The following is a 57,671-nucleotide window of genomic DNA, read 5'->3' on the forward strand; positions in this document are numbered from 1 at the left end:
AAAGGAACCCCACAAGGAGGGCCATTGTCACCAATACTGGCGAATATCTATCTAAATGAGTTGGATAAAGAGTTGACTAGACGTGGTCACCACTTTGTGCGCTATGCGGATGATTGTAACATTTATGTTAAAAGTCAACGAGCCGGAGAACGAGTAATGCGAAGCATTACCCAGTTTCTTGAAAAGCGATTGAAAGTTAAAGTGAACCCAGATAAAACCAAAGTCGGTAGCCCGCTACGGTTAAAGTTTCTTGGCTTTTCGTTGGGTGTAGACCACAATGGAGCCTACGCCCGTCCAGCAAAACAATCGCAACAACGAGTAAAGAAAGCATTGAGGTTATTAACTAAACGTAATCGTGGAATATCTCTGACAAGAATGTTTGAAGAAATTCAGCGAAAAATGCGTGGATGGCTTCAGTACTACTCAATTGGGAAACTAACTGACTTTATTCAACGCCTTGACAAGTGGTTGAGGGCCCGAATAAGACAGTATATCTGGAAGCAATGGAAGAAGCTTAAAACTAAGGTAACTAACTTACAGAAGCTGGGGCTGTCCCAGCGTGATGCATACGTCTTCGCTAGTACCCGCAAGGGCTACTGGCGAACTGCACACAGTAAGACCTTGAGCTATTCTCTAACAAATAGAAAACTGGAACAACTCGGACTTATGAATATGTCCAAGACGCTCCAGTCAATTCAAAGTGATTAAGTTGTCGAACTGCCGTATACGGAACCGTACGTACGGTGGTGTGAGAGGTCGATAATTGAACTAATCAATTATCTCCTACTCGATTTATTACATGATTACTTTTTCATGTAATGGAATGCTTTTTAAAATTCTTTCTCCTTACTCTCGCAATAGTTCTATAGAGATCCGCGAGGCTTGCCGATTGAAAAAGGGGAAAAAAGCATATAATTCAAGATATCAACTAATAAGTGAAGTTGTGTCATATTGTTTAGGAGGGGTAATTGTATGTTATCGAAGAATAATCGAAAGGAACAATTCCGGAAACAAGAGCCGAAAAAGCAACGTTTTGCAATTAAAAAGCTCACTGTCGGAGTTGCTTCAGTCCTTATTGGTTTTACATTCATGGGGATGAATGCTTCTGCTAATACAACTGCGGAAACAAATACCGCGACTGGCGATCAAGCAGTCGAAGAATCACAAAATAGTACTTCTGCTAATCAGACTAGTAACAGTCAAGTGCCATCGACTACTTCAAATTCACAAAGTACTAAATCAAATGATAAACAAGCTGTTTCCGCTGCACCTGCTCAAAAGCATGAAAATGCTGTTTCAGATGCAAGTGGTCAAGCTACTAAGGCTGCAGCCGCAAAGAATGGTGACGCATCGGTAACAACGTCAGCTTCATCTTCTGCTGCTTCAGCAAATTCGGCGAGTGATCAAAGTCAAGCTTTGTCATCAACACCTGATACTGTTTCAGTTAATCCAACTGGGACACCAATGCTTGCTTTTGCAAGATTAAATGAGTTTGAGCCAGCAAGTCAAGGTCAAAGTGAGTCTGGTGTTAGTGATTATGCTGATTTCTTGAGTGCTTTACGCGATTCAAGGGTTGGAACTATCACTTTAAATAATGACATTGACTTTAGTAATGCAAATTTAAAGCACGGTCCTAATAATGGGTTATCCGGAACATATGAACGCCTTAATAATACTGGAATTGCACGTGCCGTAACTATTAATGGTAACGGCCACGAGCTAAAGATGGGAGATCGTTACATTGAATTTACCAGTGCTAATCAAAAAAAGACTGATAGTAATTGGGATATTCAATTAAAGGATCTTACCTTACAAACTACCAGTGGATATGGACCATTCTGGTTTGCTAATACACCAGGTGAAGCGGCTAAAAATACCATTACTTTTAATGGGGTAACTACTACTACTGATTCACATGAAATTATGTGGTATGACGCCGGTGGTGCTTCAACTACTCATGTTAAATTCGAAGGCAATAATACTATCAACAGTACGCTTAATGGTAATACTGCCGCCATCTATGCTTATAGCATTGAAGCAGTAAATGGAAATACGACCTTTAACGTAATTGATAGCTCACCAGCTAATACTGGTACTAATAGATCAGCAATTTTGATTTCAATTGATGCAGCTCATGCGGGTAAAGTCATCGTTGATAAAGGTGCTACATTAACTATTAATGGAGATAATCAAGTTAATGTTCCAGAAATGAATAGTGCTGATTCTTATGGTACGATGGGAATTCGTTTCCAAAACTGGGCTAAAAAAGATCTTGATAAAGCTAAGACCAGTGTTGTTCAAGTTAACGGTAAGTTAAACTTGAATATGGGTAAAGGTGGTTCAATCGCTATTTTAGGATCTTATGTCGATGTACAACCAGGCGGTAATGTTACTATTAATACGCAACAAAATGGTACTAGCACTCTTGCTGGTGACTTAGCTCTAGGTCATAGAGGTACCCACTTTGGTGTAATTGCTGGTGGTATCGAAGCTAGTGATGATTATGCTGGCTTGAGAATTGCTAATGGTGGTAGTTTAAAGATTGTTCGTCCAACCGATGTAAACTCTACTCAGCCTTTAATTTCATATGGTGATGCAGGTTCTTCTGGTGGTAAAACATTTACAGTAAATGTTGAAAATGGAGGTACTCTTGATTTACAAGATGGTGCTACTGATCCACAAACTTGGAGCTTTAATAATACCAGTAGCACGGGGAAGACTAATATGCCGTGGGCTGGTTTGATTACTATGTGGGGAACTAGTGGTACAGATACTATTAAAATTCGCCGTTTGTAAAATTAAGTTAGAAAAAATAAAAAGCCATTTGTGATAGACTTTTGAGTATCCCTAATCAAAAGAAAGGCAATCACAAATGACCTATAAACATCTTACCACACGCGAATTAACTCTCATAGCTGATTTTTGGTATCAAGGCACTAAAGCTTATCGGGCCGCTAAATTACTTCAACGTAGTCAAGAAACCATCTATCGTGTTTATCGTTTCCTCAATAACGGTAAAACCATCGACCAATATCTTCAGACTTATCAGCGTCATAAACGTCGTTGTGGTCGGAAGCAGACCCAACTGCCAACTATCGAGGTTAACTATATCCATGCACAAATCAAGGCTGGTTGGACTCCTGATACTATTATTGGTCGTCATGAACACCCGATTAGTTGCAGTATGCGCACCCTCTATCGCATGTTTGCCCGCAATCAGTATGGCTTTTCCGTTAAACAGCTACCGATGAAAGGAAAACGCCATCCCAATGGCTCGCTAAACTGCCACGTCACTTTGTTAAATCAATTACTTTTGATAATGGGAAAGAATTTGCTGGATGGCGAGAGATAGCCAATAAGTATGATCTTCATACCTATTTTGCGGAAGTCGGTGCTCCCAATCAACGAGGGTTAAACGAAAATAATAACGGCATCTTGCGTCGTGACGGTCTTAGCAAAAAGCTAGATTTTCGCCATTTACCAAACGAACTAGTCACTCAGCTAATGCACCGTCGCAACAATATCCCACGAAAGTCTCTTAATTATCGTACACCACTAGAAGTATTCATGAGTTATGTCACAGAAGAACAGCTTTCAACTTTTTTCTAATTTAAATTGACATTTCGGGATTAATAATCCTAAGTATATTAATTTGCAACGTACTGGCAACCAAACTGGATCATTAATGCGCCTTGAAGGTACTACAAATAATGTTTCAATTAATGGCGATATTAATAATGTTGTTACCCCATTAGCTCAATGGGATGAAGGCGCAAAAAATAATCCTTCATACTATTGGTATATTGAGAATGAAGCTAACCAGAATAACTGGGGTGATTATGCAAATCGCTTTGTACAAAGTGGAAAGAATCCTGAGCCCACTGCAAATGCCGGAGTTACTACATTTATGCATTCAAGCGGTAGTGTACAGATGGCTCCTAACCAGGCAGGAACTAATTCATCCAAGTTTAGCAATGGAGAAGTTGCCCAAACTCTAAATGAAGCTATAAATTATCAAGCTCCATATTTGAATCAATTCTTAAATCACTTTAGTTGGTGGGCACCACAAAGAATTGCCATGGGAAGCGGTTTAGAGAATGTAGTAACACCAACTGATTCAGAAAAGTATCAACCGATAGTTCAAACTATTGATGGTAATACTAACCAAACTTTAAGTGATTTAACTGCTAAAGGCGGGATCAAAGGTTTACTTTCTAGCGATGGTACTGTAACTACTGATCTTTCTTCTGTTAAGAACGTAAGCTGGTATGATGCAACTACTGATACTGATGCTACTGAGTGGAAGAGCGTAATGGGTGATGAAGCAGTACCAACTAACCCAACTGGTAATCTTAAGACCACTGATAAATCAGCTTGGGCAAAAGTAACCTATACTGATGGTTCAGTTGACTTTGCTAATATTCCATTGAATATTACTGAACCAATGGCAAATCTTTACACTCCATCATATAAGCCAGTAAATGTTGAACAAGGCCAAACTGCGACTGTTGACCCATCATTTACTGATCAAGATGGTAAGGGTACTACTGCTCCAACTGGAACCACATTTACGACTGGTACTGATACACCAAACTGGGCTACTATTGATCCATCAACAGGTACTGTAACTGTTAAACCACGTACTGATGTAACTCCAGGTGCTTACAATGTTCCAGTAACGGTAACTTACCCAGATAAGAGTACTGATGAAACGACCGTGCCAGTAATTGTTACTAAGCCTGGTCAAACAGTAACTTGGGGTGATAATGGTGCTGTTGTATTAACTACTGATGCTTCAAACACTAAGGCTCACGAAACTTCAGACAACTCACAAGTTGTACCCGTTTCTGATGTAACTGTAACTGCTCAAGGTTACAAGTTAGTAGATGGCAAGCTTGAAACTACTGCTACTCCAATTACTGTTGATCCATCAAACGTTAGCTGGAAGACAGCTCCAAACACTAACGTTGATGAAGCAACTGCAGCTGGTAAGACTATTACTGGCAACGAAATTAACGTAGACTTGACTGGCAATGCTGACGCTCAAGCAATCCTTGGTCCAAAGAATGGTGTTGTAACTACTAACCCATTCACTATTGATGCTAAGGGTGCTGGTGCTAAGAATGTCACTGCTCCAGTTGATATTAAACTTGGCTCAGACTTGACTAGTGAACAATTTGGTCAATTAGTAGATAACAACATCCCGACTGATGAAATTGCTACTACTACTTGGGCAACTAAGCCAGATGCAAATGGTCAAGGCGGCGTAATTAAGATCACCTTCACTGATAAGGATGCTAATGGTAATCCAACTTACTTGAACATTAACATTCCAGCAAGTTTAATCAAGGTAACTACTGATGCAGAAACCAATACCCCACAAGGTCAAGATGTTTCAACTAAGGTCGGCGAAGTTCCTGATGCAGAAAAAGGTATCAAGAATCCTGGTAGTTTACCAAGCGGCACAACTTACACTTGGCAAGACACTCCAGATACCACTAAACCAGGTAAGAAACCAGCAGTTGTTGTCGTAACTTACCCAGATGGTTCTAAAGATACAGTTTCAACTAATGTGTTAAGCAACAATTTTTGTGCATTGTTTGTTGCGACTACTACTCCCTAATAGATATAAGGTTTATAGCCTTATATAGTAGGTATCATAAAATAGCTGAACATTGTTTAGATAAATTTGTCAAACGGTAGAATGATAATGCTTATAAGAAACCCCCGAATACTTAACTTTAAGCATTAGTAGCAATATCTCCCCCAGATAACTTAAAAGTCTTATTGTCTACGCCAACAGCAATAAGCAGATAACAGTTTAGTTTTATCATATAAGTGTATTTGCTACTAAAAGTTTTTTACTGTTCATGACAATTGTGCTGAACAATGATTCAACAGTACACTTAGTACTAGCGATACCTCAAAAGTCGGCACAGAAATTACAACAGTATGGTAAATGTGCTAGCCTACTGTTGTAAGCCGCTTGGTGGTAGGTTTTAAATGTTGAATGGTGGACTTATCATCAAAGTTAGTTGTGCGTAAACTAACCAAAAAAGGATTTTCAGAAGTGAAAATCCTTTTTTGTTTTAAACAAAAATTCAATTGATAAATTAGGAAAAGTGTAATAAGATAATTGCAGAATAGAAAACACGAATGCATTTCAAGTAGGTTGTTCAGAGAAGCAGCGGGTGGTGGGAGCTGTCGACCGAAACTCCGGTGCAAAAATATGTGGGCAGGTAATTCTGCACGGATAGTAGCCGTTATCTACTTCGAAGGGTGACTAAAGATAGTCAAACTTGGGTGGTACCGCGGAACTAGAGCCATTTCGTCCCAAAATATAAAGGATGGAATGGCTCTTTTTTATATAATTAGGAGGAAATACGATGTTAGATATTAAAAAGATTCGTCAAGAACCTGATTTTTATAAGGAAAAGTTAGCTACGCGTGGTGTAAAACCAGAAGAAATTGATGAAGTTATTGCGTTAGATAAAAAGCGGCGGGAATTGCTCCAACAAACTGAAACAATGAAGGCGCAACGTAATGAAGCATCAAAGAAGATTGGAGAAGCTAAGCGTAATGGTGAATCCGCCGATGCTGCCATTAAGGAAACTCGTGAACTTGGTGATAAGATCAAGGAATTGGATACTGAAGTTGAAGCAAATGATGCTGAACTTCATGATAAGATGGCTCATCTTCCGAATGTTCCACATGATGGTGTTCCAGTTAGCTTAACGGAAGACGGTGCCGTTGAATTACGGAAAGTCGGTAAGGTGCGGGACTTTGATTTTGAACCTAAGCATCACTGGGATATCGGTGAAAACCTTGGTATTTTAGACTTTGATCGCGCTGGTAAGGTTTCTGGTGCGCGTTTTGTCTACTACTTAGGTCTTGGTGCTCAGCTTGAACGGGCAGTTTATAACTTCATGCTTGATGAACACATGAAGGAAGGATATACCGAAGTCTTACCACCATATATCGTCAATGCTGATTCAATGTATGGTACTGGTCAATTCCCTAAGTTCAAAGAAGGAGTTTACCAGGTTAACGGTGAGGATATGACATTGATCCCAACTGCTGAAGTTCCATTGACTAATTACTACCGTGGCGAAGTTATCCCAACTGAAGAATTACCGGTTTATGTTACTGCTTTAACACCATCATTCCGTTCTGAAGCGGGAGCAGCGGGTCGTGATACCCGAGGATTGATCCGGATGCACCAATTTAACAAGGTAGAAATGGTTAAGTACACTAAACCAGAGAACTCATGGGATGAACTTGAAAAGATGACGGCTAACGCTGAAAACATCTTGAAGAAGTTAAACTTGCCATACCATGTTATTACCTTAACTACTGGTGACATGAGCTTTACGGCATCTGAAACCCATGACCTTGAATTGTGGATGCCAGCACAAAATAAGTATCGTGAAGTTTCGAGTTGTTCAAACTGCTTGGACTTCCAGGCACGGCGGATGCACACACAATACCGGGATGAAAATGGTAAGTTACAATATGTTCACACACTTAACGGTTCTGGTTTAGCCGTTGGTCGGACAGTTGCAGCTATCTTGGAAAACTATCAAAACGCTGATGGTTCTGTAACAATTCCAGAAGTATTGGTACCATACATGCATGGTGTTACTAAGATTACTAAGGAAAATGCGGTTCCTTTCCGTAATAAAGTTAATAAATAAGATATATAGAAGACAGCTTTTAAAAAAGAAGTTCGGATTGCTAAATCTGAGCTTCTTTTTTGATTAAAAAAATCTAAGAAAAAGTGAAAAATAAATAAATTATACTTAATAAAATTAACTTATCGTTGGTTGTTAGCTTTAAAAATCATTGTTTAAAACGCTGACATCTTGGATAAACACAAACTTTAATGAAGAATATTTATTTTATTTTCTGGCGATGATAAAGTAGTATCAACGTTAAAATTTGATTAAAAAGGAGTCGGTGCAGATGCATAGCAGCAAGATAAAAAATATGATCATCACCATTGTTGCAGTTCTTGGAATTGTAGTGGGGTGGCAAATGGTCGAACCTCAGCAGGTATCTGCTGCCGAACCGACTTATACGTTTGCAACTAATAACACCTTTGAACCCTTTGAAATTCAAGATAGTAAAGGTGGGTACTCAGGAAAGAATCCTGGGATTGAAATTGAAATACTTAAGAAAATTGCTAAGCATGAGCATTTTAAGTATGAACTGAAGCCAATGAGTTTTAATGGTGACTTACAAGCTCTTGAAGCAGGACAAGTTGATGCAGTAATTGCTGGAATGAGCGTTACTGATGAACGAAAAGAAAAGTATGATTTTTCAACACCTTACTATACTAGCGGGGTTGTTATGGCTGTTGCAAAAGATAGCAATATTAAGTCGATGAGCCAATTAAAAGGCAAAACAGTTTCGGCTAAGTCAGGAACGAGTGCGGCATTATTTTTGAAGAACAACCAAAAGAAATATGGTTACAAAATTCGCTACTTTGATTCCTCAAATACGATGTGGAATGATGTGAAAACTGGGAACACAGTAGCTACTTTTGATGATGGTCCTGTTCTTGAATACGGAATTAAAGAAGGTGTCCCACTTAAGATTGTGACAAAGAAGCCAATTGATGCACAACCAGTTGCTGTTGGATACCAAAAGGGCAAGAACTTAGAATTACAGAAAAAGATGAATGATGGGATTAAGTGGCTAAAAGATACTGGCCAAATGGATCAAATCATTGATAAGTATACTAAGAGTGACAAAACGACGAAGGGCAGCGCGACTGATCGGACAATTTTGGGATTAATCCGCGCCAATTATCCAGCCTTGCTTCGTGGATTATGGATGACAATTGAATTAACCGTTGTCGGCATTATTTTTGCGATGATTTTTGGAGTAATTCTAGGTGTATTAGGTATTGCACAAAACAAATTTGCCAATGCTGTTTCTAGTACCCTGATTTATATCTTCCGTGGTATTCCAATGATTGTTTTAGCCTTCTTTATTTACATGGGGATTCCAAATGTTATTGGCCATAAAGTTCCGTTATTCTTAGCAGGAATCTTAACGCTGACTTTTAACGAAGGGGCCTATATTGGAGCCATTGTTAAAGGTGGATTTGAATCCGTTAATATTGGACAGTGGGAAGCAGCACGGAGCTTAGGGTTGCCATATAGCAAAGCCTTGATTAAAGTTATTGCTCCTCAAGGATTTAAGTTAATGATTCCTTCGTTAGTTAACCAGTTTATTATTACCTTGAAAGACACCTCAATTCTTTCCGCAATTGGTGTAATGGAACTTACGCAAACGGGGACTGTTATCATTTCCCAGAACATGGAAGGATTTAAGATGTGGTTAATCATTGGAACGATGTATATCATTATCATTACCCTGTTGACTTGGTTATCAAACTACGTACAAAAGAGGATGGGTTAATATGGATAAAAACTATAAAGTACAAGTAAAAAATCTGCACAAAAGTTATGGAAGTAATGAAGTGCTGAAAGGTATTAGCTTGGACGTAAAACCCAATGAGGTGGTTTGCATGATTGGACCATCAGGATCGGGTAAAAGTACCTTTCTTCGTTGCATTAATAAGCTTGAAGAACCAAATAGCGGCCATATTTATATTGATGGTTACGATATTGCTGATCCGCAAGTAAATATTAATAAGGTTCGGGAAAATATCGGGATGGTTTTTCAGCACTTTAATCTCTTTCCAAATATGAATGTTTTGGAGAATATCACTTTGGCACCTGTTCAACTTGGCAAGATGACCAAGGAAGAGGCAGAAAAGGACGCGATGCACTATCTTGACTTAGTTGGGCTAGCTGATAAAGCAGGGGCAGATCCAACTAAGCTGTCTGGAGGGCAAAAGCAACGGGTAGCCATCGCCCGTGCCCTTGCAATGAAACCGGATGTAATGCTCTTTGATGAACCAACGAGTGCCCTTGACCCTGAAATGGTAGGGGATGTTTTGGAAGTAATGAAACGGTTAGCGCAAGAGGGAATGACCATGATCGTGGTAACTCACGAAATGGGATTTGCTAAGCAGGTTGCCGATCGGGTGGTCTTCTTCCATAATGGTGATATTCGGGAACAAGGCACTCCAGAAGAGATTTTTGATCATCCACAACATCCAGATACGAAGAATTTCTTGGATAAAGTGCTAAATATTTAATTATCGCCTGACTTTTAGTAATTTAAATTTGACAAAGTTAGGATAATCATTATAATAATGAGTAACTTTTAATAATTGGTTGACAGAGAATCTAGCATTTGCTGAAAGCTGGATCCAATTAAATGGCATGAGCGTTTGAAATGGAGTGGTTTCCTTATCAACCGAGAGGTAGTTCGCAAATGTGAGCTATAAAGATGGGTGGAACCGCGTTAAAAAACGTCCCTGGTAGATGATTACCAGGGACGTTTTTATTTGTTTAAGAAAACGTTTTTGTTATTAACTAAATTTTTAAGGAGGCATATTATGGACGAAAAACAACAACAGAAGTTAGAACGATCGCTTAAAAGTCGTCATGTGACGATGATTGCTATTGGTGGAGCTATTGGGACCGGTCTTTTTCTTGGATCAGGAACAGCCATTCACCAAGCAGGTCCTTCAATCATTCTTTCATACCTGATCGTCGGTATCTTTTGCTTCTTTATGATGCGGGCGTTAGGGGAACTTATTTTAGCTGATACTTCAAAACATTCATTTATTGATTCGGTTAAGGAATATCTTGGTGACCGAATGGAATTTGTTGCTGGATGGATGTACTGGGCATGTTGGCTAACATTAGCAATGGCAGATCTTACTGCTACTGGTATTTACTTAAAATATTGGTTCCCTAATTTACCACAATGGGTTGGTCCATTAATTATTGTTATTTTATTGATGTTAGTAAACATGGTAAACGTTGGGCTGTTTGGTGAACTAGAAAGTTGGTTCTCCATGATTAAGGTGATTGCAATTTTAGCCTTAATAGCAGTTGGCGCGGTCTTACTTGTGATGCATGGTCATGTTGAAGGGCGGCCGGTAACCCTTTCAAACTTAGTTAACCAGGGTGGCTTTTTCCCTACTGGTCCGATGGGCTTCTTAATGTCTTTCCAAATGGTAGTCTTTGCCTTTGTGGGAATTGAAATGGTCGGTTTGACAGCTGGAGAAACTAAGAATCCAGATAAAGATATTCCAAAAGCGATTAATACCTTACCAGTCCGCATTGGTTTGTTCTATATCGGATCAATGATTGCGATGATGTCAATTTATCCATGGTTCCATATTAAGACTACCTCTAGCCCGTTTGTTCAAGTGTTTGCAGCAATCGGTGTTCCAGGAGCAGCTGCGATTTTAAACTTTGTGGTTTTGACGGCTGCAATGTCTGCGACTAACAGTGCGATCTTTAGTACTAGTCGTTCCCTCTACTCATTAGCTCGAAGCGGGAACGCACCAAAACGTTTTGGTGAATTAAGCGCGAAGGCAGTTCCTAATCATGCATTAACTTTCTCTTCATTGATTCTTTTTATCACAGTTATCTTGAATTATATTATGCCAGCGGGAATATTCGATGTAATTGCTGGAATTTCAACAATTACCTTTATTTTTACGTGGATCATTATTTTGGTTGCACATATTAAGTTCCGGCGGCAGAATCCAAAGGGAGTTACGAATTTCAGAATGCCAGGATATCCGATTACTAGTTGGTTAACAATTATTTTCTTCTTGGCAGTTCTAGTAATTTTACTCTTTATTGATTCAACACGAGTTCCATTAATCCTTTCAATCGTTATTTTTGCATTGCTTGCTTATGGTTATGGATTTTTGAAGAAGAAAAATTAAAAACTTGGCAGAGGCTCGAAAATTTTGAGTCTCTTTTCTTTTGCATTTGATAATGAATAGTTTAAGAGAGAGCTAAAAAGTAATAGAAAAGTTGGTTTTGTTTAATAGTTGGAGGGGATCTAAATCCCGTTGTGACGCGGTTTAATTGTCTTTTTGTTGGGGAGGGATTATACTGAAAGTGTGGAAAGATAGAAGGCCGAATTTAACAAACATCTTCTCATAATAAAACTACTTTGAAGTACGTTAATTAGACTTTTTGCATGAAAATACCAACACCCCACTCCACATGAAACGCTTTAGTTTCCGTAAAAAGTATGTTAGCTAAAAGTAATTAGTGGCCATATCTACAACGAACCTATAATGATAAGCTTAAGTTCCTCGTATTAAACAGATAGATAAGTTACCAAAAATTAAAAATAATAATGCTCGGCCTTTCTTCCCACTTCTTCATGGTTGAGAAGCTCGGAATGTTATATCGATAAACGTTCCGGGCTTCTGCCAGTTTAAACCCTAAAGATTTCGTATTATTTCCTGGGAAATACGAAAGTTAGTGAAACTGTAAATTACTTCTCTAAATATTTGAACATTTGCTCAATTGATTTTAATTGAGTATAATAGAAAACCTTGGCAGGGGCGACGGAAAGACACATAGCAAAGACGATTTGCCACGTGTAACTTTCCGTTTCTTTTTGTTAACATATGACAGCGTTTTCATAAGTTCTAAAAAAACTTTGTGAAATTTCCGGAAGTTGAAAAGTTAATAAAATGAGCGAATTGTAAAATTATAATTTAAAAAATGATAAAAATTCACAAATTGTCTACAAAACAGCGCTTTACAGGAAGCAAATTTAAAGATATTCTTAAATAGTTAACTCGCCACAATTGCAATTATAGTATCTTAATTTGGAACGGCTGTTAACGAATATTCTATTTAAGGAGGGTACACAGCCATGTCTATGTATCTTATTATCAACATTATTGGGTTGATTGTCTTTCTTGGAATTGGATGGCTTTTCTCCAAGAATCGAAAGGAAATCAACTGGAAGACTGTAGGAGTCATGGTAGTATTGAACTTACTTTTAGCATGGTTCCTTGTAAGTTCAGCAGCTGGTCGTGCTGGGGTTAAAGCGGCCGCTGATGGTTTTGCTTGGATTGTTAACGTCTCTGCAAAAGGAACTGTGTTTGCATTAGGTGATTGGTACACACCAAAGAACCTTAACTTCATTTGTTCTGCATTGATGCCAATCCTTATGATTGTTCCATTGTTCGATATCTTAAACTACATTGGTGTATTGCCATGGATTATTAAGTGGATCGGACGTGGACTTTCATTCATTACTGGTGAACCTAAGTTTGAATCATTCTTTGCTGTAGAAATGATGTTCTTAGGTAACACTGAAGTTTTGGCTGTTTCTGGTATGCAATTACGTGCCATGAATAAGGAACGTAATTTGACAATTGCCATGATGTCAATGTCTTGTGTTACTGCTTCAATTCTTGGTGCATATATTGAAATGATGCCAGGACAATATATTCTGACTGCTGTTCCAATTAACATTATTAACTCATTGATTGCTGTAAGTATGTTAAACCCTGTTAAGGTTCCGGCTGAAGATGACACCATCGAAAAGGTTGGTGCGGAAGTTGACTCTGATAAGCGCGAACCATTCTTCAGTTTCTTGGGCGACTCAATTTTAGGTGCTGGTAAGTTAATCCTTATCATCATTGCTAACGTTGTTGCCTTCGTTGCTTTGGCAGCCTTGATCGATGCTATCTTAGCATTGTTCTGGAAGGACCTTTCACTTGAAAGTATCTTAGGGGTTATCATGTTCCCATTCTCATGGTTACTTGGTTTACCTGTTCACCAAGCATGGATGCTTTCCCAAGATATGGGTATGAAGTTGATTACTAACGAATTCGTTGTTATGGGTAAGGTTACTGGTGAAATCAACAGTTACGCACCTCACTTGCGGGCTGTCTTGACTGTCTTCGTAACTTCATTTGCCAACTTCGGTACTTTAGGTATGATTATTGGTGCCTTCAAAGGATTAGTTGACAAAGAAAACAACGATTACATTGCTTCAAACATTGGTTACTTAATGCTTTCTGGTATTTTGGTTTCATTATTATCAGCCGCATTTGTTGGTCTCTTTGTTTGGTAGAAATGGAAAAGCAGCTGGGAAGGCTGCTTTTTTCAACATTAAATCCGAAAACGCTTGCATGATAAAAAGGAGATAAAATTATGACTACAAAGATTATTATGGATACTGACCCAGGTATTGATGACGCAGCTGCTTTAACGATGGCTATTAATGACCCATCATTAGATTTGAAATTGGTTACAACAGTTGCTGGTAATGTTACAGTTGATAAAACCACTGCCAACGCTTTGAAGATTATTCACTTCTTCGGTAAGGATATTCCAGTTGCAGCAGGTGCCAAGCAACCATTGATTAAGCCTTTTGAAGATGCTGCCCGAATTCATGGTGAATCAGGAATGCCTGGTTATGACTTTGGTGACGATTATGGTAAGCCTCTTGATAAGACTGCTGTTGAAGCACTTCATGACGCAATCATGGCTGAAGATGAAGTCATCTTGGTTCCAACTGGTTCATACACTAACATTGCATTACTCTTTAGCGAATACCCAGAAGTAAAGAGTCACATTAAGCAAATCGTTGCGATGGGTGGTTCATTCTCTGGCGGTAACATGACCAGTGTAGCTGAATTTAACGTCTTCACTGATCCGGATGCTGCTAAGATTATGTACAATGCGGGTGTTCCAATTGTAACTGTTGGATTGGATGTTACCTTAAAGGCGCTCTTAACTGCGGATACGATTGAAAAACTTGGTAGTCTTAATAAGACTGGTGAAATGCTACATGGATTAATCACGCACTATAATGATGGTAGTGATCAAGGGCGTCCAATGCACGATGTTAATACTATCTTCTACCTTCTTCATCCAGAAGCATTTACTACGAAGGACATGTGGGTTGATGTTCAAACAGACGGTCCAGCAATCGGTGCTACTGTTGGTGACATTCGCGCTGCTTACCATGATGGCAAGACCAACGCAAAAGTTTGTTTAGATATTGATGCTGAATACTTCAATAAGTGGTTCTTAGAAGAAGTAAGCAAAATGAAATAAGATACTAAGAGCTGAGAGTTTGCTTTCGGCTCTTTTTATTACTTTCTAGTGTAAGCGCTTCACGATATAATAGTAATAGTTAAAGTAAGGAGGAAATACCAAATGAAGAATATAATGATTGCCGGCGCTGGCGTATTAGGTAGTCAGATTGCATATCAAACGGCTTTATCCGGCTTTAATGTCAGCGTATATAATCACCATATTGATACCGCTGAGCGACGGATTAAGGCGCTGAAAAGTGATTATGAACGTGACTTGCATTTGACTGATAAGGAATTTCAACAGGGCCTTAATAATATTAAAGTGATTACTGATGATGTTGCGACCGCGGTTAAAGATGCTGATTTAATGATTGAAGCATTACCAGAATCGTTAGAGTTAAAGGAGCAGTTTTACGAAGAGGTTTCAGAATTAGCCCCTGAAAAAACAATCTTTGCTAGCAACTCCTCTACATTTATCCCTAGCCAACTAGCTCCTTATACTGATCGGCCAGAAAAATTTCTTAATATGCACTTTGCTAACCAAATTTGGAAATTTAATGTGGTCGAAATTATGGGCACCTCCCAAACAAGTCCAGAGGTGATTGAAGAAGCTACAAAGTTTGCCCGGGAAATAAAGATGGTTCCTGTTATCCTTAATAAAGAACAACACGGTTATATTCTGAATTCCCTTTTGATTCCGTTACTTGCATCTGGTCTTAGTTTATGGGCTAAAGGAGTTGCTGATCCAGCGATGATTGATAAGGATTGGATGATTTCGACAGGTGCACCAATGGGACCATTTGGTATTTTAGATATGGTTGGTTTACGGACAGCAGCGCAAATCGAACGGAATGCCTATGCCCAGACTAAGGATGAAAGTCATAAGGAAATTGCCGATAAGATGGAACAGATGATTCAAGAAGGGCACGAAGGAAAAGAATCGGGACAAGGATTTTATAATTATCCGAATCCAGCCTTCATGGATCCAGATTTTCTGAAGCATTAAGATTAAGTATTGAAAACGTTAGGAAAGGGAGCAAGATAAGAGTCGCTCGTGACTGTTATCTCACTCCCTTATTTTGCGCTCCAATTTTCACGTAATCCGGTTGCAACAATGGCAAAATTACGGTACAGTAGTAGAGAACGTGAAACAAAAAATGTTTCACGAAAGGAGACCTAATAAATGAATCCTGAACAATTTCAACAAGCATTAGCTGATCATGGTATTACCTTATCAGCAGAACAAATGCAACAATTTGCTGACTATTACCAATTATTAGTTGAAACTAATGAACATGTAAATTTGACACGGATTACTGAAAAGAATGAAGTGTATTTAAAACATTTTTATGACTCAATTACAGGAGCGTTTGCTGAACCACGCTTAGAGAGTGAAGACCTGACATTATGTGATATCGGTGCTGGGGCCGGCTTTCCTTCCTTACCGTTGAAGATCGCTTTTCCACAGTTAAAGGTAACGATTGTCGATTCGTTAAATAAGCGGATTGCTTTTCTTGAAGACTTAGTTGCCAAGCTCGGGTTAACCGGTGTTACATTGATTCATGATCGGGCAGAGACTTTTAGTGCTAAGACCAGTCCATATCGGGAGAAATTCGATATTGTTACCGCCCGCGCAGTTGCCCGCCTATCGGTTTTGAGCGAATTATGCTTGCCAGCTGCTAAAGTTGGTGGGGAATTTATTGCTTATAAGGCAAGTGCTGCTCCCGAAGAACTCCAACAAGGTGGAACAGCAATCAAACAGCTTGGTGGAAAAGTTCAAAAAACGGTGACATTGACTTTACCGGGAACTGATGAAGAACGCAATATTATTGTTATTGATAAGATAAAGGCGACCCCTAAGAAATATCCACGTCGTCCTGGCTTACCAAGTAAAAAACCAATTCAATAAGATAAGGAGTTGAAAGTATGGCTTTTTCATTATTTGGTATTGGAAAAAATAATTCTGATAATACAAAAAATAAGGTCGTAGAAGTAAAAATTGATCAAATCATTCCTAACCGCTATCAGCCGCGAAAGGTTTTTGATCAAGACGGTATTCGTGAATTAGCACAGACAATTGATGAACACGGGTTGTTACAACCAATTGTTTTGCGTGAATACGAACCAACAAAATATGAAATTATTGCTGGGGAACGTCGATACCGGGCGATGAAGCTTTTGAAGTGGGAAAAAGCACCAGCAATAATCGAAAAGATGAGTGATCAAGAAACTGCATCGCTTGCCCTCATTGAAAATCTGCAACGGTCGCAATTGAGTTCAGTAGAAGAAGCGCAGGCTTACCGGCAATTAATGGACTTAAACCATCTTACGCAGTCACAATTAGCAAAGGGAATGGGAAAGAGTCAGTCCTTTGTTGCCAATAAATTACGGTTACTTCGCCTGATTACTCCTGTCCAAACGGCTATTTTAGATCACCGGATTACGGAACGTCATGGTCGAGCATTGTTAGATTTAGATGAAAAGCAACAACGTGATATGTTAATGCGGATTGTTAATGAACGGTTAACAGTTCGGCAGACGGAAGATGAAGTTGCTCGTTTGCTAGGACGTCCTTTACCTTCAGAAATTGCAGAATTAAAAGCAGCTGCTAAGCGCAAAGAACTGGCATCTATTGAAGATCATACTGAAGAAACAGCAGACGTTGAAGAAGTATCAGTAGAGAAACCGGCCGAAAAGAAGCGGGCTCCTAAACGAAAGACAGCTAAGAAGTCCCAAAGTAAAAAAACTCAGCAGGTTAATGATGCGCGTTTAGCTTTAAATACGATAAAAAAATCAATTAAGCTGGCGACAAATGAAGGCTTTGAAATAAAAATGCATGAGGAAGAAAACGGTGATACTTATCAATTAACAATTGAGATTCCGAAGAAACAGTAGGGAGGCCAAAAAATGGGTTCTGTAATTGCCCTTGCAAATCAAAAAGGCGGTGTTGGTAAAACAACAACGAGTGTTAATTTGGGTGCATGCTTAGCTGAGACTGGCCAGCGCGTCTTATTAATTGATCTTGATCCTCAAGGAAATGCAACTAGTGGTTTGGGCGTTGAAAAACAGAATATTAAGCAAAGTATTTATGATGTTTTAATTAATGAAGTGCCATTAGAGGATGTTATTCAAAAGACAAGTCACGAGGGAGTTGACATTGCTCCCACAACAATTGCCTTATCTGGGGCTGAAGTAGAATTAACTAATTTAATGGCCCGGGAAACACGGCTGAAGGATTCTTTTGGGGAAATTCGTCAAAAATATGATTTTATTTTAATCGATTGTCCACCATCCCTGGGGCTCCTGACGATTAATGCATTTACTGCTTGTGACTCAATTCTGATTCCTGTCCAAAGTGAATATTATGCATTGGAAGGTTTAAGTCAGCTTTTAAATACCATCAAGCTTGTTCGTAAACACTTCAATCCGCAACTTAAGATTGAAGGGGTTCTTTTGACAATGTTTGACCGGCGCACAAATCTTGGACAACAGGTAAATTCTGAGGTCAAAAAGTTTTTTGGTGACCAGGTTTATGATACGATTATCCCTCGTAATGTCCGTTTATCAGAGGCACCAAGTCACGGCTTAGCAATTATTGATTATGATAAAAATTCAACGGGGGCACACGTCTACCAACAATTAGCAAAGGAAGTGTTGGCTAACCATGGCAAAGAATAAAAAAGGTGGGCTTGGTCGAGGTATTGAGGCCCTCTTTGCGGAAAATGAAGTAACTGAGCTTGCGGATGAAACGGTTCAAGATATCAAGTTATCGTTAATTCATCCTAATCCCTATCAACCACGGCGAACGTTTGATAAAGAGGCGTTGGCAGAGTTAGCTTCATCGATTGAAAAATCAGGGGTGTTTCAACCAATTATTCTGCGGCAAACGGATCCAAAAATTAACCGTTATGAGCTAATCGCTGGGGAGCGGCGGTTTAGAGCTTCTAAGATCGCCAAACAGAAAACTATCCCAGCAATTGTGCGTAAGATGAGCGATGACCAGATGATGGAAATCGCGGTTCTCGAAAATCTTCAACGTGAAGACCTTACACCACTTGAAGAAGCGCAAGCCTATCAGATGTTAATGGATAAATTATCATTAACGCAGGCACAGGTGGCAAGCAGATTAGGAAAGAGTCGGCCTTATATCGCCAATTACTTGCGGTTACTAGGTTTGCCAAAAGTGATCAAAGAGTTTCTTAATACCGGTAAACTTTCTATGGGACAGGCACGAACAATTCTCGGTTTAAAAGATAAGTCAAAACTTGTTCCGCTTGCCCAACGAGCTGTCGGACAAAATCTTACAGTGCGACAATTGGAAGAGATTGTAACGCAGACTAATGGAACGGCCAAAAAGAAAGAAGAACGGCGGACGCAACGAAAACCAATCTATATTCGAGAAGCTGAATCACAGTTGCAGAGTAAATTTGGTACAAAAGTCGCTGTTGCGCAAAGTCGGAAAAAGGGCGCAGGAAAGATCGAAATACCTTATACATCGAATGAAGACTTTACTCGAATTCTTGAATTATTAAATATAAGCTTAGATTAAGGAGGAATAACTCATGGCAGCATATGATAAAGGTGACATTGTAATGATGAAAAAGGCTCACCCATGTGGAACTAACCGCTGGAAGATTACGCGAGTGGGTGCAGATATTAAAATTGAATGCCAAGGCTGTGGTCATATTGTCATGATGACCCGTCAGAAATTTGATAAGGGATTAAAAAAGGTTATCGAAAAAGCTAATCAAGCTGATTAATATTTTTAATGATTGATGATCACAAATAACTAATTGTAGATTAAAATAATAAATGATTAATTGAAAGGGAAAGTGAACAATTTATGTCATTAACTGCAGGAATCGTTGGTTTGCCAAACGTTGGTAAGTCAACACTTTTTAACGCAATTACTAAAGCTGGTGCCGAAATGGCTAACTACCCATTCGCAACAATTGACCCCAATGTGGGGATGGTTGAAGTTCCAGATAGTCGACTTGACCGGATCCAGGAATTAATTCCAGCGAAGAAGATCGTCCCAACTACCTTTGAATTTACCGATATTGCTGGAATTGTTAAGGGTGCTAGTAAAGGTGAAGGACTAGGAAACAAGTTCTTGGAAAATATTCGTCAAACAGACGCAATTGTTCATGTTGTGCGGGCATTTGATGATAATGATATTACTAGTGTTTCTGGTAAAGTGGACCCAATTGAAGATATCGATACTATCAACTTGGAATTAGTAATGGCGGACTTAGATGCTGTTAATAAGCGCTTGGCAAAAGTACAGCGGGCTGCTAAGGGTCGTGATAAGGATGCTTTGGCAGAATTAGAAGTGCTCAATAAGATTAAGCCAGTTCTTGAAGATGGCAAGAGTGTTCGCTCAATTGACTTTAGTGATGATGAACAAAAGATTGTCAAAGGGCTGTTCTTATTAACAAGTAAACCAGTCTTATACGTTGCTAACATTGCTGAAGAAGATATGGCAGATCCAGATAGCAACAAATACATGGATGCAATTAAAGAACATGTAAAAGATGACGGAGAAGTTATTGGCGTTGCAGCAGCTGCTGAAGAACAAATTGCCGAAATGGATGAAGCAGATAAAGCGGATTTCCTTGAAATGGAAGGCGTTACTGAACCGGGGTTGAACCGGTTAATTCGGGCAGCCTACAAGCTCTTAGGTCTTGAAACATTCTTTACTGCTGGTGGTCCTGAAACGCGGGCCTGGACTTACAAGAAGGGTACAAAGGCTCCACAAGCAGCAGGAATTATTCACTCTGATTTCGAACGAGGATTTATCCGAGCAGAAGTAATGAGCTTTGAAGATCTTGATGAATTAGGTTCTGAATCAGCAGTAAAGGAAGCGGGGAAGCTCCGTCTTGAAGGAAAAGATTATGTAATGCAAGATGGGGATATTGTTGAATTCCGGTTCAACGTTTAAACCTCTGAAGCTAAGAGAGGAGTAGTTTTATAGTGAGTGAAGAACAACCACGGAATGCACAAGCTGGTCAACGTCAAAAACAATTAGAAAAAGAACGGCGGCAAGCGAATGGAAATGCTTTTAGCAACTATGATCTAACACGAAAAAATGAAGATTTTATGTATCAATTAAATAAACAGTTGGATCGTCTCGGTGTTCCTTCAGATAAGAAAGACTCGATGCTAAAGGAAACCATTGATAAATTGCTAGCAGGACAAAAGAAGGGGCAAACTGCGCGGGCATTATTTGGTACGCCAACCGAATATGCTAAAGAATTGAAGAACCCAAAGCCAACTCCTGCTGAAGCAAGTAAGCAATCAATTAAGTTGTTAGCAATTGATAATATGCTGATTTTCTTGAGTATCTTTACTTTTATGTTTGGCTTAATGTTCTGGTTATCACCAGCTGCAATGCAAACAAAGAATGCTGGAAGCAGTGGTATTACTGCAATCTTAATCGTGGCGATCACTGGAGGATTGATTTTTGGTTATGTGGCTACCCAAGTTCAACCGCAAATTGATAAGAACGGTAAGCGGGTAAGTAAGAAGCCATTATGGCAACGAATCCTTTTGATAGTTGCTGGATTAGCAGCTTGGTTGATTATTTACATGCTTGTAAGTATGTTGCCAAATGTAATCAACCCACGACTTAATCCATGGGTCTACATTGGCATTGGGGTTATTACTTTCATTGGGGATATGTACTTCAGGTCCAAATTCCATGTTACAGGTTCCCTTTACGGTAATCGTGCGCCACGACGTTAACCAGCAAATAGTCTTAACAACGGAACTATTTTCCAGGGTATCTTTAAAATAACTGAGAGTGAGAAAAGGCAAAAGTTTTTTCTCACTCTTTTCTTTTTGCTCTTTTTTGAAATAAATTTCTGAAAATCTATGGACAAATGTTCAATAGATTGTTAAGATATAAACGTAATCTTATGAAAACGCATTCAAAGTTGAGAGGAGATCATATTATTATGAAGTTAACGCAAGCACAATTAGCAAAATACATGGATCACACAATGCTTAAACCAGAAGCTACTCCAGAGATGATTGATAAGACAGTTGAAGAAGCTCGGAAATACAACACAGCTTCAGTTTGTATCAATCCTTACTGGGTTAAGCGAGTTCATGAAGGATTAGAAGGTACTGACATTAACACTTGTACAGTTATTGGCTTCCCTCTCGGTGCAACTTCAACAGAAAGCAAAGTTTTTGAAACTAAGCAAGCAATTGAAGATGGCGCCGATGAAATTGATATGGTTATTAATATCGGTGAATTAAAAGCGGAAAATGATGATGCAGTTGTTGCTGATATTAAGGCGGTTGCTGATGCTACTCACGAAAAGGGTAAACTTCTTAAAGTTATTATTGAAAATGCTCTTCTTACTGATGAAGAAAAAGCACGTGCAAGTAAGCTTACTGTAAAAGGCGATGCTGACTTTGTTAAGACTTCAACTGGTTTTTTAACTTCAGGAGCTAAGGTAGAAGACGTTAAGATTATGCGTGAAGCAGTTGGACCAGACTTTAAGATTAAGGCAGCTGGTGGAATTCACAGCCTTCAAGAAGCTTACGATATGATTGAAGCTGGTGCTAACCGTTTAGGTGTTTCCGCTTCTGTTCAAATCTTAGAAGAAGCCGCAAAACAATAAGAATAAAGTTTAATTACTAATCTTAATTTACAGAAATAGGAGGAGTCAGAAAATGTCATATAAACGTGTTTTTGTTATTGTAATGGACTCAGTTGGTACAGGTGCCGCTCATGACGCCGCAAAGTTTGATGATGTTGGATCAGATACGCTTGGCCACGTTGGTGAGTATTACAAGGGTGCCTTGAAGCTACCAAACCTTGGTAAATTAGGGATTAGTAATTTGCGCGATACTCCGATTGAAGGGGTTCCAGTTGCTGATCCAGCTATTGGTGATTACGGTAAGATGGAAGAAATTTCTGCCGGAAAAGATAGTATGGATGGTCACTGGGAAATGATGGGTTTACCAGTAATGAAGCCATTGTCAACGTTCCCTAATGGTTTTCCACAAGAAATTGTTGATAAGCTTGAAAAATTCTCAGGACGAAAGGTTATTGTTAACAAGCCATACTCAGGAACAGAAGTAATTCATGACTATGGTGAACGTCAAATGGAGACCGGAGAATTAATTCTCTACACGTCTGGTGATTCAGTAATGCAGATTGCTGCTCATGAAGATGTTATTCCTGTTGAGGAACTCTACAAGATTTGTGAATATGCCCGGACACTTGTTAATGGTCCAGAATATACTGTTGGTCGGATTATTGCCCGTCCATATGTTGGTCCCGATAAAGATCACTTTACCCGGACTGCTAATCGACATGACTTTAGTTTGAAGCCAATTGGTGAGACTGATATGGATCGTCTTCGTGCAGCAGGGTACGATGTAATTGGTGTTGGTAAGATTAATGATATCTTCTCTGGTGAAGGGATCGATAAAGGATACCATAACGAAAGCAACATGGACGGAATGGATCATGTTGATGAAGTAATGAAGCAAGACTTTACTGGTTTCTGTTTCACAAACTTGGTCGATTTTGACGCAATGTATGGTCACCGTCGTAATCCAAAGGGCTTTGGTCAAGCATTAATGGACTTTGATAAGCGTTTAGGCAATGTTCTTGATGAAATGAAGCCAGATGATCTTTTGATGATAACTGCTGATCACGGTAATGACCCTGGCTTTAAGGGAACTGATCATACACGTGAAAATGTTCCATTGTTGGTTTACTCTCCTTCAATGAACAAGCCAAATCAATCCCTTGGGGTGCGGAAGACATTCTCAGACCTTGGTGCAACTATCTTAGAGAACTTTAACGTTGAACCAGTAAAAGGTACCAGCTTCTACAAGGAAATTAGTAACGATTAAGATTAATTAAGGAAAGGGGCGAAACACGATGCGAATGGTTGATATCATTGACACCAAGAGAAATGGCGGCGTTCTGAGTGATGAGCAATTACAATTCTTTGTTGATGGCGTCGTTAATGGAACGATTCCTGACTATCAAATCAGTGCTCTCCTTATGGCAATCTACTTCCAGGATATGACCAAAGAAGAACAGACGAGCCTAACAATGAAGATGATGGAGTCTGGTGAACGATTAGATTTGAGCCGAATCCCTGGAATTAAGGTTGATAAACATTCAACGGGTGGTGTTGGTGATAAAGTGAGTCTGCCACTTGCAGCAATGGTCGCCGCTACAGGAATTCCGGTTCCAATGATTTCAGGTCGTGGCCTTGGTCATACAGGAGGCACGCTTGACAAGTTAGAAGCGATTCCAGGATTTCGGGTAGAACTTTCCGAAGATGAGTTCATTAATCAAGTTGCCAAAGAAAAATTAGCAATTGTAGGTGCGACTGGTGAGGTTGCGCCAGCGGATAAGAAGATTTATGGATTACGGGATGTTACTGACACTGTTGACTCAATTCCGTTAATTGCTAGTTCAATTATGAGTAAGAAGATTGCTTCTGGAACAGATGCGCTTGTAATTGATGTTAAAACTGGTACTGGTGCCTTTATGAAGACCCTTGATCAATCAAGACTACTGGCTAAAGCGTTAGTTGAGATTGGTAAACAAGCAGGATTAAAGTGCATGGCAGTAATCTCAGATATGAACCAGCCACTTGGAAATAAAATTGGTAATGCCCTTGAAATTGAAGAATCAATTGATGTCTTAAAAGGAAAGGGACCAAAAGATCTTACTGAATTAGTTTTGACGCTTGGTAGTTATATGGTTGTAATGGGTGAAAAAGCACAAAACACTACTGAAGCACGAAAGATGTTAGAGCAAACTATTCAGGATGGATCAGCCTTTGAACGGTTTGCAGCAATGATAAAAGCACAAGGTGGAGATCCAGCTGTTGTTGATAACTATCAATTAATGCCGCAAGCTAAATATAAGATTCCGTTCAAAGCTGATCGGGATGGAGTATTGACAAAGCTTTCAGCGGATGAAGTTGGAACTGCCAGCATGTTATTAGGCGGAGGCCGTCAAAAGGCAGATGATGCCCTTGATTATAGTGTAGGAATTGAATTACACCATAAGCTGGGTGATTACGTTAAAGATGGCGAACCAATTTTAACAATCTATAGTAACCGCCAAGAAATTCCAGATATAGAACAGTTGCTAAGAGAAAGTATTAAAATTAGCGATGATGGCAAAGTACCAACGTTAATTCATGAAATTATTGAATAAAGAGACAGGAGGATATTTCAATGAGTACACATATTAATGCAAAAATGGGTGACTACGCAGACACTGTATTACTTCCGGGGGATCCGCTGCGTGCAAAATATATTGCAGAAAACTTCTTGGAAAATGTTAAACAAGTAAATTCAGTCCGGAATGCCTTTGGTTATACTGGTGAATATAAGGGTCATCGTATTTCAGTACAAGGATCTGGGATGGGAATTCCTTCGATGTCAATTTATATTAATGAGTTAGTACGCGAATTTGGTGTTAAAACCATTATCCGGGTTGGTTCTTGTGGCGGAATTGCTCCAGATGTTCATGTTCGCGATGTTCTTCTTGCCCAAGGTTCTTCAACCGATTCAGCAGTAACGGTAAATACATTTGGACCAGGATTCCATTACGCACCATTAGCTGATTTCAAGTTGTTAGATACTGCCTATCATGTAGCTGGTAAATTAGGTATTGAAACAAAAGTTGGAGATATCTTTGCTGCCGATCGTTTTTACAATGATGAGCTTGATATGGAAAAGCTTCGTGACTATGGAATTTTAGGAACAGAAATGGAATCTGCCGGACTTTACTTGTTAGCGGCTAAGCTTCATTTCCGGGCACTTTCAGTTTTGACTGTTAGTGACTTAATCTTTGGTGACGAAAAAGCAACTGCTGAAGAACGTGAACGAACATTTAATGATATGATTAATATTTCGCTTGAAACGGCGATTGCTGGAAAGTAGCTTCTTGCATAGGTTAGAGAATGCATTTTATAATAAAATGTGGTTTAGATAATGAAAGAGACTGAGGTAATGCCCAGTCTCTTTTAATATGGGAAAGGAGGGGGATTAGATGGATGATAAAAATAAGATTGAATTAGCGCTAAAAGTAGCAACCTTATATTATCGTGATGGATGGAACCAAAGCGATATTGCAACTGAACTAAATATTTCCCGGGCAACAGTGTCACGATTATTACAATTTGGTCGGGATCGAGGATTAGTAACCATTAAAATTCATAATCCAGTTGCTCCGCTTCACCAGTTGGAAGTGGACTTGCTCGCTAAATATCCATCATTGCATAAAATTATTATTGTTCCAGGCACGGATGATCCACTTGAAGAAGTTGGTGCAGCGGGTGCTAAATATATCGAACAAGTCGTAGAAGATAAAGATATTATTGGATTAGGCTGGGGAAAAACCGTCTATCAAGTAGGATTGCATTTGAAACCTAAAGACGTTACTGATATTACTGTTGTTCAAATGAAAGGCAGTATGGCAAATACTAATACGCGAAATTATGCGTTTGAAACGGTTAATATCTTTGCGAATGCTTTTAATACCGTTCCCCAGTATTTGCCGTTACCAGTTATCTTTGATCATGCAAAGACACGTGAATTAGTTGCTAATGATACCCACATCAAACATATTTTGAAATTAGGGGAGCAGTCTAATATCGCTGTTTTCACAGTGGGAACAGTACGTGACTCAGCATTGTTATTTAAATTAGGTTACTTCACCAAGCAGGAGCAATTAACATTACAACATGAGGCGGTAGGGGATGTTTTCTCTCGTTTCATTGATAGTAAGGGTCAGATAGTAAATGAAGATATCAATCAACGAACAATTGGAATTGCACTTCCTGAGTTGCAAAAGAAAAAACACAGCATTTTAGTGGCGGCAAATGTTGCTAAAGTACCAGCAGTACATGGTGTTTTGAGTGCTGGGTATGCGAATACATTGGTTATTGATCAAGAGAGTGCAAATAGTCTAGTTGATTTTTAAATTAATTTAAATTTTTAGATTGACCTCAGTGCGAAATCCTAGTAGAGTATACCTAATTAAAAATCAAAGGAGTTGCACTACAGATGTCAAATTGGGACACGAAATTTGCCAAGAAGGGCTTAACCTTCGATGATGTATTACTTATTCCAGCCGAAAGTCATGTATTACCAAATGAAGTTGACTTGAGTACACAGTTAGCTGATAATTTGAAGCTTCATATTCCGTTGATTAGTGCCGGAATGGATACTGTTACTGAAGGACCAATGGCGATTGCAATGGCCTTACAAGGGGGCTTAGGGGTTGTTCACAAAAATATGTCAATCCAAGCCCAAGCAGGAGAAGTGGCTAATGTAAAGAGCGTAGTCGTACCTGCAGGCGCAACTAAGGCTGCTGTTGATGATAATAATCGATTATTGGTTGCTGCAGCAGTTGGGGTTACTAGTGATACTTTTGAACGTGCTGAGGCCCTTTTAAAGGCGGGCGCAGATGCTATCGTTATTGATACAGCTCATGGACATTCAGCAGGTGTTCTTCGTAAGATCGCGGAAATTCGCGAACACTTCCCAGACGCAACCTTAATCGCTGGTAATGTTGCTACTGGTGAAGCTACTCGCGCCTTGTTTGATGCTGGTGTTGACGTTGTAAAGGTTGGTATCGGTCCTGGTTCAATTTGTACTACTCGGGTGGTCGCTGGAGTTGGTGTTCCACAAATTACTGCTATTTATGACGCTGCTAGTGTTGCTCGTGAATATAACAAGCCAATTATCGCCGATGGAGGTATTAAGTACTCTGGTGACGTTGTAAAAGCTCTTGCTGCTGGTGGTAATGCAGTAATGCTTGGCAGTATGCTTTCTGGTACGACGGAAGCACCTGGCGAAGTTTTTGAAGACAATGGCAAGAAGTACAAGGCTTATCGTGGAATGGGTTCTGTTGGTGCAATGGCTCAAGCACATGGTTCCTCCGACCGTTACTTCCAAGGTGGAGTAAATGAAGCTAATAAGCTTGTTCCGGAAGGTATTGAAGCTCGGGTAGAATACAAGGGCGATGTTTCTGATATTGTTTTCCAAATTGATGGTGGTCTTCGTTCAGGAATGGGTTATGTTGGTGCTGGTGATATTCCAACATTGATCGAAAAGGCCCAATTTGTCCAAATTACTAACGCAGGACTTATTGAGTCACATCCTCATGATGTCCAAATTACTCGTAGTGCACCTAACTATAAATAATTAATTCAATAAGGAACTGCTATGGCTTTATTCGTGAAGATATAGTCACAGCAGTTTTTATTTCCCGAGAAATAATGGAGGGTAAACTTTTTGTTAAGGCTATCCTAGAATGATCGCTTTTTTCGCATAGTTAGTTATAATATTCAATAGGATATTATGCTGTAAAAAGGAGTACCTCTTATGAAAATTCTAGTTGTTGATGATGATAAAGAAATTGTTCAATTACTTGAAATTTACATCCGAAATGAAGGATATGAGCCAATTTCTGCTTACGACGGAAAAGAAGCATTGACAAAGCTAAATACTAATCCTGATATCGGTCTGATTATTCTTGACTTAATGATGCCAGAAATCGATGGAATGGATGTAATTAAGCGGGTGCGGAAAGATTCTGATATTCCAATTTTAGTGCTTTCAGCTAAGACGGCAGATATGGATAAGATACAAGGTCTAATCACTGGGGCGGATGATTATGTTACTAAGCCATTTAATCCGCTTGAAGTAATGGCACGAGTTAAATCATTACTTCGTCGGAGCCAAGGAGAAGTGACAAATGATCAACCAGATATTCTTAATGTTGGTCCATTATTAATCAATAAAGATTCTCACGAGGTTAAGACGATTAAAGGGGATGTAATTCAATTAACAGCCCTTGAATTTGGTATCTTATACTTACTTGCCAGTCACCCTAATCGTGTTTTCTCAGCAGATGACATTTTTGAGCGGGTATGGCAACAAGAAAGTGTCGTATCAGCTAAAACAGTCATGGTTCACGTGAGTCATTTGCGGGATAAAATTGAAGAAGCAACTAACGGTGAAAAGGTTATTCAAACTGTGTGGGGTGTTGGTTATAAGGTGGAAGACCACTAAAGCCTAGCCTTAATGATGTGGAGGAAAAATTGTGAAGTTAACGGGGCGTGAAAAGAGTTCGCTTATTTTAGAAGGGGTAGTAACGGTTATCTTATTGTTATTGCTGAACATGGCGATTATCGTAATTATTCAAGATGCCATTCAGTCAAATCCGGGAGTAACCAATGGAATCTTTATGATTAAGCAATCATTGAAGATTGGCCCGCTTCAAGCACAAATATGGAGCTATCAGCGGATCTTAATTGCCTTTTTAGTAATTATTGATGTGTGGGTAGTATGGTGGCGATTACGTCGTCGGTACCACCTTTATCAAATGGATCATATTATCGCGGAATTACACTATATTGCGCAGGGACATTTGGATCATCGAATTCCGTTTCGGCTAAAAGGGAATCAACAGCATGTTATTACTAGTGTAAATGCATTAGTTGATAGCGCGGTGCGGTCGATGGATGATGAACGGAAGATTGAAAAGTCAAAAGATGAGCTGATTACTAATGTGAGCCATGATTTACGGACGCCATTGACTAGTATTATTGGCTACTTGGGATTGATTGAAGATAAGCAGTATCGTAGTGAGGAAGATATTCTAAAATATACCCATACTGCTTATGAGAAAGCTAAGCAAATGAAGACCTTGGTGGATGATTTGTTTGAATATACAAAAGTTCAGCAACATGGGGCACCAGTAAATATTATGAAAATCGATCTTAACCAGTTAATTGAACAGTTAACGGCAAGTTTTGAATTAGAAGCCCAGCATCGCGGAATTGAAATTACTTCCTCAGTTATCCCTAATCCTTTAATGATTGAGGCGGATCCGGAGAAGCTTGGGCGGGTTTTTAATAATTTAGTTTCAAATGCCTTTAAATACGGCAATGGTGCAAGTTACATTCGGATCAATGCCCGGCAAGAAAATGATATGGTGGTCGTCAAAGTTGCTAATGATGGTACACCAATTCCTGAAAAAGCACTTGACCACCTATTTGAGCGTTTCTACCGCGCAGAAGCTTCCCGTTCACGAGCTACTGGTGGAACGGGATTAGGTTTAGCGATTGTCAAAAGCATTGTTGATCTTCATCATGGGAGCGTCAAGGTTACTTCAACTGAAGACGAAACAGCATTTATTGTCACATTACCTTTAAAACAAGAAGTTAAAGAAAACAAGCAAAAATGAGAAAAAAGTCTAAAATCATTTGATTTTAGACTTTTTTCTTTTTCAATTATATTCAACTAATTTTATATGTGGTAGACTAAAAGAGCATTGTGTCACTTGATATTATAAAAGATACAAATTATTGGAGGAAATTCTGTGGCTAAAGCACAAATAAATCCAGAAAGGACACGCTGGCTTGAGGTGCTTGGTGTCTCAATGCCATTGTGTCTTAGTTATATTCCGATTGGATTGGCCTGTGGAATCTTACTACACGCAGCAGGTTTAAACTTTATAATGATTTTATTGGTGTCGGTATTAGTGTTCTCTGGTGGGGCACAATTTATTCTGGCATCGTTATTAGCAAGTAACGCTCCATTAGGGACTATCTTTATCTCACTTTTCTTCTTGGAGTTACGATATGCATTGTTAGGATCGAGTTTATCTAAATATATTAAGGATAAATCAGCACGTTTCATCCTCATCTTTTCTGCATCAATGAACGATGAAAACTATGCTGTTAACTATATGAAGTTTGCAACTGATAAGAAATGGGATCCCGATGACGCGTTGTTAGTGGAGTATTATTCACTTGCAGCATGGTCGATTTCAAACATGGTTGGTGGTTTGATTGGTGGTGCAATTTCGATTGACCTTGAAGTGGTTGACTTTGCATTAACTGCCTTATTCTTATATATGATCGTAATGCAAGTTCAAAATCACTTGACCCTAGTTATTGGCATTTTGGCAGCTGTTCTTGGTGTATACTTCCAGGCATTAACTAAAAGTACACTGGGGATTATTATTGCGACCTTAATTGCTTCCTTTGTTGGATTCTTGATTGAAAATACAGTTCGTCATCATAGTAAGCATCCAAACTCGAACTGGTTCTTGACAAAAATGTTTAGGCCGAAGATCACAAAGACTACGATCGAGGATAAGCAAGCGCAACAAAAAGAAGTTAAGGAAGTTGAAAAACTGGAAACTAAGATTGAAGATGTTGTTGAACACCATGATAAGAAACATGAAGAGCGAAAACATGATGATCAACATCCTGATGAGGGCTAGACATGGAACAACTATTAAGTAATAAAATCGTTTACCATATTATAGTGATTATCTTGGCAGCTTTAGCGGCATTTATTCCCCGTTATCTACCAGTATTATTCTTCTCAACGCGAAAAATTCCAGAATGGTTTAATGAATGGATGAAATATGTCCCAGTTAGTTTATTTGCGACCCTGGTTGTAAAAGGGATTTTCTTAACTGGCTCTTATCATTTTACTCTATTTGGTTATCCAGAACGGATTATTGCAGCATTGATCGTGATTGTGATTGCGTACTTTACTCGATCAATGTCGATTTCAGTAATTGCTGGATTGGTTGCTGTTTGGCTTCTGAGTTTAGCGTTATAAGAGTAGTTTTGTTATAATTAAATTAAGCTTTAAACAGTGGATTGGTTTCTAACTTGCGAAGGAGCCAATCCCTTTTATTTTAGGAAGTGAGTACGTTGGATTTTAAGCAAACAATTGCATTTGTTAATCTTGCTAATACTTTGGATTATCAATATGCAGCAAAAAAATCAGGGATAACGGTTGATGAATTGGTTCGCACAATTAAGGCGCTTGAAGAAGAGCTTAACGTCAAGCTTATTAGACCTGAAGGCGGCGTAGTTGAATTAACTGAAATCGGGGCAAAACTTTTACCGTTGATCACTGAAATTGCTCAAAAACATGCTAAATTATTATCGGTAGTTACGGATTATCGAAAAAAGGAAGCGGAAGAAGCGATCAAAGTTACTGTCGTCCCAGGCTTTGCCAATTATCAAGCAGCCCCGGTTGTTAAAAAATTAGCCCAACAACATAAAATGAATATTGTTGAAGATGTTGATCCAATGGCACAGCTACAACAAGGGGAAAGCGAGCTGGCATTTATTAGTTATGCCGGCAAACTTCCCGATGATTTTGAGGTGCTTTCAGTGGGAACTGATGACTTAGTAGCTTATATCCCAGCGCGGAACCCACTTTCTGAACAAAAGGAATTAACGCTTACTGATCTAAAAACAGAAAAATTTTTGACACTAAACCATCAAAATCCATTTGCAGTCTTTGTTCAACAGGTTTGTGCTGCTGCTGGATTTGACCCATATTCCGTTTTTGAAGGAGAAAAAGGAAGAACATTAGTAAATATGGTTGCTTTGGGGGATGGGGATAACCTTGTTGATGGAACAATCAATAAGTGAAAACTTAGATAGTAAAGTGGTTAAAGTGCCAATTGTTCCCAAAGTTACTCAACACCTTGCTGTTGTTCGTCGTAAAAATGTAGAACACACGTCAGAGCAAGAAGAGTTATGGCAAGCTCTAAAAGAATCCTTTGAAAAATAGAAAAAAGATTTGACATTTTCACGAACTACGCTTATTATCATAAATAACAAAAATACCTTTAACTTAGTCCCGTGAGGCTAGGAAGGATTTAATTGAGCGTTTAAGTACACCTTCTTAGCTATTGCTGAGAAGGTTTTTCTTTTAAGCAGTAGCACCAAGAATACGCCAGTAAAATCAATAGGTATTTTGAAACGACCGACCATTTAATTGTTTCCAGAGAGAGCAGAACGGTATGTTGTTTTTAGCCTACTTATATCCTAAAAGCAAACAGTGATGACTCTCGAAATTTAAATGGGAAGTTATCACTGTTTTGTTGTAATTAGACTGGAAAAGGAGCGCTATTGATGATTAGTACAGAAAGAATTCAACCAAATTTAGTAACAGTTGCCGACATGGACGCAGCAGATGCAATTGATTTAATTCATGAAGCCCAAGCATATAAAGCTGGGAAGCAAGCGGTTCTCACTGCACCGGCATACGCGGTTAACCTCTTCTTTGAAAACTCAACCCGAACAAAGACTAGTTTCCAAATGGCACAAATGAAGTTGGGGATGAATGTACTAGAATTCGAAGCGGGCACGAGTTCAGTGAAAAAAGGGGAAAGCCTCTATGACACTGTTAAGACAATGGAATCAATCGGTGTAAATGTTGCGGTAATCCGTCATCCTGAAAATGAATATTACAACCAATTGATTAATCATTCAGACCTTAAGATCGGAATTGTAAATGGTGGTGATGGTAGTGGTCAACACCCATCCCAATGTTTACTTGATATGATGACAATTAATGAAGAATTTGGCGATTTCAAGGGCTTAAAAGTACTAATTATTGGTGATCTTAGTCACTCTCGAGTAGCGCACTCAAATGCAATGATGCTTAATCGTCTAGGAGCAGAGGTTTATTTTGCTGGCCCAGAAAAATGGTATGATCCTACACTGGAACAATATGGAACTTTTGGTGACTTTGACGAATTGCTTCCTCAAATGGATGTAGTTAATTTACTACGAGTTCAAAATGAACGGCTAACGACTGCTGACGGTCAGGCTTTTGATGCTAATCAATATCACCAAGCTTATGGTTTAACTTTAGAGCGGGCCGCAAAGATGAAGCAGGGTGCAATCATTATGCATCCAGCGCCAGTTAACCGGGGTGTTGAAATTGATAGCTCCCTTGTTGAAGCGCCTAATTCCCGCATTTTCCAACAAATGACAAACGGCGTATATACCCGGATGGCAATTCTTAGTCGAGTTCTTCGTTACCAAGGATTGATGTAAAAAGGTGATTACGATGAGTAAGGCAATTTTACTAACGAATGGCCAGCGAATTTATAATGATGAATTGGTTAAGAGTGAAGTTTTGATTGTAGATGGCAAGATTAAGGCAATTGGCGAGCATATCCAGGTACCAAGTGATGCAGAAAAAGTTGACCTAGATAATGGCTTGATTACACCGGGACTAATTGATATTCATGTCCATCTTCGCGAACCAGGCTATACCAATAAAGAAACGATTGCCACAGGAAGCAAAGCCGCTGCACATGGTGGCTTTACGACGATCGCTGCAATGGCTAACCTCAATCCGACATGTGATACACCAGAAAAATTTAAAGAACAGGTTGATCGAAACGAGAAAGCTGGACTGGTAAAAATCCTCCAATACTCACCAGTTACAGTTGGTCGGGCTGGGAAACAAGCAGTTAATGTTGCTGAGCAGTATGCTGCAGGTGCCCGTCTTTTTAGCGATGATGGTGCGGGAATTCAAGATGCTGGAGTTGTATACCAAGCAATGCAACAACTAGCGAAAGTTAACGCTCCGTTATGTGATCATGCGCAAGATAATCAACTTGCACAAAATGGGGTAATTAATGATGGGGCAACTATTGCTAAAAAACTAGCACTACCAGGAATGCCAGCGATTAGTGAAACAGCGCAAATTGCTCGGAATTTGGTGATTGCTCAGGCAACTGGGGTTCATTATCATGTTTGCCATGTTTCAACTAAAGAAAGTATTGACCTGATTCGTCATGCCAAACAACAAGGAATTAACGTTACATGTGAAGTTACTCCTCATCATTTACTTTTAGCTGATGCTGATATTAAAGAGGATGATGCTGAATTTAAGATGAATCCACCTCTTCGGCAACGTCTTGACCAACAGGCTTGTTTAATTGGGCTGTTAGATGGCACGATTGATTGTATTGCTACCGACCATGCGCCACATACCGATGCGGAGAAGCAACAAGGATTTCTTAAATCACCAAATGGTATTGTTGGCTCAGAAACAGCTTTTGCCTTACTCTATACACACTTTGTTAAAACAGGTATCTTTACGCTTGCCCAATTGATTGACTGGATGGCCGTTAAGCCGCAAGCGATTTTTAACCTTGATAACGCTGGATTATTAAAGGTAGGGGACCCAGCAGATATTGCTGTATTTGACATCGATCATCAAGATGTAATTCAACCAGACCAGTTTTTCTCTAAGGGTCACAATACTCCATTTGTTGGTGAACAAGTATACGGAATGACTAAGCGAACTTATGTCGATGGAAAGCTCGTATATCTGGAGGGAGAAGGATAATGCAAGAAACACAACGATTAGCAGTTGAATTGCCGGGATTATCACTAAAAAATCCGATTATTGCGGCAAGTGGGACTTGTGGATATGGGCAAGAAGCAGCTAAAAAGTATAACCTTAATCATTTAGGCTCCCTTGTGTTAAAGTCCACGACCCTTTATCCCCGTCAAGGCAATCCGCGTCCGCGAGTTTGTGAAACCAGTGCCGGTTGGCTTAATGCTAATGGTCTTCAGAATGTGGGCATTACCGCAGCAACTAATGAAAAAATTCCGTGGTTACGAAAAAATTATCCGCAACTACCGATTATTGCAAGTGCTGCTGGTTTTTCTGAAGACGAATACGTTAAAGTCGTTAGTGAATTTGCTAATACGGCTGGGGTGAAAGCAATTGAATTAAACGTATCATGTCCGAATGTAAAACACGGCGGGATGGCAATGGGAACTGATCCAGAAGTACTTCAACGATTAGTAAAACAAGTAGTTAAAGCTGCCCTAGGAATTCCTATCTATGTAAAGCTAACACCAAATGTAACTAATATTGTTCCCCTCGCGCAAGCAGCTGAGCAAGGGGGCGCTAATGGCCTGACGATGATTAATACGTTAACAGGATTAAGCATCGACTTAAAAACCCGACGCCCGGCTTTAGCTAATGTAACGGGCGGTTTATCAGGCCCTGCCATTAAACCTTTAGCATTAAGAATGATTCACCAGGTACGTCAGGTTTCTTCTTTACCGATCATCGGCGTGGGTGGAATTGAGTCAGCTGAAGATGTTCTTGAATTTATGATGGCGGGTGCTAATGCTGTTCAAATCGGGGCAGCTAGTTTTCATGATCCATTGGCTTGCCCGAAAATTGCAGCTGATTTACCAATCGTAATGGATAGATACGGGATTAAGAAACTTACGGATTTATGGGAGGTAAGATTTTGAAACGCTTCGTACCGATGGTGGCTATCGATGTTGCAACTAAGCAGGAAGCAATTGACTTATTTGACAAATTAATGGTAAAACCGCAGCCAATCGTAAAAATTGGAATGGAATTATATTATGGTCTAGGACAAGTAATTGTTAAAGAGGCAAAAAAGCGAGGATTTAAGGTATTCCTTGATTTAAAATTATACGATATTCCAAATACTGTTCATCGCGCAATGGCAGCTATTGGTCGATTGGGAATTGATTTTACGACAATTCACGCAGCTGGGGGCAGTGAAATGCTGATTGCCGGATTAGCCGGTCTAGAAGAAGGAGCTAAGGAAGCAGGCGTTGAACCAGCAAAGTTATTAGCAATTACCCAACTTACTTCGATTGATGAAAAAATTCTGCATGAACAACAGCATGTTGATTTGTCGTTGATTGAGTCAGTTCAAAGCTACGCACAACTAGCAGAAAAAGTAGGATTGGCCGGCGTAGTATGCTCAGCCCATGAAATCAAGGCGATTCGTGAAGTGACTGGGGATGATTTCCTATGTGTAACGCCAGGAATCCGCCCGACTCATGCAATAAAAGATGACCAAAAACGAGTAGTTACCCCTGCCCAAGCAAGAATAGATGGAAGTAATGCGATTGTGGTTGGACGGCCAATCACCCAGAGCTTTGACCCAGTTGCTGCTTATCAAGAAGTTCAAAAAGCATTCTTAAATGAGGAGGAAGAAAAATGACATATTCACAACGCGTTGCAAAGGCATTATTAGATATTCATGCTGTTACCCTTAACCCAGACCAACCATTTACCTGGGCAAGTGGTCTAAAATCCCCAATCTATACCGATAATCGATTGACGATTTCTTATCCAGAAGTTCGGCAAGCAATTTTTAATGGGATGGTTGAACAAATTAAACTCCATTTTAGTGCGGCCGATGTTATTGCCGGGACAGCAACTGCTGGGATTCCTCATGCGGCATGGGTTGCTCAGAATATGGAATTACCGATGATTTATGTTCGGACTAAACCGAAAGATCATGGTCAAGGCAAGCAAATTGAAGGGGTGCTTAAAGAAGGACAAAAAGTCGTCGTGATTGATGACCTTATTTCAACTGGTGGCAGTGTACTAAATGCTGTGCGGGCGGTTAACAATGCAGGCGGAAAAGTAATTGGCGTTGTTTCTGTCTTTACTTATGATTTGCCGGCTGCCGAACAAAACTTTATGGCAAATGGGCTGAAGTACTATTCAGTAACGGATTATATGACTTTGATTAAGGTGGCCAAGGAAAATAACCAAATTAGTACAGACCACCTCAAATCCCTTCAAGAATGGCGAAAAGACCCGTTAAGCTGGAGCAAAGAGCAAGCATCATAATAAATTGATTATCAAAAAAGTCTAAGATTGATTCAGAAAAATGTTAATCTGAAGTAATCTTAGGCTTTATCTTATTGCTTATCTTCCCAAATCTTTTGGAGCATTGGGTAGCGTAAGTCACCAACTTGTACTACTTGATAATCTGCACTTGCTAATGTTTTGGCATCACCAACACCAATTGCAATCGCATTTATGTGATGAATATTCTCGATATCATGAGCTGTCGTTCCAACTCCTATACAATTAGCGCCGATAAGGTTTAATTGATTAACAGCAGTTAGATATGGGTTTTCTTTATCATTAGTCTTAACGATACTATCGACATAGTTATCAAGGCCAATTTGTTTGAGGACATTTTGCACATCCCCATTAGTATCTAAAACAGCAATTTTAACGTAATGATCATAGAGATTTAGTAAAAGACGCTTAATCCCTGGAAGTTGATCTTTTTCACTTAGGCTATCCGCTTCTTCGTTAAGAAATTTTTGCCATTCTGCAATCATTGAAGCCTTTTCGCTAGGGGCAAGATTAGCATTAAAATGGGCTAAGATTAGGGAGAGCCCTTGCGAAGGAGTAAGGTTATCAAATTGGGAAGCTAATTTTCCAGGTAATCCCATCCCAAATTCATACATTGCAAAACGTTGCCAAGCAGTAAAGGATAACTTATTTGTATTAACAAAGATATTATTAAACGAAAAAATCGCACCGTCCATGATTAAACATCCCTTCATAGGTAATTATGTCTATATTTTAACGTAATCGAAAATGAAAGGGAATACATTTATAATAACGAACGATATAATAAGGGCCTCCATCACCCGGTTAAGCCGAACGTTGGAGACCCATTTGTTTTTTCTATTTTGTCATGTAATCCCGAGTCATTGGTAAGTTTTTACCTGAAGGACCCTTAGTAATCAAGTATTGAATAACATCAATGTTTCCAGATTCAAAGGATGCAGCACATGCTTGAAGATATAAATCCCACATCCGTGTAAAACGTTCACCCATCATATCAAGGATTTGGGCACGATGTTCATTAAAGTTCATGTCCCAAATTTCGAGGGTGCGTTGATAGTGACGGCGAAGCATTTCGATATCAGCGATTTGCATATGATTTTCTTCAATGTGACCGATCATTTCTTCGAGACCAGGTACGTAACCGCCAGGGAAGATATACTTGTTAATCCACCCATTATATGCACCGCCTTGTTGACGAGTAATACCATGAATCAAGGCAACACCATCATCAGCAAGGTAACCTTGGATATCTTTAAAGTAAAGACCTAGATTTTCTTTTCCAACGTGTTCAAACATACCAACGGATGTAATGTAATCCCACTTTTGGTCACCAAGTTCACGATAATCAACTAGTTTAACTTCGGCAACGTCTTGCAAACCTTCTTTTTCAATCCGTTCCTTAACAAAGCGATATTGTTCTTCACTTAAAGTAACCCCGGTAACTTTTAAGCCATATTCTTTTGCAGCGGTTAGCATTAATGTTCCCCAACCACATCCAATATCAAGCAATGTTTTGCCAGGCTTTGGATCAAGCTTCTTTAAGATGTGATGAACCTTGTCAACTTGGGCCTTTGTAAGATCATCGTGGTTGCCATCAGTAAAGTAAGCACATGAATAAGTTAGCGTATCATCAAGCCATAACTTGTAGAAGTCGTTCCCTACATCATAATGACTTTGAACATCATTTTCACTTTCTTTTTCTGAGTGGCCTTGTTTAGGTAAAAATTTGCGGAACTTAGAACTCCGCATAAAACTATCAGCACTTTCATAGGCTGATTCGATCAATTCTTGAATGCTACCCTGGATCTCAATCTTCTTATCCATGTAGGCTTCCCCAAGTGCAATTGAGGCGTTCTTGGTAATATCACGCATTGGAATTTTTTCCTTAAAAGTGATAGTTACCTCGGGAGTTCCGTCACCATAGATAACACTTGATCCATCCCAAAATACGATCTTTACTGGAATGTTAAACGAGTGCTTTAGTAGTGACTTATAGAACGTCTTTTCTAACATGAAACGCATCCTTCTTTCTGCAATAATAATATTCATTATAACACCCTCAAAATAAAAGTGTTTCAAGACAATTTATAAAAAACATTTCATAAGAAAGCGATAAACTAATTGCTGAAAAAATGAAAGCTTGCTACTATGCTAATTAGTAGGAAAAATAGGGGAGATGATTGAATGACGAATGCCTGGAAGCATTTTATTGAGAATGTGAAACTACGGCGCTTCACCGTCTTATTATTAATCATTGTCGTACTCTGGTTAATGAGATCAATGATGAATTTAATTTTATTTACGTTTATTCTTACTTACCTTGTTGTTAGTTGGGTAAGACTCGTCCAGCGGTGGTTACCACGAATGTCGACAAGTTTAATTGTAATCGTTACCTATGTGTTGTTAATTGTTCTATTGTATTTAGGAGTGACACGCTATTTACCAGTTTTGTCTCGGCAAGTTGTTAAAATGGTTAATTCAGTAGTTCATTTCTATAGTACGCATCAAGCGACGATGATATATCGTTATGTCAGCCATTACGTAAGTACCGCTACTATTATGAGTCAGGTTCGACATGGGATAACAATCGCAGTTAGCACTTTGACAAGTATTGGTGCAATCACTGTTTCATTTGTAATGTCTTTAATCTTGAGTTTTTTCTATACGCTTGAATTAAAACAGATGAATGAATTTTCTCATAGCTTTTTAGATAGTGATTTTGGCTGGTTTTTCCAGGATATTGATTATTTTGGCAAGAAATTTGTCAATACTTTTGGGGTTGTATTGGAGGCCCAATTCTTTATTGCTATTTGCAATACGGTGATTACCACGATTGGCCTATTATTTATGCGGATGCCACAGATTTTCGCCCTATCGTTGATTGTATTTATCTTTAGTCTGGTTCCGGTTGCTGGAGTAATTATTTCAACAATCCCCTTGGCGATGGTTGGTTACTCAGTCGGTGGAATTCGCGATGTGGTTTACATTATCATCATGATTATCATCATCCATACTTTGGAGGCCTACGTCTTAAATCCTAAGTTTATGTCTAGTCGGACAGATCTACCAATCTTTTATACTTTTATTGTATTGCTGATTGGTGAACATCTTTTTGGTACATGGGGATTGATTGTGGGAGTACCAATCTTTACTTTCTTACTTGATGTATTAGGCGTAAAATCCATTCGTGGTGCAAAAAAAAGTAAGTAAAAAATAAAGTTCCATAGCGGGATTTTATTTTTTGCTTTTTGGTTATCCGAACAATATACGTTGGTTAGTTGAATAAAGTTAACGGAAATCGAACTTATTTTGCAAAATAGCTGAAAAAGTCTTGAGTTAGTGTATAATGAAATTAAGATAGGCCTAAAGAAAGGAAGCTGATATTTATGACAGACATTGAGATTGCAGACCAAGCGACCCTGGAACCAATTACAGAAATTGCCGAGAAACTCGGACTTTCAGAAGACGAAATCGAACAATATGGTAAGTACAAAGCTAAAATTGATTTAAATGTAAAACCATTACCTGATAAAAAACATAAACTAATTTTAGTTACGTCCATCAACCCGACTCCTGCTGGTGAAGGAAAGTCGACTGTCCTCATTGGCTTAGGGGATGCATTAAATCAGTTAAATTATCAGACAACGATTGCGATGCGTGAACCATCAATGGGTCCCGTTTTTGGAATAAAAGGTGGTGCAACTGGTGGTGGATATAGTCAGGTTGTTCCAATGGAAGATATTAACCTGAACTTTACCGGTGACTTACATGCGCTTACTAGTGCTAATAATACGTTGGCTGCTCTAATTGATAACTATATTATGCGTGATAATGCAATGAATCTTGATCCGCGGCGAATTATCTGGAAACGAGTAGAAGACGTTAACGATCGTGCGCTTCGGAATGTAGTTACTGGTCTTGGCGGTCCAATGGCTGGTGTTCCACGTGAAACGGGCTTCGACATTACAGCTGCCTCCGAGTTGATGGCAATTTTATGCCTTTCAACTAGTCTCCATGACTTGAAAGAACGGATTAGCCGAATTGTAGTAGGATATACATACGATAAAGAACCGGTCACAGTTGGCCAGCTTAATTTTCAGGATGCAATTACAATTATCTTGAAAGACGCATTGAAGCCTAACCTTGTTCAAACTTTAGACCATACCCCAACTATTGTTCATGGTGGCCCATTTGCTAACATTGCCCATGGTTGTAATAGTGTTTTGGCGACCCAAACTGCCCTTAACCTTTCTGATTATACTGTAACGGAGGCTGGTTTTGGGGCTGACCTTGGTGGAGAAAAGTTCCTTGATATTAAACAACGTGTTCTTGGCAAGCATCCAGATGCAATTGTCATCGTAGCGACTGTCCGAGCGCTAGAATACAATGGCGGTGCCAAACTTGCAGACTTAAATGAAGAAAATCTTGATGCGCTGAAAAAAGGTATGGCAAACCTTAATCGTCACATTAAGAATATGCAATTATATGGGTTACCAATCGTAGTTGCAATCAATCATTTTGTCAGTGATACCGATAAAGAAATCCAAATGATTAAGGATGATTGTGCTAAGCAAAATGTTGAAGCGATTTTGACTGATGCTTGGGCTAAGGGCGGTAAAGGTACCCATGATTTGGCTAATAAAGTAGTCGAACTTGCTGATAGTCCAAGTGAATTTACTCATATCTATGACGTTCAAGTTGATGACCTTCAAACTAAGTTAGAGAAGATTGCTAAGCAGATTTATGGTGCTAAAGAAGTATCATTTAGCCGTAAAGCACAAAATCAATTGAAGCGGTTTGCTAAGTATGGATGGAATGATTTGCCAGTATGTATTGCCAAGACCCAGTATTCATTTACAGATGACCAAAAACAACTAGGTGCCCCAACTGACTTTACTTTCCATATTCGGGAATTGGTACCAAAGATCGGTGCCGGCTTTGTCGTGGCATTAGCTGGTAATATGATGACAATGCCAGGCCTCCCTAAAGAACCAGCTGCTGTAAACATGATGATTGACGATAATGGTAAAATTACCGGATTATTCTAAATAACCAACACAAAACATCGATTGTGCAATAACGTACATCGATGTTTTTTTCACAAACTTTTCAAGGTTAGCGGATTGAAGTTATTGATATACTACTATGTGAACTTAATCGTTTTCTTGTGAAATTATAAAATAAGGACTACAGTAGAGGTATATCGCTTTATAAGTTTAATTAGGTAGAGGTGAATGGCTAATGGAAAAGAAACTACATGGCGCCGATATTGTTATTGATAGTTTAAGAAAACACGGGGTTAATCTCGTCTTTGGTATTCCCGGAGCGAAGATTGATCGTTTGTTTGAAGGACTAGATGGTCAAGACAGTGAAGATGCACCTAAATTAATTGTTACCCGGCATGAGCAAAATGCGGCATTCATGGCCCAAGCTTATGGTCGCTTAACCGGAAAAACAGGGGTCGCAATCGCTACTTCTGGTCCAGGGGTTGGTAATTTAGCAACCGGAATCATGACCGCTAACGCAGAAGGAGATCCAATGTTAGCGATTGGGGGCCAAGTACAACGGAAGGACCTTCACCGTGCAACCCACCAAAGCACGCTTTCAACTGAAATTATGGCGCCAATTACGCAATATAGCGCTGAAATTCAAGACCCTAATAATATTTCAGAGATTATGGCCAATGCGTTTGAAGCAAGTCAAGATGCACGTAAGGGAGCAGCTTTCGTTAGTCTTCCACAAGACGTTGATGATGCTGAGGTAACTGAAAAGCCATTGCCAATTTATGAAACACCTAAGATGGGTCCTGCTGATCCAAATGACTTACAAAAATTAGTCGAACTAATTAAAAATAGTAAAATGCCGGTTATCTTAGTCGGTCAACGGGGCGCGGATGAAGAAATTACGACTGCTCTCCGCAAATTATTAAGTGATTATTCATTGCCTGTTGTTGAAACATATCAAGCGGCGGGAGTGGTATCACGTGACTTAGAACAACAGTCATACTTTGGACGGATTGGCCTTTTCCGCAATCAAGTTGGGGATCAACTCCTTCAACAAAGCGACCTTGTTATTGCGGTTGGTTATGATCCGATTGAATATGAACCACGAAACTGGAATAAGGAGGGGAATCTGCGAATTGTAAACCTTGATACCTTGCCAGCTCAAATTGATAACCACTATACGCCAATCATGCAACTGGTTGGTAATATTGCTACAAGCTTAACGGGGCTTGATAAGTTACTAAAAGGGTATGAGTATCCTGTTGCAGCCACTGAGCAACTCGCTAAGTATAAGCAAGAACTTGACCAAGATAAAAAGATTCAAGTACCAACAAGCAATGATGCCAGTCATCCGTTAGCGGTTGTGCATGCAATTCAAGAAAATGTTACTGATGATATGCACGTTGCGCTAGATGTGGGTTCCCACTATATCTGGATGGCACGACATTTCCGTTGCTACCAACCACGACACCTGTTAATCAGTAACGGGATGCAAACACTGGGCGTTGGCTTGCCATGGGCGATGGTTGCAGCGATGCTTTATCCCGAACATAAATCAGTGGCAGTTTGCGGGGATGGAGGCTTCCTCTTCTCTGGGGCGGAATTAGCGACAGCCGTTCAACACCATCTTAATGTTGTAACGATTGTATGGAATGATGGCGGTCATTACGACATGGTTAAGTTCCAGGAAGAGATGAAGTATTCACAAGCAGCTGGTGTTAAATTTGGAAATGTTGATATTGTTAAGTATGCTGAGAGTTTTGGTGCAACTGGACTGCGGGTAAATAAGCCAGCTGACCTTACTAAGGTACTCAGTCAAGCGTTTAATATTGACGGCCCAGTTGTGGTAGATGTGCCAGTTGATTACAGTAATAATAAAGAATTAGCTGCCAACTTGATTGATTCACAACTTGGCTAAGAGGGGAACAAAGATTATGACAACATTATATGAACACGGAACGTTAGCTGCTTTGATGGCAGGAAATTTTGATGGCACAATTACTGTCGGTGATTTACTAAAACATGGTTCGATGGGAATCGGGACTTTTACTGGCTTAGACGGTGAGGTTGTTATCCTGAATAACGAAGTGTACCAAGCGGTTTCAAATGGTCAGGTCAACCACATTACAGATATGGATGCTACAATGCCATTCGCCTCAGTCCATTTTCCCGCTGAACAACAGGATATAACATTAAGAAATGTAAACTTTGCTAAACTTAATAATGATTTTGTTAAAGAACATAAGCTTGCTAATGTTTTTGCATTCTTACAATTAAGCGGTGAGTTTGAGCACGTTAAAATTCGAATTGCTCCGAAACAGGAAAAACCATACCCGACTTTACTCGATGTCGCGCAACATCAATCCGAGTTTACGGCTGAAAATATTTCCGGAACCATTATCGGTTATTATGCACCAGAAATTTTTGGCACGATTACGGCAGAAGGCTGGCATCTTCATTTTATTAGCGATGATCGGCAATTTGCTGGGCACCTCCTGGCATTTGATGCTCCAGAATTAACAGGTAGCTTTGAAATTTTTGATAACCTGGAACAACATCTGCCGATTCATAATCAAGAATTTCGGGAGAGTACAGTTGATATGGCAACTTTACGTGATGGAATTGCTAAATCGGAAGGTAATGCTGAATAGAACACCTAACCATCCATCCTTCGGGGGTGAGACTGAAAACTCGCAAGTGAGTTCAGTCTCACTCTCTTTCTTTTTGTTTATTATACACGAACTATTTATTGTTTATTTTATTTAAAGTTCGAATTTGTGTTGAATTACGGAAGATGATTTGCTATCCTTAAAGCAGATTTGAGGAGGCATTGTTATGAGTGATATTAGTGTCGTGATGGGCAGTAAATCAGACTGGCCAACTGTTAAAGAAACTTGTGATATTTTAGATGAATTTGGTGTTTCATATGAAAAGAATGTGATTTCTGCTCATCGGATGCCAAATGAAATGTTCGCGTTTGCGCAAAATGCGGTTGATAATGGGGTTAAAGTAATTATTGCATGTGCTGGGGGAGCAGCTCATCTTCCCGGAATGATTGCGGCAAATACCCCCCTGCCAGTAATTGGGATCCCAGGACAGACAAAAGCTCTTGGTGGCATGGACTCGCTTTTATCAATTGTTCAAATGCCAGCGGGAATTCCGGTGGCAACCACTGCGATTGGAAAAGCAGGCGCTAAAAATGCAGCGTTATTAGCATTGCAAATTCTGGGGATCACAGATAAGCATATCCAACAACAAATCATCGAATATCGACAGGCGATGCATGATCAAGCAAAAGAAAGTGGGCAGTATCTTGAATAAATTTATTCCACAAGGCTCAACGATTGGCATTATTGGTGGTGGCCAATTGGGACAGATGATGGCATTGGATGCCAAACAGACGGGGATGAAGGTTATTATTTTAGATCCGACACCAAATTGTCCAGCGGGGCAGGTTGCTGATGAACAAATTGTTGCTCCTTATGCCGATACTAAAGCGATTGAAAAGTTAGCTGATAAAGCGGATGTATTAACCTACGAATTTGAAAATGTTGATTTAAACGCTTTGGAAGATGTACAGGATCGCGTTTATCTTCCCCAGGGAACTAATTTACTTTACACGACCAAAAATCGTTTACGGGAAAAGAATTTCTTACGTCAGGCAGGGGTAAAAACAGCACCTTTCATGGCAGTGCATACTTCTGCTGAATTAAAGGATGCGGTAAAGAAAATCGGTTACCCAGCAGTTTTGAAAACTAGTGAAGGGGGATATGACGGACACGGTCAAGAAGTGTTACGTAATAAGGATGACCTCGATAAGTGTGCGCCTATTTTAGCCACTGGCGACTGTATCTTAGAGGGCTGGGTTCCTTTTAACCGCGAATGTTCAGTAATGGTCGGACGTAATGAAGATGGAGAAATAACGGCATTTCCGGTTTCAGAAAATATTCACCATGATGAAATTCTACATTTAAGCATTGTTCCAGCAAGGATCTCTTCTGAATTACAACAAAAGGCGCAAAAAATAGCGGTGCAGATTGCCCAAGCGATTAATTTGCGAGGAATTTTAGGGGTTGAAATGTTTGTAACAGATGATGGAGAGATCTATATTAATGAGCTTGCTCCCCGTCCCCACAATTCTGGTCATTATTCAATTGAAGCTTGTAACTTCTCCCAGTTCGCCATCCATAATCGAGCAATTTGTAACTGGCCACTCCCGCAAGTAGAGCTATTAAAGCCGGTGGTAATGGTAAATGTTTTGGGTCAGCATGTTAATGGAGTCCGACAACAGATTCAGAAAAAGGCAGATTGGCATTTTCATGATTATGGGAAAGCAGAAGTTCGTCATAACCGGAAAATGGGCCACGTTACAATCTTGACTGATGATATTGAAGCTACTTTAGCAGAAATTGACAATACAGGAATTTGGGGTGCATAAAGTTCGGCTTTACGTAACCGCTTTTCTTGTGCGATAATACATTTAGAAAAAATAGAGAGGATTTTTAACTGATGATTGATCGTTATACCAGTCCAGAGATGAAAAAGATTTGGAGCTTAGAAACACAATACCAATGTTGGTTAGATGTTGAGATTGCTACTGATGAAGCGTGGAGTGAGCTTGGGCATATTCCGGCAGAAGATGTGGAGAAGATTAAAAAGAATGCTAAATTTTCTGTAGAGGGAATTGCAGAGATTGAAGCAGTGACCCATCATGATGTGATTGCTTTTACCCGTGACGTTTCTAAATCATTGGGGCCTGAACGAAAGTGGGTTCACTATGGAATGACGAGTACAGATGTAGTTGATACTGCACAAGGCTTGCGTTTAAAAAAGGCGAACGATATCCTTCGTCAAGATATTGATAACTTTATGGATGTCCTTAAAGAATTAGCTGAAAAATATAAGTACACAGTTTGTATGGGACGAACACATGGTATCCATGCCGAACCAACGACTTTTGGCTTAAAAGCTGCTCGGTGGTATTCAGAAATGAAGCGTAATAAAGAACGTTTTGAACATGCTGCTAAGGGTGTTGAAGCGGGTAAAATTTCTGGTGCAGTAGGAACTTTTGCTGAAATTGACCCATTTGTTGAGGAATATGTCTGCAAAAAACTTGGCTTACGTCCTCAAGAAATCTCCACACAAGTTCTTCCGCGAGATTTGCATGCTGAATATATTGCTACCATTGCGCTTATTGGAACAAGTATGGAAGAAATGGCAACCGAGATTCGCTCTCTTCAACGAACGGAAATCCATGAAGTCGAAGAACACTTTGCCAAGGGACAAAAAGGATCTTCTGCTATGCCACATAAGCGTAATCCAATTGGCTCAGAAAACATTACTGGTTGTGCGCGGATGCTTCGTGGCTTTATGGTACCTGCTTATGAAGATGTTTCGCTTTGGCATGAACGGGATATTTCTCATTCCAGTGCAGAGCGAATGATTTTACCAGATGCAACTTCATTACTTGATTACATGTTGCGGCGTTTTGGTCGAATCTTAAAGAATCTCGATGTATTCCCTGAAACAATGAAGAAGAATATGGATAAGACATTGGGCTTAATTTACAGTGGTCGGGTTCTTTTGAAGTTGGTTAACAGTGGAATGACTCGGGAAGCAGCTTATGATTTGATTCAACCATATACCGCTAAGTGCTGGGCAGAACAGATTCCGTTCCGTCCATTATTGGAAGATGACCCAACAATTCAAAAGCAATTAACTAAAGAAGATCTTGATGATGCCTTTGATTACCACTGGCACCTCCGCCATGTTGATGACATTTATAAACGATTGGGATTAGACTAATTTAAGTTAGTTTAAGGGGCTAGACGAACAAAAAAGTTTGTCTAGCCTTTTTGTTATGCTTTATTTATCAAAACACGAACAATTTAAACTTAAAATCATATAAATATCGTAATTCGTATTGACAAGCGGGAGGAGGAAAGAGTATATTGTTGTCATGAAATATCGAATTAATTTTCGGATATTAAAATAAATGTTCGTGTTTTACTGAAAGGAAGTTCCGTAAATGGAGAAGTTATTGTATACCGGCAAGGCAAAGCAAATGTGGCAAACTGAGGATCCAGCGGTTTTACGAGTAGTTTATCTGGACCAAGCTACCGCCCTCAACGGAAAAAAGAAGGATCACTTTACTGGTAAGGGTAAGGCTGCCAATGCTATTTCTTCCCTCGTTTTTGATTACTTAATGAAGCAGGGAATTGAGACCCACTTTATTAAGAAACTATCAACTAACGAAGACCTTGTAAAAAAATGTGAGATGTTCCCGCTTGAATTTGTAACGCGGAATGTAATTGCTGGTCATTTTGCGAGTCGGTATGGACTTTCAGAAGGGGAAGAGCTTCCTTCACCAGTTGAGGAAACCTTCTATAAAAGCGATGAACTTAATGATCCCTTTATCAATGAATCCGCAACGATTGCTCTTGAGATTGCCAGCAAAGAGGAGCTTGCGCAAATGTGGGGGATCTGTCGGAAGGTCAATAACTTACTTAAACCATTATTTGCCAAAGCTAATTTACGGTTGGTTGACTTCAAACTCGAATTTGGCCGTTTAAGTGATGGCAAGATTATTCTTGCAGATGAATTTTCGCCAGATAACTGTCGGTTATGGGATCTGACAACTAAGCAACATATGGATAAAGACGTATATCGACGCAAACTTGCTGATTTAACCCAAACATATGATGGGGTATTGGAACGGTTAGAAGCAGTGATGAAGGAGGAAGCATAAATGGTCAATGTTCGGATTTTCGTAACATATAAGCAATCAGTCTTTGATCCGCAGGGAGAAACAATTAAGGATGCGATCCATTCTCTAGGTCATGATGAAGTAACTGCCGTTAAAGTTGGGAAATTCTTTGACGTTACCTTAGACACAAATGAGGATGAGGTAGCAACGGCAGTAAAAGAAATTGACGATCAGCTCCTTGTTAATTTCAATATGGAAACTTATACATACCAAGTTATGGAGGAAGCCTAGATGAAAATTGCGGTGGTTGTTTTTCCGGGATCCAATTGCGATGTGGATTTATATGAAGCCCTTCATTCCGTTTGCCATGCAGATGTGGAGTATGTTTCTCACCGGCAAAAAAGTTTAGCTGGTTTTGATGCTGTGATGTTACCAGGAGGATTTTCCTATGGTGATTATCTACGAGCTGGCGCAATTGCTCGGTTTACCAATATCATGCCTGCAATAATCAAAATGGCAAATGAGGGAAAACCAGTCTTTGGAACGTGTAACGGATTTCAAATTTTGACAGAAGCAGGTCTTTTGCCAGGTGGACTCAAACGCAATGATAGCCAACGCTTTGTTTGTAAAACTGTTCCTTTAGAAGTAGTGAACTCGCACACTCTTTTTACTAGTCATTATCAGGATCACGAACGAATCGCATTACCAATTGCGCATGCCGATGGTAGTTATTATGCGGATGAAAAAACACTAGATGAACTTGAAGCAAATAATCAGGTTGTCTTTCGTTACGCGACTGAAAATCCAAATGGCAGTTTGCATAACATTGCTGGAATTACCAATAAGCACGGAAATGTCTTAGGCATGATGCCCCATCCTGAACGGGCAGTAGAAACTATTCTTGGTAGTACGGATGGCTTACGGTTATTTGAATCCTTGTTAGAAAACGGCAGAATTAAAGTGGAGGCATAGTTAATGAAACAAGCAATGACCCCAGAAGAGATTAAAGAAAAGAAACCATACTTAGATTGGAGCTTGACTGAAGCAGAATATGATTACATTCGTACCCAGCTCTTAGGACGATTACCAAATTATACTGAAACTGGCTTGTTTTCTGCGATGTGGAGTGAGCACTGTTCATATAAAAAGTCAAAACCGGTTCTGCGTCTCTTCCCTAATAAAAATGAGCGAGTATTGCAAGGTCCCGGAGAAGGAGCAGGGGTTGTTGATATTGATGATGGACAAGCAGTGGTATTCAAAGCTGAAAGTCACAATCATCCGACAACTGTTGAACCTTATCAAGGAGCGGCAACTGGTGTCGGTGGGATTCTACGGGACATTTTCAGCATGGGTGCACGACCAATTGCTTCCCTTGATTCCCTCCATTTCGGTGAATTAGATAATTCGACAACGCGGATGAAAGTAACTAATACCGTTCGGGGAATTGGTGATTACGGTAATTGTATGGGAATTCCTACAATTGCGGGTGAAACAACATTTGATCCATGCTACCAGGGCAATATTCTGTGTAATGCAATGAGTGTCGGCTTAATGGACCAGAAAGATATCCAGCAGGGTCGCGCTGCCGGAATTGGAAATGCAGTGATGTATGTCGGTGCTAAAACTGGCCGTGACGGAATTCATGGCGCCACCTTTGCTTCAGCAGACTTTAATGATGAAAATATGACGCAGCGTTCGGCGGTTCAAGTTGGTAATCCTTTTATGGAAAAACTCTTATTAGAAGCTTGCCTTGATCTTATTAGAAATCATCCTGACTGGTTAGTAGGAATTCAAGATATGGGGGCAGCAGGAATTGTTTCTTCAAGTGCGGAAATGGCTTCCGAAGGTCAAAGTGGAATGGAGCTAAATTTGGATCTTGTTCCGCAACGTGAACCCGGGATGTCGGCTTATGAAATTATGCTTAGTGAATCCCAAGAACGAATGCTTCTTTGCGTAAAAAAAGGCCATGAAGAAGATGTCAAAAAGATTTTTGATTTTTACGATCTTGAAGCGGTCACAATTGGCCGGATTACTGCGGGTCATGATTATGTTCTCTTTCATGATGGTGAAGAAGTATGTCATATCCCAGTGTCGAGTTTAACGGATGACGTACTAGAAGAAGAAAGCCTAGAAAAAAAGCCTGCGCGGATTGAATTAGCCGAACAGCAGCCAGCGTGGATTCCGGATATTGATAACGTTGCTGAAGTTTTAACTGCCTTGCTTGCTCAGTCAACGATTGCGGATAAAAGTAGTCTTTATCAGCAATATGATTCTCAAGTACGGACGAATACAGTGGCTGGTCCCGGGAGTGATGCTGGGGTTCTGCGGATTCGTGGAACACATAAAGGGTTAGCGATGACAACTGATGGGAACGGTCGGTTTGTTTACCTTAGTCCAGAAGTTGGTGGACAAATTGCCTTAGTTGAAGCGGCTGCCAACATAATTGCCAGTGGAGCCGAACCGTTAGCAATTACTGACTGCTTAAATTATGGTGACCCAACTGATCCAGAAATTTTCTGGGAACTTCATCAATCTGTCCAAGGGATGGCTGATGCTTGCCGTGAATTTAATACCCCAGTTATTTCTGGGAATGTTTCTTTATATAACGAAAACAATGGGCAAGCAATTCACCCGACGCCGATGGTTGGAATGGTCGGCCTGATTAAAAATATTGATCGCGTAATTCCTTCGTTTGTCCAACACCCGGGAGATAAGGTTTACCTAGTGGGCCAAACTCGTGATGATTATGCGGGGTCTGAGTTGCAAAAAATGATGACCGGTGATATTAGCGGAATTGTTGAATCATTTGACCTTCATCATGTTCATCAATATATGCAACGGTTATTGACAACGATGGAGAACGGCCTTGTTTCCAGTGCGCATGATTTGAGTGAAGGTGGCCTCGGAGTAGCTTTAGCAGAAACGGTCTTCAAAACTGATTTAGGGTTGAAAATTGACCTTGCTGATCAGCACACAGCTCGCCTGTTTAGTGAGACTCCTGGAAGATTTATCGTGACGGTTGCTCCTGAAAAAGCAACCGAATTCGAACAGGTATTAGGAAAAGATGCGCACTTAATCGGAGAAGTTACGAATAGTCACTGGTTAATGGTTAAACTGGCAAATGGTGAACTCAATGAAAATGTTGCGAAATTACAAGAAACATGGGAGGAGGCAATTCCGTGCCAACTGAAATCAAAGGATTAAATGAGGAATGTGGGGTCTTTGGGGTTTTTGATGCGGCTAACGCTAGTCAATTAACCTATTACGGCCTGCATACTCTTCAGCATCGCGGCCAAGAAGGAGCCGGCATTGTCTCAACTGATGGGACGGAACTTTATCAACACCGTGACCGAGGATTGTTGGCGAAAGTGTTTGCTGATCCGGCTGAGCTTAAACGATTAAAAGGAAACGCTGCGATTGGCCATGTGCGTTATGGGACAAGTGGACATAATTCGATTGCCAATGTTCAACCCTTCCTTTTTCACTTTCATGATGGTGCTGTTGCACTCGCCCACAATGGTAATTTAACTAATGCTGTTACCCTTCGTCGTGAATTGGAAAATGAAGGGGCAGTTTTCCAGTCAGATTCTGATACGGAAATTTTAATTCACCTTATCCGGAAATATATTAATGAAGGTTTTATTCCTGCTTTGAAGAAAAGCCTCAACCTTGTCCATGGTGGATTTGCCTACCTATTACTGCAAAAAGATCGGTTGATTGCGGCTTTGGATCCTAATGGGATTCGTCCTTTATGTATTGGAAGGTTAGAAAATGGTGCTTATGTTGTTGCTAGTGAGACTTGTGCTTTAGATATTATTAGTGCTCAATTTGTGCGTGATGTTTTACCAGGAGAATTAATAGTTATTGATAAAAATGGGTTACATATTGACCATTACACTACCCAAACTCAGCTGGCAATTTGCTCAATGGAGTATATCTATTTTGCCCGTCCTGATTCTATTATTCATGGGGTAACGGTACATAATGCGCGGAAACGAATGGGAAAGTTATTAGCAAAGGAACATCCGGTTGATGCTGATATGGTGATTGGAGTACCTAACTCATCGTTGTCTGCTGCTAGTGGATATGCTGAAGAAAGTGGCCTTCCATATGAAATGGGGTTAATAAAGAGCCAATATGTTGCGCGAACGTTTATTCAACCAACTCAAGAGTTACGGGAGTTAGGCGTTCAGATGAAATTATCAGCTGTCCGCGGAGTTGTAAAAGGAAAAAGAGTGGTAGTAGTCGACGATTCGATTGTGCGCGGAACAACTTCTAAGCAGATTGTCCAAATGCTAAAAAGAGCTGGGGCCAAAGAAGTTCATATGCTTATCTCCTCACCACCATTTAAGTTTCCATGTTTCTATGGGATTGACGTATCAACGCGTTCAGAACTGATGGCTGCTCATTACTCCATTGAAGAAATGCGGCAGTTAATTGGTGCAGATTCTCTTAATTTTTTGAGTATTGATAGTCTAATCAAAGCAATTAACGTACCAGACGCAGGAGATGCTCCTAATGGTGGACTTACCGTGGCTTATTTTGATGGGAAGTACCCAACACCACTTTATGATTATGAAAAAGGGTACTTAAAGTCGTTAAGCGAACAAGAGCGATTAGCAGGAAAGGGGTAAGAGGATGAGTCGTTATCAAGATGCAGGGGTAGATGTAAATGCCGGGTACGAACTTGTTCACCGTATTAAAGATGCAGTCAAATCAACTGATCGCCCAGGTGTGATTGGGGGAATTGGCAGCTTTGGGGGGATGTTTGACTTAGAAAAATTACAGGTGCAGCATCCAATTCTTGTCTCTGGTACTGACGGTGTAGGTACGAAACTCTTAATTGCTCAACAAATGAATAAGCACGATACAATCGGGATCGATGTTGTCGCAATGTGCGTTAATGATGTCCTGGCGCAGGGAGCGGAACCAATAACATTTCTCGACTATATTGCGACCGGCCATAATGATCCGGCTAAGATGGCAGCGATTGTTAGTGGAGTAGCAACTGGTTGCCGAGAAGCTGGAGCCGCTTTAATTGGTGGAGAAACAGCAGAGATGCCAGATATGTATGCAGCCAATGAGTATGACCTAGCAGGAACAGTAACAGGGATAGCAGAAAAAGAAGAACTTCTTACCACTGCTGGACCACAAAAAGGTGATATCTTGCTTGGACTCCCATCAAGCGGCTTGCATTCCAATGGCTTTTCCCTTGTCCGGCAGATCTTATTTAAGGATAATCACGTCAAATTAACTGATCGCCCAGAAGCATTGAGAGGAAAGACGGTAGGAGAAACGATCCTAACTCCTACTAGGATTTATGTTCAAGCGGTTTTACCACTAGTACATCGCAAATTGGTTCATGGGATTAGCCATATTACTGGTGGAGGATTGATTGAAAATGTTCCCCGAATGTTAGGAGATAACTTGCAAGCGGTGATTGATCCTGGTCGGTGGCCACAGCTTCCAGTCTTTGACTATTTGCGGGTGCTAGGAGGCCTTACTAAGGAGGATTGTTTCGAAGCATTTAACATGGGAATAGGAATGGTCTTAGCAGTAGCACCAGATCAAGTAGCACAAGTTCAAGAGATACTATCAAATAAAAACATGACAAGTTATCAAATTGGTTATCTTCGTCATTGTTTGCCAGATACAAAAAAGATTGTTATCAAGTGAGGGGTGTAAATGAGAGTCGCAATTTTAGCATCAGGAAACGGAACGAATTTTGAAGTCTTAGCACAGCACTTCAAAAATAATGATCTTCCTGGTGAATTAGCATTATTATTCTGTAATCATCCAGATGCTCCGGTAATGAAAAGAGCTGCCCGACTGGGGATTTCGGCAGAAAGCTTTACGGTCAAATCTTGTGGGGGAAAACAGGAATACGAGGAAAAATTATTGGGAGTGTTGAAAAAGTATCAAATTGACTTTATTGCCCTTGCTGGTTATTTACGAGTAATTGGGCCCACTATTTTAGATCATTATGCTCACCGAATTATTAACCTTCATCCAGCATGGTTGCCAGAATATCCTGGACTACATTCGATTGAACGGGCATTTGCTGATCAACAAGCACAGACAGGCGTCACCGTACACTATATTGATGCGGGACTCGATTCCGGCCCCATTATCGCCCAGGAACACGTCCCAATTTTACCAACTGATACTATTGAAACCTTAGAAGCACGGGTTCATGAAACTGAGCACCGGTTATATCCTGAAGCACTAAAGCAGGCATTAGAAAAGGAGCAACATTAAATTATGAAAAGAGCATTAGTAAGCGTTTCTGATAAGCAAAACCTGGTTCCATTCGTTAAAGGATTAGTTGAAAATGGTTTTGAAATTATCTCGACTGGTGGGACGAAGCGGGTTTTAGACGAAGCGGGAATTGAAACAATTGGGATTGAGGATGTTACTCATTTTCCGGAAATTCTTGATGGCCGCGTAAAGACTCTTAACCCATACGTCCATGGGGGACTGTTGGCTCGCCGGAACTTACCAGAACACATGGCAACCCTCGAAAAACTTAATATTACGCCAATCGATTTAGTCTGTGTTAATCTTTATCCATTTAAAGAGACGATCGAAAAGCCGGGAGTGGAAATAGCCGATGCAATTGAAAACATTGATATTGGTGGTCCTAGCATGGTCCGCTCAGCTGCTAAAAACTATCATGATGTAACAATTGTGGTGGATCAAGCTGATTACGATGAAGTCTTAGCCCAGATCAAAGAAGATGGTGAAACATCATTAGCAACCCGAGCACGCTTAGCAGCAAAAGCCTTTCGTCATACGGCAGCCTATGATTCCCTCATCTCTCAATACCTTACAAAACAGACAGGGCTTGAAGACCCAGAAAAATTAACCTTAAGCTGGGATTTAAAAGAAACAATGCGTTATGGTGAAAATAGTCACCAAAAGGCTTGGTTATATGAAGACGCGCTTCCTAAGGCTTTTTCAGTTTTACAGGCTAAACAATTACATGGTAAGAAACTTTCCTACAATAATATTAAGGATGCTGATGAAGCATTACGGTGCATTCGCGAATTTGATGAACCAACAGTTGTAGCGATGAAACATATGAACCCATGCGGCATTGGTCGAGGAGATAGTTTGGTTCAAGCTTGGGATCGTGCCTATGAAGCTGACCCTGTTTCTATCTTTGGGGGAGTGATTGCTCTTAATCGCCAAGTTGATTTAGTTACCGCCGAGAAAATGCACAAAATCTTTTTAGAAATTGTCATTGCGCCAGGCTTTGACGATGATGCATTTGAGTTGTTGGCAAAGAAGAAAAACATTCGCTTACTAACTCTGGACTTCAGTAAGAAGGATGAACCAACTAAACATGAAGTTGTTTCAGTGATGGGTGGGATGTTGTTGCAGGAACAAGACATGCTTAAGGAAGATTACCACGACTGGCAATGTGTTACTGAAAAGCAACCAACAGAGGAACAGCTTAAGACATTAATGTTTGCTTGGAAAGCAGTTAAACATGCCAAATCAAATGCGATTGTCTTAGCAAATGATGAGCGGACGTTAGGGGTCGGAGAAGGTCAACCTAACCGAATTGATTCATTAAAAATTGCCGTAAAACATGCTGGCGAGGCGATTGATGATCGGACAGTGATGGCATCGGATGCTTTCTTCCCATTTGGTGATTGTGTTGAATATGCGGGTCAAAATGGCATTAAGGCGATTGTTCAGCCAGGGGGATCAGTTCGCGATCAGGAATCAATTGAGATGGCAAATAAGTACGGAATTGCAATGGTCACAACAGGCATTCGTCATTTCCGCCATTAAAGCTAGGAGGGTATCATGGAAAAGCAGGTCAACGTATTAGTTGTAGGTGAAGGCGGTCGTGAATTTGCCGTGGCGAAAAAATTACAAGAAAGTCCCCGTGTTAAGCAAGTTTATTGTGCGCCAGGCAACGTGGGGATGTCGACTGTAGGAGTGGTTCCCGTTGCAATTGCGGAAACTGACTTTGCTAAGCTGATTCAATTTGCTAAAGAACATAATGTCGCGTGGACATTCGTGGGCCCTGAGGATTGCTTGGTTGATGGGATTGTTGATGAATTTAAGGCCGCTGGATTAAAGATTTTCGGTCCTGATGCGCGGGCTGCCCAATTAGAAGGTTCGAAAGACTATGCCCTTAATTTTATGAATAATTATCACGTTCCCACTGCCCGCCATGCGACATATCGGGATCAAACAGCAGCAATTAATAACGTTGGCCAATTTGGCTTTCCGGTAGTAATTAAAGAAAATGGTTTAGCAGGAGGAAAAGGGGTTGTCATTGCAAAGGATCGTGTAGAAGCAATTAAGACAATCAAAGAAATGTTTGTCAATGGTCAGGCGCGCCTTGTGATTGAAGAATGTCTATCAGGTCCTGAATATTCAATGTTTGTTTTGATTAGTAATGGTCACTATCGAATTTTGCCCATGGCTCAAGACCACAAACGAGCATTTGATGGCGATAAAGGTCCTAATACTGGGGGAATGGGGGCTT

The 57,671-nt window shown here is 39.9% G+C and carries 52 protein-coding genes and 1 pseudogene (2 of these 53 running past the window's edge); 51 read left to right on the plus strand and 2 right to left on the minus strand.

Annotated features, from left to right (window positions below):
- The 35 genes and pseudogenes from ltrA to pyrE form a co-directional block, all read left to right on the plus strand.
- Positions 1–708, plus strand: partial view of a group II intron reverse transcriptase/maturase gene (ltrA, locus tag LREU_RS00475; RefSeq protein WP_003666987.1) — the 3' portion only. 675 nt of this gene lie to the left of the window's left edge; 708 of the gene's 1,383 nt are visible here — the last part of the coding sequence; its start codon lies beyond the left edge, outside the window; it ends in the stop codon at positions 706–708.
- 264 nt (positions 709–972) lie between these two features.
- Entirely contained in the window at positions 973–2,796 is a 1,824-nt protein-coding gene (locus tag LREU_RS00480; RefSeq protein ID WP_003669640.1) for a pectate lyase-like adhesive domain-containing protein, read from the plus strand.
- Between the two features lie 76 nt (positions 2,797–2,872).
- Positions 2,873–3,609 (plus strand): annotated as a pseudogene (locus LREU_RS00485) (IS30 family transposase).
- A gap of 43 nt (positions 3,610–3,652) precedes the next feature.
- Positions 3,653–5,623: a Rib/alpha-like domain-containing protein gene (locus LREU_RS00490; protein ID WP_012390486.1), complete on the plus strand. Its 1,971-nt coding sequence runs from the start codon at positions 3,653–3,655 to the stop codon at positions 5,621–5,623.
- Positions 5,624–6,386: 763 nt separating this feature from the next.
- Positions 6,387–7,694 carry a serine--tRNA ligase gene (serS, locus tag LREU_RS00495; protein ID WP_003669649.1) on the plus strand — a complete coding sequence of 436 codons (1,308 nt, stop codon included), beginning with the start codon at positions 6,387–6,389 and terminating at the stop codon, positions 7,692–7,694.
- A gap of 268 nt (positions 7,695–7,962) precedes the next feature.
- A complete protein-coding gene (locus LREU_RS00500; protein ID WP_003669652.1) occupies positions 7,963–9,426 on the plus strand; it encodes an ABC transporter substrate-binding protein/permease in 1,464 nt (487 codons plus the stop codon).
- A 1-nt stretch (position 9,427) separates the two neighbouring features.
- The gene (locus tag LREU_RS00505) at positions 9,428–10,171 is read left to right on the plus strand and encodes an amino acid ABC transporter ATP-binding protein (RefSeq protein WP_003669654.1); all 744 of its coding nucleotides are present in this window, start codon (positions 9,428–9,430) and stop codon (positions 10,169–10,171) included.
- A gap of 303 nt (positions 10,172–10,474) precedes the next feature.
- On the plus strand, positions 10,475–11,824 hold the full coding sequence (locus LREU_RS00510; RefSeq protein ID WP_003669656.1) for an amino acid permease: 1,350 nt from the start codon (positions 10,475–10,477) through the stop codon (positions 11,822–11,824).
- Between the two features lie 956 nt (positions 11,825–12,780).
- Positions 12,781–13,986, plus strand: coding sequence for a NupC/NupG family nucleoside CNT transporter (locus tag LREU_RS00515; protein ID WP_003673070.1), 1,206 nt, complete (start codon positions 12,781–12,783; stop codon positions 13,984–13,986).
- Between the two features lie 80 nt (positions 13,987–14,066).
- Positions 14,067–14,975 (plus strand): ribonucleoside hydrolase RihC, encoded by a 909-nt coding sequence (gene rihC, locus LREU_RS00520; RefSeq protein ID WP_003669659.1) that lies wholly within the window; start codon positions 14,067–14,069, stop codon positions 14,973–14,975.
- 102 nt (positions 14,976–15,077) lie between these two features.
- Positions 15,078–15,962, plus strand: coding sequence for a 3-hydroxyacyl-CoA dehydrogenase (locus LREU_RS00525; RefSeq protein WP_003669661.1), 885 nt, complete (start codon positions 15,078–15,080; stop codon positions 15,960–15,962).
- Between the two features lie 177 nt (positions 15,963–16,139).
- Positions 16,140–16,865 (plus strand): 16S rRNA (guanine(527)-N(7))-methyltransferase RsmG, encoded by a 726-nt coding sequence (rsmG, locus tag LREU_RS00530; RefSeq protein ID WP_003669663.1) that lies wholly within the window; start codon positions 16,140–16,142, stop codon positions 16,863–16,865.
- Between the two features lie 17 nt (positions 16,866–16,882).
- Complete coding sequence (locus LREU_RS00535; protein ID WP_003669664.1) at positions 16,883–17,851, plus strand: nucleoid occlusion protein; 969 nt, start codon at positions 16,883–16,885, stop codon at positions 17,849–17,851.
- A 12-nt stretch (positions 17,852–17,863) separates the two neighbouring features.
- Positions 17,864–18,634: a ParA family protein gene (locus LREU_RS00540; protein WP_003669666.1), complete on the plus strand. Its 771-nt coding sequence runs from the start codon at positions 17,864–17,866 to the stop codon at positions 18,632–18,634.
- The gene (locus LREU_RS00545) at positions 18,621–19,505 is read left to right on the plus strand and encodes a ParB/RepB/Spo0J family partition protein (protein ID WP_003669667.1); all 885 of its coding nucleotides are present in this window, start codon (positions 18,621–18,623) and stop codon (positions 19,503–19,505) included. Before LREU_RS00540 ends, LREU_RS00545 begins: the two co-directional genes overlap by 14 nt.
- Positions 19,506–19,518: 13 nt before the next feature.
- Positions 19,519–19,716, plus strand: coding sequence for a DUF951 domain-containing protein (locus LREU_RS00550; RefSeq protein ID WP_003669672.1), 198 nt, complete (start codon positions 19,519–19,521; stop codon positions 19,714–19,716).
- Positions 19,717–19,799: 83 nt separating this feature from the next.
- Positions 19,800–20,897, plus strand: coding sequence for a redox-regulated ATPase YchF (gene ychF / locus LREU_RS00555; protein ID WP_003669674.1), 1,098 nt, complete (start codon positions 19,800–19,802; stop codon positions 20,895–20,897).
- Positions 20,898–20,929: 32 nt separating this feature from the next.
- Complete coding sequence (locus LREU_RS00560; protein ID WP_003669675.1) at positions 20,930–21,700, plus strand: DUF1129 domain-containing protein; 771 nt, start codon at positions 20,930–20,932, stop codon at positions 21,698–21,700.
- 212 nt (positions 21,701–21,912) lie between these two features.
- Positions 21,913–22,587, plus strand: coding sequence for a deoxyribose-phosphate aldolase (deoC, locus tag LREU_RS00565; protein ID WP_011953367.1), 675 nt, complete (start codon positions 21,913–21,915; stop codon positions 22,585–22,587).
- Positions 22,588–22,639: 52 nt separating this feature from the next.
- The gene (locus LREU_RS00570; RefSeq protein WP_003669679.1) at positions 22,640–23,833 is read left to right on the plus strand and encodes a phosphopentomutase; all 1,194 of its coding nucleotides are present in this window, start codon (positions 22,640–22,642) and stop codon (positions 23,831–23,833) included.
- A 28-nt stretch (positions 23,834–23,861) separates the two neighbouring features.
- The gene (locus tag LREU_RS00575; RefSeq protein ID WP_003669681.1) at positions 23,862–25,160 is read left to right on the plus strand and encodes a pyrimidine-nucleoside phosphorylase; all 1,299 of its coding nucleotides are present in this window, start codon (positions 23,862–23,864) and stop codon (positions 25,158–25,160) included.
- 20 nt (positions 25,161–25,180) lie between these two features.
- Positions 25,181–25,891 (plus strand): purine-nucleoside phosphorylase, encoded by a 711-nt coding sequence (gene deoD, locus LREU_RS00580; RefSeq protein ID WP_003665392.1) that lies wholly within the window; start codon positions 25,181–25,183, stop codon positions 25,889–25,891.
- Between the two features lie 109 nt (positions 25,892–26,000).
- Positions 26,001–26,933 carry a DNA-binding transcriptional repressor DeoR gene (locus LREU_RS00585; protein WP_003669683.1) on the plus strand — a complete coding sequence of 311 codons (933 nt, stop codon included), beginning with the start codon at positions 26,001–26,003 and terminating at the stop codon, positions 26,931–26,933.
- An 83-nt stretch (positions 26,934–27,016) separates the two neighbouring features.
- Entirely contained in the window at positions 27,017–28,159 is a 1,143-nt protein-coding gene (gene guaB, locus LREU_RS00590) for an IMP dehydrogenase (RefSeq protein ID WP_003669685.1), read from the plus strand.
- Between the two features lie 180 nt (positions 28,160–28,339).
- On the plus strand, positions 28,340–29,029 hold the full coding sequence (gene croR, locus LREU_RS00595) for a response regulator transcription factor CroR (RefSeq protein ID WP_003665397.1): 690 nt from the start codon (positions 28,340–28,342) through the stop codon (positions 29,027–29,029).
- A gap of 31 nt (positions 29,030–29,060) precedes the next feature.
- Positions 29,061–30,206 (plus strand): sensor histidine kinase, encoded by a 1,146-nt coding sequence (locus tag LREU_RS00600; protein ID WP_003669688.1) that lies wholly within the window; start codon positions 29,061–29,063, stop codon positions 30,204–30,206.
- 135 nt (positions 30,207–30,341) lie between these two features.
- The gene (locus LREU_RS00605; RefSeq protein ID WP_003669690.1) at positions 30,342–31,250 is read left to right on the plus strand and encodes an AzlC family ABC transporter permease; all 909 of its coding nucleotides are present in this window, start codon (positions 30,342–30,344) and stop codon (positions 31,248–31,250) included.
- 2 nt (positions 31,251–31,252) lie between these two features.
- A complete protein-coding gene (locus LREU_RS00610; RefSeq protein ID WP_003669691.1) occupies positions 31,253–31,597 on the plus strand; it encodes an AzlD domain-containing protein in 345 nt (114 codons plus the stop codon).
- Between the two features lie 86 nt (positions 31,598–31,683).
- Positions 31,684–32,424: a LysR family transcriptional regulator gene (locus LREU_RS00615; RefSeq protein ID WP_003669692.1), complete on the plus strand. Its 741-nt coding sequence runs from the start codon at positions 31,684–31,686 to the stop codon at positions 32,422–32,424.
- Complete coding sequence (locus tag LREU_RS10505; protein ID WP_003669694.1) at positions 32,405–32,566, plus strand: hypothetical protein; 162 nt, start codon at positions 32,405–32,407, stop codon at positions 32,564–32,566. The genes LREU_RS00615 and LREU_RS10505 overlap by 20 nt, the downstream gene beginning before the upstream one ends.
- 344 nt (positions 32,567–32,910) lie before the next feature.
- Positions 32,911–33,840 carry an aspartate carbamoyltransferase catalytic subunit gene (locus LREU_RS00620; RefSeq protein WP_003669696.1) on the plus strand — a complete coding sequence of 310 codons (930 nt, stop codon included), beginning with the start codon at positions 32,911–32,913 and terminating at the stop codon, positions 33,838–33,840.
- A 13-nt stretch (positions 33,841–33,853) separates the two neighbouring features.
- Complete coding sequence (locus LREU_RS00625) at positions 33,854–35,146, plus strand: dihydroorotase (protein WP_003669697.1); 1,293 nt, start codon at positions 33,854–33,856, stop codon at positions 35,144–35,146.
- Positions 35,146–36,072 carry a dihydroorotate dehydrogenase gene (locus tag LREU_RS00630; RefSeq protein ID WP_003669699.1) on the plus strand — a complete coding sequence of 309 codons (927 nt, stop codon included), beginning with the start codon at positions 35,146–35,148 and terminating at the stop codon, positions 36,070–36,072. Before LREU_RS00625 ends, LREU_RS00630 begins: the two co-directional genes overlap by 1 nt.
- Entirely contained in the window at positions 36,054–36,800 is a 747-nt protein-coding gene (gene pyrF / locus LREU_RS00635) for an orotidine-5'-phosphate decarboxylase (RefSeq protein ID WP_003669700.1), read from the plus strand. The genes LREU_RS00630 and pyrF overlap by 19 nt, the downstream gene beginning before the upstream one ends.
- A complete protein-coding gene (gene pyrE / locus LREU_RS00640) occupies positions 36,797–37,438 on the plus strand; it encodes an orotate phosphoribosyltransferase (RefSeq protein WP_003669702.1) in 642 nt (213 codons plus the stop codon). The genes pyrF and pyrE overlap by 4 nt, the downstream gene beginning before the upstream one ends.
- A 71-nt stretch (positions 37,439–37,509) precedes the next feature.
- Here pyrE and LREU_RS00645 read toward each other — a convergent pair whose 3' ends face one another.
- Positions 37,510–38,169: an HAD hydrolase-like protein gene (locus LREU_RS00645; protein ID WP_003669704.1), complete on the minus strand. Its 660-nt coding sequence runs from the start codon at positions 38,167–38,169 to the stop codon at positions 37,510–37,512.
- Positions 38,170–38,293: 124 nt separating this feature from the next.
- Entirely contained in the window at positions 38,294–39,469 is a 1,176-nt protein-coding gene (locus tag LREU_RS00650; protein ID WP_012390487.1) for an SAM-dependent methyltransferase, read from the minus strand.
- A 171-nt stretch (positions 39,470–39,640) separates the two neighbouring features.
- On the opposite strand from LREU_RS00650, the gene LREU_RS00655 reads away from it, so the two are divergent.
- The 16 genes from LREU_RS00655 to purD all read left to right on the plus strand — a co-directional run.
- A complete protein-coding gene (locus LREU_RS00655) occupies positions 39,641–40,666 on the plus strand; it encodes an AI-2E family transporter (RefSeq protein ID WP_003669708.1) in 1,026 nt (341 codons plus the stop codon).
- Between the two features lie 176 nt (positions 40,667–40,842).
- Positions 40,843–42,504: a formate--tetrahydrofolate ligase gene (locus LREU_RS00660; protein ID WP_003669710.1), complete on the plus strand. Its 1,662-nt coding sequence runs from the start codon at positions 40,843–40,845 to the stop codon at positions 42,502–42,504.
- A 193-nt stretch (positions 42,505–42,697) separates the two neighbouring features.
- The gene (gene alsS / locus LREU_RS00665) at positions 42,698–44,377 is read left to right on the plus strand and encodes an acetolactate synthase AlsS (RefSeq protein WP_003669712.1); all 1,680 of its coding nucleotides are present in this window, start codon (positions 42,698–42,700) and stop codon (positions 44,375–44,377) included.
- 16 nt (positions 44,378–44,393) lie between these two features.
- A complete protein-coding gene (gene budA / locus LREU_RS00670; RefSeq protein WP_011953372.1) occupies positions 44,394–45,110 on the plus strand; it encodes an acetolactate decarboxylase in 717 nt (238 codons plus the stop codon).
- 184 nt (positions 45,111–45,294) lie between these two features.
- Complete coding sequence (purE, locus tag LREU_RS00675) at positions 45,295–45,780, plus strand: 5-(carboxyamino)imidazole ribonucleotide mutase (RefSeq protein ID WP_003665424.1); 486 nt, start codon at positions 45,295–45,297, stop codon at positions 45,778–45,780.
- A complete protein-coding gene (purK, locus tag LREU_RS00680) occupies positions 45,743–46,897 on the plus strand; it encodes a 5-(carboxyamino)imidazole ribonucleotide synthase (protein WP_003669715.1) in 1,155 nt (384 codons plus the stop codon). Before purE ends, purK begins: the two co-directional genes overlap by 38 nt.
- Before the next feature lie 71 nt (positions 46,898–46,968).
- Positions 46,969–48,264, plus strand: a complete 1,296-nt coding sequence (gene purB / locus LREU_RS00685; RefSeq protein ID WP_003669716.1) for an adenylosuccinate lyase — start codon at positions 46,969–46,971, stop codon at positions 48,262–48,264.
- 223 nt (positions 48,265–48,487) lie between these two features.
- The gene (gene purC, locus LREU_RS00690; RefSeq protein WP_003669718.1) at positions 48,488–49,207 is read left to right on the plus strand and encodes a phosphoribosylaminoimidazolesuccinocarboxamide synthase; all 720 of its coding nucleotides are present in this window, start codon (positions 48,488–48,490) and stop codon (positions 49,205–49,207) included.
- Positions 49,208–49,456, plus strand: a complete 249-nt coding sequence (purS, locus tag LREU_RS00695) for a phosphoribosylformylglycinamidine synthase subunit PurS (protein WP_011953374.1) — start codon at positions 49,208–49,210, stop codon at positions 49,454–49,456.
- Positions 49,457–50,137 carry a phosphoribosylformylglycinamidine synthase subunit PurQ gene (gene purQ / locus LREU_RS00700; RefSeq protein ID WP_003669722.1) on the plus strand — a complete coding sequence of 227 codons (681 nt, stop codon included), beginning with the start codon at positions 49,457–49,459 and terminating at the stop codon, positions 50,135–50,137.
- A gap of 3 nt (positions 50,138–50,140) precedes the next feature.
- Positions 50,141–52,369 carry a phosphoribosylformylglycinamidine synthase subunit PurL gene (gene purL, locus LREU_RS00705; RefSeq protein ID WP_003669724.1) on the plus strand — a complete coding sequence of 743 codons (2,229 nt, stop codon included), beginning with the start codon at positions 50,141–50,143 and terminating at the stop codon, positions 52,367–52,369.
- A complete protein-coding gene (purF, locus tag LREU_RS00710) occupies positions 52,345–53,799 on the plus strand; it encodes an amidophosphoribosyltransferase (RefSeq protein ID WP_003669725.1) in 1,455 nt (484 codons plus the stop codon). Before purL ends, purF begins: the two co-directional genes overlap by 25 nt.
- Before the next feature lie 4 nt (positions 53,800–53,803).
- On the plus strand, positions 53,804–54,841 hold the full coding sequence (gene purM, locus LREU_RS00715) for a phosphoribosylformylglycinamidine cyclo-ligase (protein ID WP_003669727.1): 1,038 nt from the start codon (positions 53,804–53,806) through the stop codon (positions 54,839–54,841).
- Between the two features lie 9 nt (positions 54,842–54,850).
- The gene (purN, locus tag LREU_RS00720) at positions 54,851–55,423 is read left to right on the plus strand and encodes a phosphoribosylglycinamide formyltransferase (RefSeq protein WP_003669728.1); all 573 of its coding nucleotides are present in this window, start codon (positions 54,851–54,853) and stop codon (positions 55,421–55,423) included.
- A gap of 3 nt (positions 55,424–55,426) precedes the next feature.
- Positions 55,427–56,965, plus strand: a complete 1,539-nt coding sequence (gene purH, locus LREU_RS00725) for a bifunctional phosphoribosylaminoimidazolecarboxamide formyltransferase/IMP cyclohydrolase (RefSeq protein ID WP_003669729.1) — start codon at positions 55,427–55,429, stop codon at positions 56,963–56,965.
- A gap of 15 nt (positions 56,966–56,980) precedes the next feature.
- Positions 56,981–57,671, plus strand: the 5' portion of a protein-coding gene (gene purD, locus LREU_RS00730; protein WP_003669731.1) for a phosphoribosylamine--glycine ligase. Its footprint extends 569 nt past the window's final position; 691 of the gene's 1,260 nt are visible here — the first part of the coding sequence; its start codon is at positions 56,981–56,983; the stop codon falls past the right edge of the window.

It is taken from the genome of Limosilactobacillus reuteri subsp. reuteri (assembly GCF_000016825.1).
Lineage (GTDB): Bacteria > Bacillota > Bacilli > Lactobacillales > Lactobacillaceae > Limosilactobacillus > Limosilactobacillus reuteri.

Excerpts from the sequence above, each read along its gene's own strand:
- LREU_RS00480 (WP_003669640.1), top strand. The coding sequence starts at position 973 with ATGTTATCGAAGAATAATCGAAAGGAACAATTCCGGAAACAAGAGCCG.
- serS (WP_003669649.1), top strand. The coding sequence starts at position 6,387 with ATGTTAGATATTAAAAAGATTCGTCAAGAACCTGATTTTTATAAGGAA.
- LREU_RS00500 (WP_003669652.1), top strand. The coding sequence starts at position 7,963 with ATGCATAGCAGCAAGATAAAAAATATGATCATCACCATTGTTGCAGTT.
- LREU_RS00505 (WP_003669654.1), top strand. The coding sequence starts at position 9,428 with ATGGATAAAAACTATAAAGTACAAGTAAAAAATCTGCACAAAAGTTAT.
- LREU_RS00510 (WP_003669656.1), top strand. The coding sequence starts at position 10,475 with ATGGACGAAAAACAACAACAGAAGTTAGAACGATCGCTTAAAAGTCGT.
- LREU_RS00515 (WP_003673070.1), top strand. The coding sequence starts at position 12,781 with ATGTATCTTATTATCAACATTATTGGGTTGATTGTCTTTCTTGGAATT.
- rihC (WP_003669659.1), top strand. The coding sequence starts at position 14,067 with ATGACTACAAAGATTATTATGGATACTGACCCAGGTATTGATGACGCA.
- LREU_RS00525 (WP_003669661.1), top strand. The coding sequence starts at position 15,078 with ATGAAGAATATAATGATTGCCGGCGCTGGCGTATTAGGTAGTCAGATT.
- rsmG (WP_003669663.1), top strand. The coding sequence starts at position 16,140 with ATGAATCCTGAACAATTTCAACAAGCATTAGCTGATCATGGTATTACC.
- LREU_RS00535 (WP_003669664.1), top strand. The coding sequence starts at position 16,883 with ATGGCTTTTTCATTATTTGGTATTGGAAAAAATAATTCTGATAATACA.
- LREU_RS00540 (WP_003669666.1), top strand. The coding sequence starts at position 17,864 with ATGGGTTCTGTAATTGCCCTTGCAAATCAAAAAGGCGGTGTTGGTAAA.
- LREU_RS00545 (WP_003669667.1), top strand. The coding sequence starts at position 18,621 with ATGGCAAAGAATAAAAAAGGTGGGCTTGGTCGAGGTATTGAGGCCCTC.
- LREU_RS00550 (WP_003669672.1), top strand. The coding sequence starts at position 19,519 with ATGGCAGCATATGATAAAGGTGACATTGTAATGATGAAAAAGGCTCAC.
- ychF (WP_003669674.1), top strand. The coding sequence starts at position 19,800 with ATGTCATTAACTGCAGGAATCGTTGGTTTGCCAAACGTTGGTAAGTCA.
- deoC (WP_011953367.1), top strand. The coding sequence starts at position 21,913 with ATGAAGTTAACGCAAGCACAATTAGCAAAATACATGGATCACACAATG.
- LREU_RS00570 (WP_003669679.1), top strand. The coding sequence starts at position 22,640 with ATGTCATATAAACGTGTTTTTGTTATTGTAATGGACTCAGTTGGTACA.
- LREU_RS00575 (WP_003669681.1), top strand. The coding sequence starts at position 23,862 with ATGCGAATGGTTGATATCATTGACACCAAGAGAAATGGCGGCGTTCTG.
- deoD (WP_003665392.1), top strand. The coding sequence starts at position 25,181 with ATGAGTACACATATTAATGCAAAAATGGGTGACTACGCAGACACTGTA.
- LREU_RS00585 (WP_003669683.1), top strand. The coding sequence starts at position 26,001 with ATGGATGATAAAAATAAGATTGAATTAGCGCTAAAAGTAGCAACCTTA.
- guaB (WP_003669685.1), top strand. The coding sequence starts at position 27,017 with ATGTCAAATTGGGACACGAAATTTGCCAAGAAGGGCTTAACCTTCGAT.
- croR (WP_003665397.1), top strand. The coding sequence starts at position 28,340 with ATGAAAATTCTAGTTGTTGATGATGATAAAGAAATTGTTCAATTACTT.
- LREU_RS00610 (WP_003669691.1), top strand. The coding sequence starts at position 31,253 with ATGGAACAACTATTAAGTAATAAAATCGTTTACCATATTATAGTGATT.
- LREU_RS10505 (WP_003669694.1), top strand. The coding sequence starts at position 32,405 with ATGGAACAATCAATAAGTGAAAACTTAGATAGTAAAGTGGTTAAAGTG.
- LREU_RS00620 (WP_003669696.1), top strand. The coding sequence starts at position 32,911 with ATGATTAGTACAGAAAGAATTCAACCAAATTTAGTAACAGTTGCCGAC.
- LREU_RS00625 (WP_003669697.1), top strand. The coding sequence starts at position 33,854 with ATGAGTAAGGCAATTTTACTAACGAATGGCCAGCGAATTTATAATGAT.
- LREU_RS00630 (WP_003669699.1), top strand. The coding sequence starts at position 35,146 with ATGCAAGAAACACAACGATTAGCAGTTGAATTGCCGGGATTATCACTA.
- pyrF (WP_003669700.1), top strand. The coding sequence starts at position 36,054 with ATGGGAGGTAAGATTTTGAAACGCTTCGTACCGATGGTGGCTATCGAT.
- pyrE (WP_003669702.1), top strand. The coding sequence starts at position 36,797 with ATGACATATTCACAACGCGTTGCAAAGGCATTATTAGATATTCATGCT.
- LREU_RS00645 (WP_003669704.1), bottom strand. The coding sequence starts at position 38,169 with ATGAAGGGATGTTTAATCATGGACGGTGCGATTTTTTCGTTTAATAAT.
- LREU_RS00650 (WP_012390487.1), bottom strand. The coding sequence starts at position 39,469 with ATGTTAGAAAAGACGTTCTATAAGTCACTACTAAAGCACTCGTTTAAC.
- LREU_RS00655 (WP_003669708.1), top strand. The coding sequence starts at position 39,641 with ATGACGAATGCCTGGAAGCATTTTATTGAGAATGTGAAACTACGGCGC.
- LREU_RS00660 (WP_003669710.1), top strand. The coding sequence starts at position 40,843 with ATGACAGACATTGAGATTGCAGACCAAGCGACCCTGGAACCAATTACA.
- alsS (WP_003669712.1), top strand. The coding sequence starts at position 42,698 with ATGGAAAAGAAACTACATGGCGCCGATATTGTTATTGATAGTTTAAGA.
- budA (WP_011953372.1), top strand. The coding sequence starts at position 44,394 with ATGACAACATTATATGAACACGGAACGTTAGCTGCTTTGATGGCAGGA.
- purE (WP_003665424.1), top strand. The coding sequence starts at position 45,295 with ATGAGTGATATTAGTGTCGTGATGGGCAGTAAATCAGACTGGCCAACT.
- purK (WP_003669715.1), top strand. The coding sequence starts at position 45,743 with ATGATCAAGCAAAAGAAAGTGGGCAGTATCTTGAATAAATTTATTCCA.
- purB (WP_003669716.1), top strand. The coding sequence starts at position 46,969 with ATGATTGATCGTTATACCAGTCCAGAGATGAAAAAGATTTGGAGCTTA.
- purC (WP_003669718.1), top strand. The coding sequence starts at position 48,488 with ATGGAGAAGTTATTGTATACCGGCAAGGCAAAGCAAATGTGGCAAACT.
- purS (WP_011953374.1), top strand. The coding sequence starts at position 49,208 with ATGGTCAATGTTCGGATTTTCGTAACATATAAGCAATCAGTCTTTGAT.
- purQ (WP_003669722.1), top strand. The coding sequence starts at position 49,457 with ATGAAAATTGCGGTGGTTGTTTTTCCGGGATCCAATTGCGATGTGGAT.
- purL (WP_003669724.1), top strand. The coding sequence starts at position 50,141 with ATGAAACAAGCAATGACCCCAGAAGAGATTAAAGAAAAGAAACCATAC.
- purM (WP_003669727.1), top strand. The coding sequence starts at position 53,804 with ATGAGTCGTTATCAAGATGCAGGGGTAGATGTAAATGCCGGGTACGAA.
- purN (WP_003669728.1), top strand. The coding sequence starts at position 54,851 with ATGAGAGTCGCAATTTTAGCATCAGGAAACGGAACGAATTTTGAAGTC.
- purH (WP_003669729.1), top strand. The coding sequence starts at position 55,427 with ATGAAAAGAGCATTAGTAAGCGTTTCTGATAAGCAAAACCTGGTTCCA.